We start from the raw sequence: 55624 nt of genomic DNA, 5'->3' as shown, positions 1-55624 counted from the left end.
GTTTACGCGATCAGCGGCATGCTGTTGATTCTCCTCCTTGTCACCTATTTTCATAAAGGAACCGGGGAAAGAAATCAGTCGCAAAAAAACGTCGTCTGAGAACCAATAATATAAGCTGTCAAAATGCATACTAGAGAAGGCAATATTTTTGCATTCTGTGTTGAAATTCCTTATACTTATAATTGAAATTAAATAATAATAATTATAAATAAAAAAATTAGCAAAGGAGCCACCTATTCATGAGACTACGTGATGAAATGCCGGAATTAAATGGCGCAACAGAATGGATTAACGGAGAAGTTAAAAAAGAAGAGCTGATCGGCAACAAACCAACCCTTATTCACTTTTGGTCTGTAAGCTGCGGACTATGTAAAGAAGCTATGCCAAACATCAACAAATTCCGTGACGATTATCAAGATGAATTAAATGTCGTTGCCGTGCATATGCCGCGTTCTGAAAAAGATCTGGACCTTGACCAAATCAAAGAAGTAGCAAAAGAACACGACATTTCCCAGCCCATCTTTGTTGATAATCAACATAACCTTACCGATGCTTTCGAAAACCAATATGTACCAGCCTATTACGTTTTTGATGCAGAAGGAAAACTTCGCCACTTCCAAGCCGGCGGTGAAGGCATGAAAATGCTAACCAAACGCGTCAACCGCGTCCTAGGAAAAGAAACTAAGTAATAAAGAAAAGCTGAAGAGCCCGTTTAAAAGCGACAGTTGAAGCTGGATCATAAAAAAAGCCGCCCTTTCCATCAGGCGGCTTTTTTGTTGAAAATGAGGTGATTCGAACCGCAACCAATCCACATACCGCCTCTTATCCCTCCTCAAACAGCCCCAAAACTGCAAAAAGGCAGCTATGGAAGCTACCTTTTTCTTTTTAATATGTTATTTTCAATAATTCTATAGATGAGAGCGCAAAATTTAAACACACCAAGCCCAACCATGGTGCCAAATCCATTTAATAAGATGTCATCGATATCGAAAATGCGGTGAGCATAACAATATTGCAGCACTTCGATGATAGAGCTTGTCCCGAATCCAATGAAAAACATAAGTCCCCATTTTGAGAAAAAGCGGTGGATCAGGGGCGGCAAGAATCCCAGAGGAAAGAATAGTACGACGTTTCCAATAATGTTTTTAAAGATCAGCCAGTAATCGCCGCTTTTCCACATCAGCCTTATACTGTCAAACAGCACAAGGTTCAGTGATTTTCCGTACACATAATGGTTGTATGTAAAGAGAGTGACGTATATCAGAACCGTAAAATAAATCAAAAACATAAGCCAGCCGATATTTCTCCACTTTAACCGGGCCTTTTTCTTAGTAACGTTTTTATTCTTGGTCATTTTCCTTCTCCATTCAATCGCTTGATCCCGGCCAATCGCAGAACATCCAACTTATGCTCAAAAAAAAGCCCCGTTCATTATACCATATGAGGTCGATAGGAAATCATGCATTTGGGGGGTAAATTTGTCCAAAAAAAAACCGCCCAATGCGGTCTTTTTTTACAAAACATTATCTTGTTTTAGTCAGCAGGCCTCTTTCATAAGCCTGATCAATTTTAAATTTATGCAATGTTGCATTGATTACGCCGCCAAGGACAACAACCAGTCCTGTCAAATAAAACCACAGCATGAGGACAATCACAGCTCCAAGGCTTCCGTATGTAGCAGAATAATTTCCAAAGCTGTCTACATAAAATGCGAAGCACAAAGAAACAATCAGCCAGGCAACTGTAGAAAAGACTGCACCATACCATACTTCACGATACTTCAGTCTTTTGCAGGGCCCCATGTAATAAAGGACAGAAAAAACGACAGCTATGACCAGAAAACTAATCAGCCAGCGCATCAATCCCCATATGCTGAGGAAAACCTGATCCAGGCCGAGATAGGAGAAAATAAATTCACCAATCATTTTTCCAAACACGGGTAGGACAAGAGAAACAACGATGGCCAGGATGAGCCCAATGGTAAGAAACACGGCAAGGGTTCTTGCCATAATAAATGACCGGCACTCTTCAACGCCATATGCTTCATTCAATGCCTTAATCACCGCATTTACGCCATTTGAAGCGGACCAGAGAGTGGCAATGATCCCGAAAGAAAGAAGCCCTCCCTTTTTGGATTCGATGACCGTCTGCAGGTTTTCCCTGATGATCTTCATCGATTCACCCGGAACCACATTATTTAACACTTTAACCGCATCTTCCGGAGATATAAAAATACCGCCGAGCGTAATCAGAAAGATCATAAATGGAAAGAGAGACAAAAGAAAATAGTAGGCAAGCTGTGCTGCCAAGTCCGGCACATCATTTTTCTTAAAGCTGTGCATAAACTCCACTGCAAATGATTTGGGAGATATGCCTTTAAGCTGGCTAAATAAATTCATATAGGTTCACCTCGCTGTTTGGCCCATTGAAAAAAAGGGCAACGATTAGTTGCCCTGATTCCTTCCGACGACATGTGGTTCATTGTCTAAATCCGCATAGGACGGACCTGAAGTGGAAGTGGATGAAGTAGGTGAAGTAGAATTTTTATCAGAAATTTCGGCTACTGTATCTTTGCTGTGCTCTTTTACATCCTGTCCGGCATCCTTTAATTTGCTGCCGATTTTAGCGACTTCATTTCCTGCTCCCTTTACTTGTTCTACCGCCTGCATCCCTGTGTTTTTTACACTGTCCACTGTACTCATAAGATGTTTTACATCTTCAACAACATCATTTACTGCTGTTGATGCTGATTGAAACGTTTCCTTCATGCCGCTGGTCAGAGATTGAGGATCATCTTTAACAGTCCTTGCAAGGTTCATGGTCGTATCTTTTACCCCGATGGAACGCTGCTTCATGGATTGCCGGGTCGAACGATCCAGCATAGCAACCGCAGCTCCGACCGCAGCTCCGATTAAAATGCCTTTTAATAATTTACTGTCATTTTTCTGATACGTTTCGTAACTTTGGTAAGCCATTTTGCATCTCTCCTTATAATAAGTATTTGCGTGAGTGTACGAATTACATTCCCGATGCTTGGAGTGAAAAAACATTTTTTTATTTTGTTTATTTTTATTTGCCAATGGGTATCTTAACGGTACAACACAATAAAACAAAAAACATTTTAAGGAGGAACACACACATGAGTTTTCTTTGGGCACTTATTATAGGTGGTATTATTGGATGGTTAGCAGGAGTAATCACAGGACGTGACGTTCCTGGCGGAATCATTGGTAACATTATCGCAGGTTTTGTCGGGGCTTGGCTCGGCGGACTAGTCCTTGGTGACTGGGGTCCTACCGTAGCAGGTTTCGCTATCATACCAGCGATCATCGGTGCGATTGTCGTTGTATTGATTGTCAGTGCTATCCTGCGTGGTATGCGAAGAAACGCATAACACTCCATACTAAAAAAAACCGTCACGCCAAAAGGCGCGACGGTTTTTTTTATGTTGCAATGTCTTTTTTAAATACATAGCTGACCCTGGCATATCCCATCCTTGCTTCATAAAACCGGTGGGCATCTGTTCGTGCTGTGCCAGATGACAAAGCTACACAATTACAGTTGTTTTGTGCCGCAAACGATTCAATGAACGAAAGCAGCTCTTCCCCGTATCCTTTTGAGCGGACCTGTTCATCGGTTACCAAATCATAGATCCACACATGTTTCCCGTAATAAAGGTTGGTCAACACGGCAAATCCTGCCACAGCAACAATGGACTCATCATCGTAGCAGGCAAGCAGCGTATAGCCGCTCGTTCTCATTTCTTCATATAAAGAAAGATACAACGCTTCAGTTAAATGGGGACGCAGTTGCTTCATTACTGGAAACGCATCTTTTACTTCAACCCGTGTTGAAAGCTCCCGAACTATGCCCATTCCCTTTCCTCCTTACAAGTTTTCCCGTTCCACAATCTCATCAAGCAAATGAGTGCATCCTTCTTTTACCATGGCATAAACTTCATCAAAGTTGCCCGTAAAATAAGGATCCGGAACATCCTGGACCTCACTTCCAGGAACATAATCCATGAGTCTTGCTACATGCTCTACAGGTGTATTGCCCGCGAGCTGCTGAAGATTTCCGATGTTTTCAGCGTCCATTCCAATGACATAGCCATATGCCGAAAGATCGGTCTCTGTGATCTGCCTGGCTTTTAGCCCTTCAAATGAAATTTTTTTATCGGTTAACAGTTTTTGTGTTCCGGAGTGAGGAGGTTCACCTACATGCCAGTTTCCGGTTCCGGCAGAATCTACTGATATTTTATCTTCCAACTTCCGCTTGGCCACCATATCCCTGAAGATTGCTTCAGCCATTGGTGAACGGCAGATATTGCCTAGACATACAAACAGCACTTTAATCATCCATGACTCTCCCATCTATTTCAATGCTATCTTAAAGTATACCGTTATTTGGGCAAAAAAATAAGAAGAAGAGCTTAAGTGTACTATAATGAGTACTAAAAGGAGTGATGCCTTATGACGGATCAACAGGCCATTGAACAGCTGGCTTCCTGGTTAAACCACTCTTCCTGCACCGTCGTTTTGAGCGGGGCCGGAATGTCCACCGAAAGCGGAATCCCCGATTTCAGGTCGCATAATGGATTATGGAAAAACTTTGATCCAGCCTATGTTTCATCTGTCGAGGCTCTGGACAATCATTACGATCTTTTTAATGAATTTTACACCCTACGTCTGCAAGATGTTGAGACTTGCAGTCCTCATGAGGGGTATGAAGCATTAGCACGATTACAGCAAAATGGATTGATTCAGGCAGTCGCAACCCAGAATGTTGACGGCTTTCACCAGAGAGCTGGAGGAAAGAATATCTATGAACTTCATGGATCACTCCAAAAAATATACTGCCACACCTGCAGCAAAGTGCATTCAGCAGAAGATTTTAAAAATGGATCGACCTGTTCCTGCGGAGGAAAGCTTCGTCCATCCATCGTTCTTTTCGGGGAACTGCTGCCTGAGGAGGTTTGGCATCAAGCTATATCGGCCATTCGCCAGGCTGATTTGGTCCTGATAATTGGTACGAGCCTTCAGGTTTATCCCGTGAACCAGCTTCCTTCCATGGCAAAAGGAAAGACTGTATTAATCAATCGTGAGCCAACACCGATGGATCACCTTTTTGATCTCTCCATTTACAGCAGCGCAAAAGACACCTTGTTGGAAATAGAGCAGCTTTGCCTTAAAAGATAGCAAAAAATCCTCTTTCACAAATGAAAGAGGATTTTTTGCTTAATCCGGAATCACTTTTACAAAATAGTTCCGGGTACGGGGTCCATCAAATTCACAGAAATAAATGCCCTGCCATGTTCCGAGTACCAGATCCCCATCATTGATAATAACCGGCTGGGAGGAACCTACCGTACTTGCTTTTAGATGGGACGCGGTATTCCCCTCCCCGTGGCGATACTTCGGATGCTCCCACGGATATACTTCGTCAAGCCTCATCAACATGTCTGATTTAACATCCGGATCGGCATTTTCATTGATTGTTATCCCTGCAGTTGTGTGGGCACAATATACATAAAGAACTCCTTCTTGCACACCTTGTTCCTGGATATAGGCCCGGACCGTCTCCGTTATATCCAGCATCTCGTCCCGATTATGTGTCTGTATTGTGAATCTTTGCAGCATAACTGATCACCTCGCTATATTTTTCCGTTATCTTATAACCATTACCATTCTGGCAAATCATCAAACGCCGGAACAAAAAGAAAGGAATGCTATTATGGAACACCCTGTATTTAATGACTTGACAGAAGTGCGTGAGGAACTGCTCCAACATCCTCTCTACAAACAGCTGACCAATGCAGAACGAGTAAAAATCTTGATGAAGCATCATGTCTTTGCTGTATGGGATTTTATGAGTCTTTTAAAAAAGCTGCAAATTGAACTCACCCGTGTTTCATTGCCATGGATACCGGCACCTCATCCTGAATATGCCCGATTCATTAATGAAATTGTACTGGGAGAAGAAACGGATGAAGATGGGGAAGGCGGATTTATCAGCCACTTTGAGCTTTATTTGAAAGGAATGAAAGAGGTAAAAGCAGATACAAATCCCATTGTGACGTATCTTACAAGGATAAAAGAAGGAGAAGACCCACTTCTGGCGCTTGAATCGGATGAAATTCCAAGGAGCGCTGCTGGATTTACACATCACAGCCTGAAGCTTGCCCAGCATGGAGAAGTGCATGAGGTGGCCGCTGCTTTCTTTTTCGGAAGAGAAGACTTAATTCCCGACATGTTTCAGGTGCTTGTTGATGAAGTTTCCTCACATGGTGTGAGCGCAAAAACATTAAAGTACTACTTGAACCGCCACATTGAATTGGACGGGGATGAGCACGGTCCACTTGCGGAAAAACTGCTGCTTTCGCTTTGCGGTGAGGACCCGGAAAAACTGCAGCAGGCAAAACAAGCCGCTATGGAATCTTTGAAAATGCGCATCAAGCTTTGGGATGGCGTGTTAGAGGAAATACAAAGCATTCAGGCGTAGAAAAACGCAGCCGGATAATTCCGGCTGCACTTCTTTATTTGCGGTTCACACGTGTGCGGTCCCCGCTGATTTTTTTCCATTTATTTTTTTCCGCCAGCGCTAAACGCTGATCCTCTTTCCTGGCGAGAAACGCCAGCTCTTTTTGCAGCTTAACGTAGCTGTTATAGCGTTCTTGATCCAATGTACCGTCTGAAATGGCCTCCTGCACAGCACATCCTGGCTCTGTTGTGTGCTGGCAATCTCTGAACCGGCAGTTTGCTGCTAATGCTGCTACATCCGAAAAACTCTGGCTTACCCCTTCATCCGCTTCCCACAGCTGAAGCTCCCTCATCCCAGGAGTATCAACAACTACTCCGCCACCTTGAAGCAATACCAGTTCCCGATGTGTCGTAGTATGGCGACCTTTGTCATCATCTTCCCGGATAGTCTTCACTTCCTGTTTCTTTTCACCGAAAAGTGCATTCGTTAGAGTGGATTTTCCCGCTCCTGAGGAACCAAGCAATGCCACCGTTTGACCCCATTCGAGATACGCAGACAGTTGATCCAGCCCTTCGCCATTTTCAGCACTGATCGCGTGGACCGGTACCCCCATCGCAATGCTTTCCACTTCCATTAACTTTTGTGAAACATTCTCACAAAGATCAGATTTGCTCAGAACAATCACCGGGTTTGCCCCGCTCTCCCAGGCCATGAGCAAATAACGCTCCATCCTGCGGAGGTTAAAATCGGTGTTCAGGGCATTGACAAGAAAAACAGTGTCAATGTTAGCTGCCACAATCTGCTCTTCAGTTGTGACCCCCGCAGCCTTTCTTGAAAACTTACTTTTTCTTGGCAAAATGGCATGAATGGATGCTTTCTGTTCCTCTGGCCTTGCAGAGATAACAACCCAGTCCCCAACCGCGGGATAATCCTGACGTTCCGTTGCCGAATGTCGGAGCTTACCTGTGATTTCAGCAAGTAGTTCACCATGCTCGGTAAACAAGCGGTACATTCTCTTATACTCAAGAGCCACTCTCCCCACGGTAAACTGTTCTTGATCATAATCGGTAAAATGATTTTCAAAAAAAGATTCCCAGCCTAATTGTTTTAAATTCAATGTGATTTCCTCCAATGAGATAAGTTGTTTTTTGCATAAAAAAAAGACCGTTTCACCGGTCTGTAACAAGCCGCTTAAACAAGCAGCCTTCCGTACAAAATAAAAACCCGTGAGCATAATATACAGCCCACGGGTATCTGCACTTAACCATTGAAGGTTGCACAAACGTGCATCAAAAAAAGTAAAGGTCCAGGTTACCGGAGGGCTGTGATATGAAATTAACAACAGAAATGGCAGATACAATAGCGATATTCATAAAACATACCTCCTTAAAGACTCTTTAATATCTTAACTATAGTATAAGTATGCAGGATTTGTAAACATGTTATTCCAAAAATTCAAAAAAAACCTGAATGGCAAAAGCCACTCAGGTTTTCTTCAATCACTATCTTTTGCGAATCCAGATTGTACCGGCAGAGTTGTCGCTTGCTTCACCAAGTACATGGAACTGTAATCCAAGGTTCGGAAGGATGCGTCCTGCATCAGCAATGACACCATCTTCTGCGTCCCCGTTGTAGTCTGTCCAGTCGATGTACTCTCTGGAGTCATCAAACGATCTCACACCCGGAAGTCCTTTGTAGTCAAAGATCCCTCGGGATGGAGAGTTAATGTACCAGGATGGAGCCTTGTCAAATGAGAAGGCAGCATCTGCTACTTGGTAGCGAGTAGAATCTTCAATGCTTGGCTTGCCATTTAGCGTACCAACGATTGCCTTAGGGTGGGAATCTACCACTCCAAGGAATCCATAGCCTGGATGTGGACCAGTCCAGTTATCGGAGTAGCTGTCATCTGCATACCATACCATCATACCTGTGTTGTATTTTACACCGCGGGCAAATTCAAGCGCTTTATCCGCACCAGCGTAATTTCTCCACTCCAGGTAGTAGTTGTTTTTCTTAAAGTCGATACCATCAGTTGTTTTTGCTCCGCCAGCAAACGTCAATTTAGGAGTGCCTTCAGCATCATCAGTAAAGACTACATTGCCATCAACCGTTAATGAAAGGTTGTCCATGGCAAATCCGTTCAATGCCAATCCGCCGTCTGTAACATAGTTAAAGACGAGTTTTACTTTTTGGCCGGCAAATTTAGCAAGGTCGATTTCCTTGTCCACCCATTCACCATTGGAAGAGTCTGCACCATTAGATGTGTTTTCGTCGCCAATTACGTCAACAACTTCTTCGGTTCCATTGCTCGTTACAGCTTTTACAGTCATGAAGTCGTAATCATATTCAATTTCAAAGTTTGCCTTATACGTGAATTTTGCAGATTTTGCATTTGTAAGGTCAAACTCAGGCGTTGTCATCGTTGTATTGAGATCATCGCCTTTTTCACTGTAATAATATTTCTGACCAAATTCCGGCTTAAGTCCCTGTACCTTTTTGTCAGGAAGATTGACTTTAACAACACCAGGATTTTTGGACTTGGTTACAGACTGGTCGATGGTTGTCAAAAGGCCAAGCTTGTCAATGTCCTTGTAATCTACTTCCTGAATGTTTGCCCAGTTTCCACCAATCGTTTTTTGGAAGAAGTCTTTGTTTTGCGGTGAGAAGCTTGTAGGTGTTGTTCCTGCAATTTCCCCATTCCAGCTTCCGCCGCTCATGATGGACCATGAAGCAACCGGCTCACCATCGTCGGTATACTGAGTATCATACTCATCCGGAAGACCTAAGTCATGGCCGAATTCATGGGCAAATACACCAACCGCACCGTCTTCCGGCTCAACTGTGTAGTCGAAAGCAGCCATTTGTCCGCCCCAATAAGGAACATCCGTTGAAGTTCCCGGAATCTTATATGGCTGTTGGCCAATTGTCCAGCGGTGAGACCAGATGGCATCGTCTCCAAGTGCTCCGCCACCGGCTTCCTGTCCAACACCAGCATGGATGACCATCAAGTGGTCGACCAATCCATCCGGCTCGTTGATGTTGCCGTCACCATCAAGATCATAGATATCAAGATTATCATAGTCTTTTAGATTAATACCTGCTTTAACGGCAGCATTTAAGGAATCTTTAATGAAATCACGAGGTCCTAGCGGGGCCTGGTTGTCATTTCCGCCGTCTGGCGAATCATCGCCGTAGTCTTTGGCTTTACCAGGAACCGTAAGCCACGGAGAAACCGTTCCTTCTACCGTGTAGCTCCCACCGGACTGCTCTTCATAGAACTGCTTGAATGTTTCTACCTTTGAACCATCAAATAGTTTAAAAGGCTTGTCCCCGAAAAGCATTTTCTCGTAATGCTGCTGGTTGAAGTCATCAGACCACATATAGCCAGGTTCCTGCTCAATGCTATTGTGTTTGAAATCAGAGTACTCTGCCAAGAGCACCAGTACTTTGTCTTTTCTTACAGGGCCGTTATATTTCTTTCCTTTTGCCGGTTTCACATTGACAAAACCGTCAGACGATCCGCCTTTTTTCAACTGCGCATGGCTGTTGTTCAACTTCTTGGACAACTGCTCTTTTTGCTTGTTGAGGAAAGCTTTTGTTTTTTGGTCGAAACTCTTCTTGCTGGATGAAGAAGAAGCTGCGATGTTTTCGGTTCCGCCCGTTTTTTCATTTTTACGTTCTATGTACTTCTGTACTGCCTTGGCCGTATCCACCTTTGATGCATTCTTGGAGATCAGCCCACGATCTTTTAACGCCTTTGCCAGCCGGTCCTGATCGACAACATTCATGTCGATGGGTGCAAACTCAGACGTTTTCCCCTTAGACGGCTGTACATCGCTGGCAAACGCTGATGGTGACAACAGACCTAAAGAGAGTCCGCCAATCAAGAGCGATGAGCCTAATTTTTTAGACCAATTTCCCAATGTAACCCCTCCTGTTTTTGAACAGCATGAATTTTCTGTATACTTACTTTTTAAAGGTATCATATTACTAAGCTAAAGAGGATTGTACTAATTTACTAAAATAGCAATTTTTTCACAGGGGAATATAGGTATTAAGAACCATTTAGCTCTTCCGCTTTAAAGCAGAAGAGCTAAATTACTTATTTATAAATGACAATTGCCCCTACTGAATCATCAGATGCCTCACCATTTACCCGTACTTTTAGACCATAGTTGTCTGTGTTGCGTCCGGCATCCGGCATAAATGGATTTTTGAAGGACTTGCTGTCGTCAAAGAGAGATACCGCTGGTTGATATGGTGCTGTCAGCGTTTGTACTCCCGGATAATCGATATTTAGACCAGACGTTTTATCCAATCCAAATGCAGCATCTGCAATATGGAACCGAGTGCTGGCTTCTACTCCAGTGTTCCACTTCAGGTCATTAATGTGTGAATCTACTACCCCAAGGAAACCATCGCCAGGGTGAACGCCTGTCCAGTTATCGGTAAACGTCGGATCCACATACCATACAACCAGTCCCCCGTCATAACTCATAAGGGAGCTGCCACGTTTAATATGGGCAAGCCCTTCATCTACTCCTTGGTGATTTCTCCATTCAAGCAAATAGTAATGGTCACTGTATTTGTTGCCATCTGACTTTTCAAAGCCTTTTAGAGTGAATGCAGATGGGTCTTTCTCAGCTCCATCGTCTATTAAAGTCGTACCATCAGCGACCACTTTGATGTTGTCTGCATAGAAGCCTGGCTGGCTGGTTCCCCAATCCGTAGCAGAACGGAGACGAAGCTGGATTTTCTGTCCTTTGTAAGCGGAAAGATCAAAGGACTGCGCCTGCCAGCCATTGGAGTTGCCTGTAAATCCTGGCATAGAGTTTAAAATTGTAGGATATCCTTCTGGAACGACGTCAGAACGGGTATTCTCGTTTCCGAGAGACTTCCATGTCTTACCGTCATCAGTGGAAACTTGAACAAAGGCAAAGTCCCACTGCTCCTCAATATCGTACCACGCGTCAAAAGTCAGCGTCGCTGTTTGCTTGCCTGTTAGGTCTACATTCGTCACCATGGAGTTGTCCATCTCATCAGCCTGGCCGCCCCAGTACTCATAAGTGCCTGCTTTTGGTGTATTAATGTTTGTTTTCTTCTTAGGAAGATTCACTTGAACAGCCTGGTGATTGTCGCCGTTTGGCGTATTGGCCTGATCAAGCAGGAACTGTGTTCCTTTGGAGGATACATCCTTCCAGTCGACAACGGTAGGGGTTGTCCAGTTTCCTCCCAAAGTAGATTGGAAGTAGGACTTTGCCCAAGGAGAGAATCCTGTAGGTTCTGCTCCTGGAACCTTTCCTGCCCATGATCCACTTGCCATGATGGACCAGTATCCAACCGCTTCACCTGTACCAGAATAAATCGTGTCGTATTCATCAGGGAGGCCAAGATCATGTCCATATTCGTGAGCAAATACGCCTGTTGCCCCGTCTTCAGGCATCATTGTGTAATCATAGAATCCAGGTTTCCCCTGTCCAAGTCCATCCGGATCAACCAATTTAGCAGAACGGTGTGACCAGATCGCGTTGTCTGCAAGAGATCCGCCCCCTGCTTCCTGCCCCATCCCGGCATGAATGATTTGCAGGTGATCAACCAGGCCATCCGGCTCCCAATAGTTGCCGTCGCCGTCCAAATCATGCGGATCCTCCAAATCATAATCTTCAAGCGGAATTCCTGCAGCTTTGGCCGCATTATACGTATCCACCACTAACTGCTTCGAACCTCCTGGTGTCACATTATCGTGGCCGCCAGTCGCTTTATCGGCACCATAGTAGGCAGCCGTTCCCGGAACCTTCAGCCATCCATAGGCTTTTCCTTCAACGGTATATGATCCACCAGATTGCTGCTCATAAAATTCCTTTTGGGATACAAAGTCTTCTCCATTCGGGCCTTTTACACCATTCTCGCCGAAAATCATATCTTCGAAGTGCTCTCGATTATAGTCCTCGTAGTAGTTGTCTGTCTCGTTCGGCTTTATCTTGTTGTGAGCAGTATCAGAAAACTCCACCATTAGGGTTAAAAGTTTTCCCTTTTTCACTACTTCACCAGGTCCATGATCGTTAACGGGATCGGGTTGTTTTTTGTAGTGACCCTTCTTTTTTCCGTTTCCGTTCAACAGGCCGTTGTTAAATCCTTTGAACTCCCGTTGTTTTTCGGCAGCAGCCGCTTTTGCTTTTGGAGCAAGCGGATCCTTTTCTTTTACAGCATCCGGTTTTCCTTTTAGCTCAAGATAGGATTGCAGTGCCTTTTGCTTTTCCTTTTGGGAAGCATTTTTGGAAATGACTCCTTTTTTAATCAGCAAATCTATTAATTTATCATCATTTACAATCGCAAGGTCAAGCGCCGAGTGGCTATTGCTATGATGATTTGACACGGTTTCCTGCATCGCCGTCTTTGCTTTCGCATCCAGAGACCCAGTAAACAGGGATGTTGATACTAACCCCAATGACAATCCTGTAACCGCCAGTGATGACCCCAATCTCTTACTCCACTTTCCCAAATGTACCCCTCCCGTAGAAGATAATGAATATTTTGTAATTTCTTGCTATCTAAAAGTATCATATACTCAGCAATTTAGAATGCGACCTTCGTACTATAATTAGAATATTTTTACTAATCAAAAAATACATTTGTTCATTCAGGAAGGACTACCGAATCATATCAAAGGTCCGCAAGAATCAATTATCATATTTACATAAAAATCCAAAATATTTCGTTGATATTTTGTCGAATATCCAGAAGGGATGAATTTATTGAGAAAGAATATTCTTTGATAAGGAGGAATAAAAGATGGCCAATCAATCTTTCATTGAAAAGTATAAAGAGGATCATCAGCATCCCATTAACAAATTGACCCACTCGATCGGCATACCGATGATTGTTGTTTCGCTGCCTCTCTTTTTCTGGCGTTGGAAACTTGCGCTGGCGTTGTTTATCGTTGGGTGGATCCTTCAATTTATCGGACACCTTTTTGAAGGAAAAAAGCCTTCGTTTCTTAAAAATCCGGTCTACCTTCTTGTCGGTCCTGTCTGGTATGCCAGGAACATTCTTACAGGGAAAGCATTCAAAAAAGAAAAAAAAGAAAAACCGCACATGTAACAGCCACCTTCAGACTTTAGAGGTTCCATTACAAAAGTGCGGTTTTCATTCTTCTGTTTTATTTATTTTTTTCAATCTCTTCCACGAGCACAGAAAGCTCTTCCCAGCGGTTCATCGCCGCTTCAAGGCGGGCTGCAACTTCCTGCTGTTCACGGAACAAGCCGTCGATCTTGCCGAAATCACTTCCCGCGGCCGCAATCTGGGACTCTATTTCTTCATGCTTTTCTTCTAATTCTGCAATGGTGTCCTCAATCGTCTCCCATTCCTTTTGTTCCTTATAGGACAGGCGGCGGGCTTTTTCTTTTTTCGGTTTTGGATCGTCAGAAGAAGCTGCTGGTTTCGACACAGCCAACAGTTCTTCTTCTTTTCTTTTTTGCTCCAGGTAGTCCGAGTAATCTCCATCAAAGCGTTCCACCCGGCCATTTCCTTCGAGAGCAAAAAGATGTTCCATCGTGCGGTCAAGGAAATACCGGTCATGGGAAACTGTAATGACCGCACCAGGAAAATGCTCCAGATAATCTTCCAGAACGGAAAGTGTTTCAATATCCAGATCGTTTGTCGGCTCATCCAGAAAGAGCACATTTGGTTCATCCATTAATACCCTCAGAAGATACAGACGCCTTCTTTCCCCTCCTGAAAGCCTTGAAATATATGTCCATTGCGCACTTGGAGAAAACAGGAACCGCTCGAGCATTTGCGATGCTGTAATAGGGTCGCCGTCTTTTGTATAAATGACCTCAGCCGCTTCGCGTATATACTCGATGACCCGCAGGCTCTCATCCATTTCTTCATGGTTTTGGGTGTAGAAGCCCAGTTTAACGGTCGGGCCTGTTTCCACCTGTCCGGTATCGGGAGTCATTTTGCCGGCAAGAATATTTAAAAGTGTAGTTTTACCGCTTCCGTTTTTACCGATGATACCCAGTCTGTCATCCGGCATAACCAAGTAGCTGAAATCGTTGAACAATGCCTTTCCGTTAAACGACTTGGATATCCCCTCAATCTCGATCACTTTCTTTCCGAGTCTCGCGGAACCAATCGCTACCTCCATCTGGCCTTTTTCGGCAGGACCGGACTGTTCCTTTAATGCCTCTGCACGCTGAACTCTTGCCTTCTGTTTGGTTGTCCGTGCTTTGGCTCCCCTTCTAAGCCAGGCCAGCTCACGGCGAAGGAGATTTTGGCGTTTTTGTTCGGACGATGCTTCACGTTCTTCGCGCTCTGCCTTCTTATCCAGAAACATTTCATAGTTTCCTTCATACGTATACAAATTTCCGCCCTCGAGTTCAATCATCCGGTTCGTAACACGGTTTAAAAAGTAACGGTCGTGCGTCACCATCAGGAGGGCGCCTCTGTATTTGGCAAGAAAATCCTCAAGCCATTCCACTGTTTCATTATCAATATGGTTGGTCGGTTCATCCAATATGAGAAGGTCAGCCGGCTGGATGAGCGCACGGGCAATGGCCACCCGTTTTTGCTGTCCGCCTGAAAGCATGCTCACTTGCTGTTCGAGCATTGTGATGCCGAGCCGGTTAAGCACTGTTTTTGCCGTTGTATTCGTGTCCCATGCATCCATGGCATCCATCTTCTGCTGAAGGGAAAACAGCTTGTTCTGAAGCTTTTCATTCTGTGGATCTGCTTCAAGACTGCTGATCGCTCTTTCATATTCGCGCAATAGCTGCATAAGGGGAGAATTCCCGTAAAATACAGCTTCAAGAACCGTTACACCATTTTCGAAATAAGGAGTCTGGGAAAGATATTCGATGTGAAAATCATTAGCGTGGATGATTTCTCCCGCGTCCGCGGATTCCAATCCCGCAATAATTTTAAGCAGAGTTGACTTGCCGGTTCCATTGACACCGATGATGCCAATCCGCTGCTTTTCACTAATTGTAAAGGAGATATCCTGAAACAGTGTTTTATCTCCGTAACTTTTTGAAAGTTGTTCAACCGATAATAAACTCATTTGCTCCTACCTCAGATCTATAGTTATCTTCTTTTATTGTAACAAAGATTGCTGTACAACCCGTACGATCGTGATTTAAAAAGTGGGGTCTGTTATGATAATAAAGGTTAAATGGTCCCTCTTCAATAAATGGTTTAGACAGAGGCGGAGAAGGCTATGTAACTATGGAAGCTAAAAAGGGGGAATGTTGATATGGATCCTATGCAGCCCAGCGGTCCGTTGGATGCCATTGGTGCGTTAATGGGCATCTTTGGTTTACTGTCCTTTATCGTAACAATTTTTATCGTCGTTTTAACTATCATCTTTTTATTTAAGGCCATGGGCTTTATGAAACGGAAATTGGAAGCCGACCGCTTGAGAAACGAGCAGTTGGAACGGCTGATCCAGCTTCGATCCAATCATGAAGTCAACCTTTACCGTACTGAGGAAGAACGTACATAACCAGAAAAAAGGATCGCGCCTGTGGCGCCATCCTTTTTTTGTTTACTTATCTTTCAATCAATCTCCATCAAAAAGGTTAAAAAGCCCTTTTGCCATGCTTCCTTCATCCTTGGATTGAGGAATGGCTGCAAAGACCCTGCTTGCCAGCCTGCTGAACGGCAAGGATTGGATCCAGACTTTTCCTGGGCCGCGAAGTGTCGCAAAGAACAATCCTTCACCGCCAAACAATGCCGTTTTTACTCCCTTCACCATTTCGATGCTATAGTCGACATCTCTTGTCATGGCAACGAGACACCCGGTATCCACACGAAGCACTTCTCCCGGCTGCAGTGTTTTTTCATGAATTGTACCACCTGCGTGCACAAAGGCCATTCCATCTCCTTCAAGCTTTTGCATGATGAATCCTTCACCGCCGAAAAAACCGGTTCCAAGCTTTCGCTGCAACTCTATACCGACAGATACCCCTTTTGCAGCTGCCAAAAAGGCATCCTTCTGACAGACGACTTTTCCGTCATACTCACTCAAATCCATTGGAATGATCTTTCCGGGATAAGGAGAAGCAAAGGACACGTGTTTCTTTCCTGATCCATCGTTTGTAAAGGTCGTCATAAACAAGCTTTCCCCTGTGAGCATGCGCTTTCCGGCATTGAATAACTTGCCCATCAAACCGGATCCTTGGGAAGAACCATCCCCGAAGATCGTTTCCATGCTGATGCCATCCTCCATCATCATCAAGGCCCCTGCTTCTGCTACGACTGTTTCACTCGGATCCAGTTCCACCTCAACAAACTGCATGTCATCCCCATAAATTTTATAATCAATTTCATGGTTATTCATTTTTTCTTCCTCCTAAAGTATGTAAAAATTCACTACTCCTTCTACGCATCTATACTGCCAAAGGTTTCATTAATAAGAATACGGCTTTTTCCACGGATATTCCTTTTTATAAAAAAACTTCCGAAATTTTTTCGGAAGTTCATCACATTGAAATCTATTTAAATGTTTATTGTACTTCTTTTTTTGTCAGCCCAGAACGCAAGGTGTGCCGAATAAACCACAAATTGATGAGTTCTACCTTTTTGTTGTACTCCCTTATATTTAAACCGCCCTGCAAGTGTTTCTTCCTGATGATAAAAAAGTACTTTTCCACAACCTGGCTGTAGTCTGCCATGTGATGCTCCTCCTCAAAATTACAGTTAATATTGTCTAATACCCGCTTTACTTTATTCTTAAGCTTATATTTACGCATAGATTTGGGACAGACTACGTAAAAAGGAGGGTTATGAGATGTCAGAAAAAGAAACCGACTATGAGGGAAAGAAAAAGCTATACCTTGACATTGACCGGATGATCAATGAAGGGATGGCCGGGGGAACAGTGGCCCATGAGTATGATTTGAATCAAATCAGCTATTCCACCGAAATAGGCGACGAGGAAGAACCTCCAATCCGGCAGGAAGAAGACAAGAAATAGCAAAGGCAGGGAGCTCGTGGCTCCCTGCTTTTTTATGATCAGTTCATATTTTGTTTGATTTGCTGTATGGATTGCAGCAGCTCTTGATACCGCTGCTCAAGCATTTCTTTCTCAGCACCTTTTCCCGGCATGGACAACCTTCCGATCAGATCCGCACGTTCAAGTTCCAGCGTTAACAGTTCTTCCTGTGCCACAAATGGTTCCTGCTGGATTTCCTTTGCATGCTGCTGTTCAAAGGCAGCATAGTTGCCTTGGAAAAACAGACATTTACCCTCCTTGAATACCAGCAAATGATCGGCAACCTGGTTCATCAGCTGCCGGTCGTGAGTCGCAAACAAAATGGTTCCCGGATAAGCGGACAGGACATGCTCCAGTGCCTCTCTCGTAAAAATATCCAGATAGTTTGTTGGCTCATCCAGCAAAAGCAGGTTAAAGTCTCCGAGAAATATCTTGGCAAGGGCTGTTTTTACTCGTTCGCCTCCGCTCAGCACCTTCACTTTTTTGTGAACATCTTCTTGTTTAAACAGCATCCGGGCAAGTACCGTCCGAACGAACATCTTGCTGTATGGACACTGTTCCGAAACATTTTCCAGTATGGTGCGTTCTCCGTCCACGTTCTCTAAGTTTTGATGGAAATATCCGATTTTCAGTGCCTGGGAGGCGGTTACGGAAGAGTGCCCCCTGAGAATCATGTTCATCAGGGTAGTCTTTCCGCACCCGTTCGGCCCCGTCAACGCCACTTTCATTCCAGGTTTCACAGCAAAAGAAACCTCATGGAACAGCTGCCTCTGCCCAACCGTTTTCTCCATATCATTTACTTGTACCGCAAACCTCGCATGGACCGGGCTTAATTTAGCGATATCAAACTGAACGTATTCCATTTCCTTCGGTTTCTCTTTTTTCTCCAGCTGCTCCATCCGCTTTTTCATGGCCTTTACATTTTTCATCATGGCGGCCTGCTTGCTTTTCACCTTGCCTTTTCCGAGTTTGGCTTCACTATAGCTCATACGAGACGGCTTTTTTTTCATGCTTTTTACTTTTTGCGTTTTTGCTTTTGCCGCTTCCTTTAACCGCCGCCTTTCTTTTGTATAGGTTTCATACTCGAATTGCTGCCGTGTCAGTTTATGCTCCTTCTGCTTTTGATAAGACGAATAATTACCCGTGTAAAACGAAGGAACCGTATCCGCAATTTCAATTATTTTTGTACATACCTGATCAAGAAACGCACGGTCATGAGAGATGACTACCACCGCTCCTTTAAAAGAAGACAGTTCTTGTTCAAGCTGAAGTATTCCATCAAGATCAAGGTGACTCGTAGGTTCATCCATAAACAGCAAATCGGGTTCCTTCTCAAGCGCAGCAGCCAGGCACAGACGGGTCTTTTCTCCTCCGCTCATGGATGAATACATCTTGTGGTTTAATCCCCACTTCTTCTTCAGCTTTTCTGATGTCTCCGCTTCGCGGGCGGTTTGAAATACGGATGAAATTTTTCCGTAAACGTGGACCTCTCCTTTATCCACCGGTTCTTCTCCGGCAAGCATATGCATCAGTGTGGTTTTCCCTGCGCCGTTTTGTCCGACCACGCCGATCCGGTCGCCGCTATGAATCAACAGCGGTTCCTTCAGCTGAACAATCAGCTTATCCTTAAACGATTTTTCAAGATCTGTTGTTTCCAATAAAAGCATAAAAAAACCTCCCTGAGAATCAGAGAGGAATTAGCTGCACAAAAAACACCCGATCGTTGCAGATCATCCAAAAAGAAACAGGGTATAAAAATGGGCAAACTAATCCTATCTGAAGTTTATTTTCAAAAAAGAAGATAAAGTTCATGTTAAATAGGAGTTAGTTGCGCATTGGACGATATACCTTTTCCTTTCCAGTTTTTGCTTCTCTTTTAGTTTAGAGCCGCTCCGGTATCTTGTCAATCTCAATCGTCAAACCTGCGGATGTCTACTTTTTTCGGTTTTTGCCGATCGGCCGGCAGCCGGTAGAGCCTGAGGTATAAGAATCCTTTTTTATACGTGGCCTGAATGGCATCACTACGGACTCTGTAAGGCAGCTCAATTTCCCTGCTGAAACTTCCGGAGCCAAACTCCTGCTTGGCAATTCTGTACTTGCCGCCGACAAGGTTGGTTTTTCCTTTTATATGAACACTTCTGTCGTCGACATACACATCTACATCTTCGGCTTTTTCCAATCCCGGAATGGCTGCAATGCACAAAAGCTCATTATCGGATTCGTAAATATTAACAGCCGGAAATCCTTTTTCCTCTGCAGGCTCGGCATGCTGGTTCCTTTGTTCCTCATCCTGCTGTCCATAAGGCGTAAAGAAGTTTTGCCCAAGATACTGATCAGCAAACTTCTTCCATTCCATCATCTGTTTCCATGAGTCCACGGAGTGATTCCCTCCTTTCTTGTAAGATTAAAGACTTAAATCAGGATGGAGCCGGAAGTTCCACTGTCGGAAGGGCGGCGAGCGGGGGTGCGGCTCCTGTATACCCGCCGGTGTTGTACAGGTTGGAAACCGGCCGGATCATACCGGCACTTCCAATCTGCATGACAGAGGAATTCTGTATCCCCTGCACCTTCAATTGGTAAATCGTGATCGTTTGGTTGACAAATAGATTCACAGCTATTCCTCCCTTCCTTTTGGTTCCCGGTGATTTCGTGATACAGGTGCCAAAGGAACGATGGACAAATTTTTGGGATCAGGATTAGTCCGGTAATCACGGACATGCTTTACTCTTGATTCTAAATCGATATTCTGGATACCGCCGATATGAAGCATTGCGGCTGTGGAAATACCCAAAATATCAATCGAGTTCACTTTAATGAACGCTGGATCGTGATAGGATTCCATGTCCACTTCGTTTGGGGGAATTGTGGGTGGCCGTGCCATGGTAAATATCTGATACTTTGGAAAATCGAGCAGATTGGCGAGAGTAGGATTAAATTCAGGTTCGTACTTCTGGATGGCCAGAGCCCGTGAAAACGCCGTATGTTCATCAGTATCCCCCACATTGACAATCGAAGAAAACAAAACCGAGCGAATATGGATGTGGTTCACTTCCGATGTACGCGGAATCATTTTTTAAACGACCGATAAAGGAACAAGGGCGGTTCCAACCGTCAGAGTTTCAGGAGGTGTATCAAAGGCAGCCGCAAGCGCGATGTGGCCCGCATCCCCCACCAATACAAGTGAAGAGATGCTTACCCCCACAATCTTCAGATCCCCGATTGAGAGATCATGATTGATCACCTGGAATTTCATCGTTTTCGCCTCCGATGTTATTATTTTTTAAACTCAGGATAAAATGTTCCATTCCTTTGTAGACATCACCTTTTACCTTGTTTTCAACAAGAAGCAGCCCTTCCTGATTTTGAGGGGGGTACTTTTGCATATAATGTTCAAGCCTTCCCGGCAGCTGTGTCCGGATATCATTGATGATTAACTCATGATAGGTCTCTTCCAACTTATGATCATACTCTTCTTCAATCTTGGCAATGTCTTCCGCTGCTTCAATGTTCAGGTACTCTTCGAGGTTCCCCATAATGTCAGTATATTCCCGGCTCGAGCTCAACGATCCCGGTGGGCTTACGCCATTATTGGGGACAGCGATGGATTCTCCTCCCACGGTAAAGTCATCCACGATATTTTTACCATCCGCATCAGAACTGAGCCCGATATTCAGCGTTCCGTCGAGCCTTTCAATTTTTAACTGATCGAATGAATATTGAATTTGTGTGGTCGGCTGGTCTTTTACCTTTTTCATATCCTTCGTCAAGTCTTCAATCTGCTTCTCCAATTCACACACTTTATCCTGGAGGCATTGAAGCTGCCCCTGCATTTGCTGTATATAGTAGTACTGATTGTAGGTGTCCGACATAACATCATCTCCTTACTATGTTTTATGCCGGACCTATTCCAAATTTGCTTTTTAAATCTTCACTTCTAGTAATTTCCGATGTTGGTATTGTCGAACTGATCCATATCGTACGTGTTTGTCAGATTATAACCAGTATTGGTTCTGATGTTGTCGCCCGTATTAAAGGATCCGGCCCCCGCAAACGTTTTCGCGTTGCTGATTGGTTGGATGGCCTGAACATCTCCAATATGGACAATCGAACTGCTCGAAACTGAGGCAATGTTGATACTTCCTACGATACCAGGCATCCAACCCCCCCCTGCCGTAACCGTCTCTTCATAGCATATGTAGCTTTCACTTAGGTGTTCACCCTCTTTATGCTCACCAAATTCCTGCCAGCATCATAGATTAATAAGAGCAGCAGGAATCCAGACAGCACGTCATAAGGGAGGTCGTATTACTTGCCATCACTCATCGTAGGACCTGTCACCATTTCCGCCGTTCAATCCGATGGAGTTGTCAATTTCGGTGATACCCTGGTCATCAATCCGAAAAGCACAAGCAAAGGATACAGCGGCTCTGGCGGAGGAAATACAGGGAATTTCATGCAAACCGTCACGTTCGTCAGCGCCACCAATACACTTGATACCGATGCCGTAGATTCGAATGTAGCCGGCAACGCTTAAAATGACTAAAGGAGGAGTTTGAACATGTCAGAAAACGGCGGCCCCATTCTGCCCTTTTTAAATGAAAAATCGTTAGGTACATGGGTAAAATCCCTCGAACAATTTATTGATAAAAGCTTTGAGCATTATCATACAATGGTTGATAATCTCTCTTTCCCGCTTGAAGTTAAAGAAACAAAAGATGAGTACCTGGCGTATGCAAACCTCGAAGCCTATGACCAGAACCAAATTCAGATTGAAGTGCTTGACCGTGCCCTGAAAATTATTGCCTACGCCTCGGAAACGAACCGCTTCACAAATGACAGCACCAATATCAGCCAGTACAAGCAAGCGAACAAGCGTGTTGAACGCCTCGTTCCGCTTCCCTTTTCCGTTAAACAAGAGGACGTCCGTGCCACATTCGGAAACGGTGTATTAAAAATCAGGGTGCACAAACGAAAGCCTTCTGCCAACCTTATTGAGATTCAGCCTGAAACGGAAGAGTAAAGCCTGCATATAAACGCAGGCTTTTTATTTTAAATAAGAGCTTCATAGTTATATATCTTGTACACAAATACTGTTTCTACATATGCTAAAAGGAACAAAAATCTTATGAGATAGGAACGATCATATGCGACAGCTAAATCCTTATGGATACGGCCAGTATCCTCCATACGGCTATCCCCCCGGAATGGGGTATGGACAGCCTGGCGTTGGTTACGGCCAGCAAGGATTCCCCGGATATCCCGGCCAGGCTTACGGACAAGGTGGTTATCCCGGAGCAGGCTATACCGGGTCAGTTCCGGGCTTTGGCCAGGGAGTAATTGGAGGATATCCCCAAAATCCCGGTTATCCACAGCAAAAGCCGTACATCAAGCCGCCACAAAGCGGCGGAGGCTGCGGCTGCGGGGGCCGATAAATGAAAAACCATCCTGGAACCCTTTCCCGGATGGTTTTTTTTACATAGGTGAGGATGTTTGGATATTTTGCTTCAACCAGTTTTCCGTGAAATCAACCAGCTGCTTTTGTTTCATCAGCCGGCAGGTTGCAGAGCCTGCCCGGGCAATTTTTATCTCTTGTCCATAGTTTTCTTCAAATTGGCGGCCAATCTCTTCAAACAGCTCTTCCTGGTATTCAATTTGTTTATACATTTTCCATACACGCTGTCCGGATTCCATGACAGGGCTTCCTTCTTCCACTTGTTTCTGCCCAGGTACACGGTACTCGGCCAAGTGCATGGACGTGTTGCTTTCATGTCCCACTCCAATAAGAAGGATAGATCCATTGAGATCGTAAACCCTGGCAAGTGGCGAAGATTCCCCCAGGCCGTTATCCAGGGAGTGATTCCCGGTAATCCATTCTTTATCCTTTCCCCATGCTGCAAAGGATACCGTAGGGTGACTGCTTCTTATGACTTCCGGACACGTCCGGAACACTTCAGCCACAGCCCCCATGAAATAAGTAGGCGAAATTGCCGGATCAAATGCAGGCATCTCGGCACGTATGGTACCCCACCATTCTTTTGGAACAGGAGGGTTTCCCCATCCCGCAGGGTCCGACAGCTCTGCAGAATGAGTAGGCATGATCAAATTCCCCTCTTCGGTCACCACATCCATTAATGCCTGAACCACGGCAACAGCACCTCCGCAGACCCACCCCATTTTACTCAACGATGTATGTACAATGACGGTCATTCCCTTTTGGACACCCAGTTTCTTAAAATCCTGAGCCAGCGATGACCGGGTAACGGGCTGTTCTGTATTTATCACGCTTAAACTCCCCCTTCATACGATAAGTATAACTGGCATATATCTCAAACGGAAAGGAGGGATTTGAATGAGCTTGCCTTTTGACGGAAACCAGCATTATCCCAAGCCATCGGTAGAACAATTTACTACCTGCGCACCTCAGCCCTACTGCGCCGGGCTCGGAGACATCGCTCCCGTATTCACTGCAGCTTCCTTTCAAGATGGCAAAATAAAAGACGTACGGCTCGAAGATTACCGGGGCCGCTGGGTGGTTCTCTTTTTTTATGGCAGTGATTTCACGTTTGTCTGACCCACAGAATTAGCGGCGGTCGCCGCTTTATATGAAGAATTCAAGAAACTGAATACCGAGGTGCTTGGCATCAGTACAGACAGTGTCTTTTCCCACAAAGTGTTTAAAGACGTATCTCCTCTGGCCGGAAAGGTGCAGTATCCGCTCGTAAGTGACCGGAATCATATGATCAGCAGGGCTTACCGGGTTCTTGACGGATACAGCGGTGCATCTGTGCGGGCTACCATTATTGTAGGGCCTGATGGCTTTATCGCGAGCAAACTCATCTACCCTTCTGAAGTGGGCCGAAATGCATATGAAATTCTGCGGCTCGTTCAAGCCCTCCAATTTGGCGAACAATCACAATCCGGAGTTCCCGCCAACTGGCTTCCCGGCATGCCTGGCCTTAACATGGATACCGAGAACATCGGGAGATTCTAACGTTAGCTTTACAAAAAAGAGCTGTCTTCTCACTCAAAAGCGAGGGACAGCTCTACCTATTACTTCAATCGGTGTACACGTGCTTCATATGGCATGAGTTCAATCGACTGTATGCTTTCTTCAGCATTTATTACATAATTGCTGATCATCAGTTCATGATTTGAATACACCATTTCCTCTGGCATCTCAAATAACGGCCGGCCGCCAGAAAAGTTTAGGATGACGAGCAGCTTTTCCTCAACGAGTGTACGGCTGTACGCATAAATATGAGGATGCTCTTCCAAGAGCAGATGATAGGTGCCATATACAATAATCTCGTTTTCTTTGCGCAGCTGGATCAGCTTCCTGTAGTAATGAAAAACCGATGACGGGTCCTCCATTGCCTGTTTTGCGTTTATTTCTTTATAGTTTGGGTTCACCTTGTGCCATGGTGTACCATCTGTAAATCCTGCATGTTCACTGTCATCCCATTGAATAGGAGCCAGTGCATTATCACGGCCTTTAACATAAATCGAGTTCATTACCTGTGCCGCATCTTCTCCGCCATCCGTCGCCTTTTCACGATACATATTGAGCGTTTCAATGTCCTTATACTCTTCAATCGTTTCAAAACGGACATTGGTCATTCCGATTCTTCGCCTTGATACACGTAAGGCGTCCCCTGCATCATATGGAGAAAAGTAGCCAGCATTTTCGAAGACTCCACATGATACTCTTTGTCGTTGCCGAATCGGGAAACCATGCCCGGCTGATCATGGTTATTCAGGTACAGGCTGTTCCATCCATTGCCTTCCAGACCTTTTTGCCATTTCGTAAAAGTATTCTTCAGATCCTTTAACTCAAGAGGCTTCAGGTCCCATTTTCCTCCTGGGCCCGAATCAAGGTCCACATGCTCGAACTGGAACACCATGTTAAGCTCCCTGCGTTACTCGTTGGTATAAAGAGCGGCTTCCTCTGTCGTTACCCCAGCATTTCACCCACGGTCATAACATCGTATTGAGAAAGCACTTTTTGATTCATTGTTTAAGTAAACGTTTACGTAAGCTTGTTAAAATAAAGAGCAAACCTTGGTTTACTCTGTTTCTTTGTTTTCAATCACTTTGACCGTTTCTCTTTCCACAATATGGTGAGGCATAAAAACGCTCTTCTGTTCCGCTGTTTCTCGATCCAAAAGCATTTTTACCGCACTTTTTCCCATTTCGTAGAGCGGCTGACCCACTGTCGTGAGCGGTGGAATCGCCATTTCCGCCACCTTTGTATTGTCGTATCCGATAATAGAGATTTGGTCAGGCACCCGGATTGACATTCTGTACAGATAGGACAGAGCACCTGCAGCCATTTCATCACTTGAACAAAAAATGGCGGTAAGGTCCTCATTTTGGTCCAGCAGTTCCTTTGCGGCGGTTATCCCGCTTTCAAATCCGAAATCACCAAAAGCAATCTTTCTCTTGTCCACCGGGATCTCTTTTTCCTTAAGAGCCCGTTTATACCCTTCAATTCTGGGTAATGTGGCAATCGGGTCCCCTTTTGTCCCGGCAATCATCCCAATGGAACGGTGCCCTCTCTCAAGAAGATAATTGACCCCATCGAACACTGCTTCCCTGTCATCCACTTTTATAAAAGGAATGTCATACTGTGATTTGGTTGACACAAGGACGACTGGAAGATTCATGGCAATGATGGCGTTATAGTATTCTTCCTTAAAAAATTCACTGACAAAAACGATGCCATCCACTTGTTTTTCGCGGAGAGCCTGCAAGTATTTCATTGTTCGCTTTCCATCTTTATCCGTATTGCAGACCATTACACTGTAATCGAGCTCATGTGCCATATCTTCAATCCCGCTGAGAACAACCGATGCAAAGGTATCTGAAACGGCTGGGAGCAGCACACCGAGTGTTTTTGTCTTTTTGTTGATCAAGCCCCGGGCTATCGCATTTGGCTGATACCCCATTTCCGCAATAACCTGCAGAACCTTCTCTTTTGTTTTCTCTGAATAGCCCGGCAGATTGTTCAGAATTCTTGAAACAGTAGCCACTGAGACATTGGCCTTTTGGGCCACATCTTTAATCGTGTAGGACATACCAAGCCCTTCTTTCTTTTACGTAAACGTTTTCGTAACTTTGTAAAATTAATATACCACCATATGTAAGCATTTTCAACACCAAAAAAACAACCCTTTTACAGGTTGTTCCGTTCCATGCCCCTCCACTCGTTGTATAAAAAGACAGCATAAGATTCTATGCCTTCTATGAGTTGAGGAGTTTTAAGTCCCTGCAGCCCATAAAGATAAGCAATAAAGTTTGAATCCGGTCCATAAAAACAGACAGCCTATTCCTTTGAGGTAAATCCCGGCACTGAGCAGACACATGCAGGACATTCTTTCTTACTTGCAAGCACCAGACCAGTAACGAGGAGACATAATCATCATAAGTAATCATTCATTCATCTGTTCTGGGTGGCTTTGAATGGGAGAATACGTCTTTTCATAGGAGGTTTTTGTCTTCCATTTTTCCTTGACCTGGATATCGGGAGGAAGGATATGCTCTGAGGTTGCCTCCTGTTCACCAAACATTAATTGATAATAATATTTGCACATCTCTGCATGGTACTGATATTGCTGATAATAATAATCCATTTCATTCTGAGGGTTTGTCATCTGCGGCCAAAGGCTCCTTTCCCTGCAGCTGTGGTTTCCAGTACATTGTATGTCCAGACCTAGTCGTTTTGCTTATGTTATTGCCTATAAGCCCTGATTTCCCTGCATTTCTGATACCATGCCCCACAAAGAAAAAGCCAGGATGTCCCTGCCAGTAATCCTCCCACAATATCACTCGGAAAGTGTGCTCCCAGATAGACCATGCTGAAACCCACTAACAGGATAATAGCTGAGGTTAATACCGTCAGCCCTTTCAACAATGACCGGGACATCTTTATGTTCGTCCAAATCAGCACGCTGATACCGCCAAAGAAGGCGATAACGAGCATCGTATGCCGGCTCGGATAGCCAAAGCTGTTTTCCATAAGAAGCATCCCGAATGATGGTCTCAGCTGATGAAAAAGATTCTTCAGCAAGCCGTTTATGATATAGGCTCCCCACACCGTTGACATCAGGAAGATACTCTCATATACCCTTCTAAAAAGAAGAAGATAGATCGCTGCTGCAGCCATCATGGGGAGTAAGGTATATTTGGATCCCAGTTGCTGGATGAACATAAAAATAGCGGTCCATTGAGGTGTTCGCAAGCTGTAAACTGCCAGCAGCAGATGATGGTCCGCCTCTTTTAGCAGGCTCCAGTAAATAAAGAGGGAAAAAACAAGAAAAGCCGTACCAGCCAACAGTCCAATGCAAAGGAACCAAAGGAAAGATGTATACCCTTTTTTCACCTGCCTCCCCCTTTTGTCATTTCCTCAAACAACTGCAAGGAGGGTTCCAGTAGAGAAGGGTAATATTGTTTGAACAGATCTTCTTTTTGCTGATCATGAACGAGAATTCCAAGCAGTTTAAAATAAGAAAACTCGGTTGGATGGTCGAAGTGGCGGTAGCACCAGCTCTCCATCCTTCTGGGAAAAGCGAGGAAAGAAAACAAACACCTCCACTCAGAATAAGACAAAGGCTCCCTTGAAGCCTCATGATAGCCCTTAATAAACCGGTGGATAACAGAAGGATTCCAGTTATGCGATGGTGCAAAATAATGAATAAATGAGGCAAGATCATATGTGCGTTCTGCAAATAACAGAGACTCCACGTCAATCAAGTGGATTTCCCCCTCCGCATTCAGCAGTATATTCCTCTGATGCAGACTGCCATGCGAGAGAACTCCTTTCACCCCTCCAACATCATTTTGGACATCGCGTATATACGAAGACGACAGCCGGCATCTCATTTCCAGAACATCCAGCATCCAGGGTTCCATGATCCACTCCGGCACGGGTTCATAACGGGATTTCCACCTTTGAACATCCTGATGTATCCTGTGCAATTTTTCAAGGCGCTGACCATATTCCATCCGAGGGCTGTTTTTCGGCGGCACTATCCCTTCTGATGCCTGATGAAAACGGGCCAGGGTTGATCCGATTTGTTCGATTAATGGCAGGTCCGCAAAAAGAATGTCCTCTCCTTTTACCCATTCTTCCATATAATAAAGCTCGTTATCATGTTCAAAATATACTTGTCCGTTTTTGCAAGGCAGAACACTTGGTATAAACGGAAAGCCGTTTAGCCTGATCCATTTGATGCATTGATAAACAAATGGCAAGTCAATGAGCTCATTTGCATTTTTAAACCCGAATATCCCCCGGTTTGTGGACACTTTCGGGATCGAAAGGATACGATCAATGGAGTGCACGTTTAGTCCATAATTTGTATTGATTAAAGAGGACAGGACAGCATCTGATAAAAAAACCTTTTGGCCCCGGACCTGTTTCATACGTTCCGCCTTCTTTCTCGCGCATAATCTGCTGTTGCCTAAAATCTATCATTTTATCTTATGAAATAAACGTGGACTCCATAACTAAAAAAGCATCCGGAGAAATTCCGGATGCTTTCTAGGATGCCTTTGTTACCGCTGATAATTTTGTTTTTTTCATGCTGAGTCCAATTCCGCTGTATGCGTAAATCAAGGTAAACAGCGGAGAAAGGTAGAGCAGGAAGGCATACGGAATATAATCGAGTGCTGAAACTCCAAGCGTAGCTGCAAAAAAGGCGCCACTAACACTCCATGGAACGAGCGGGTTAATCAGTGTTCCGGCATCTTCCATCGTTCTTGAAAGGTTCTTCAACGGTACCCCGTTCTTTTCAAAATGCTTCTTAAACGCCTGTCCGGGAAGCAGGATGGAAAGATACATTTCCCCTGTTAGCAAATTGACGCCCAAACCGGCTGCCGCCGTGAAGGCGATTAAATGCCCCGTATTCTGAAGCATTTTTTTCACTGAACCCAGCAGCACATCAATAACCCCAAGTTCCTGAAGCAGTCCGCCAAGGGAAAGGGCGATGATAATAAGCGATACCGACCACATCATTGGGATAAGACCGCCTTTATTGACGATCGCATCGACCGCTTGATTGCCCGTTTTCAGGTCCATTCCGTTCTCCAGTGTATTCATCACCTGTGCGATGGTCATGTCCGGATTCAGCATGAAAGCTGTAACGACCGCCGTAATGACACCAGTAAGAAGCGTAGGCAGGATCGGCAGTCTTCTAAAGGCCATCAGCATGACGATAAGAGGAGATATGAGCGTGACAGGAGTAATTTCGAAGTGCTCTCCGAGTGTTTTTTTCATATCGGCTAATTGGTTCAAAGAGGCACCTGAGCCCTGGTGTCCGGCAAAAAAGAAAATAACCGCTGTAATCACAACCGCAGGAACCGTTGTCCACATCATATGACGAATATGCTCAAACAGGTTCACACCTACTGTGCCGGAGGCCAGGTTGGTGGAATCCGATAATGGCGACATCTTGTCGCCGAAACAGGCACCGCATATGATCGCACCTGCTGCGAGTCCCGGGTTAACGTCCAGTACGTGGGCAATCCCCATCAAGGCAACCCCAACCGTGCTTGCTGTGGTGAAACTGCTTCCTGTAAAGGTCGAAACAAGAATGGTAATAAACAAAGCGCTGAGCGCAAACCATTCTGGTTGAATAAAATCCATTCCGTAAAAAAGGAGCGTGGGCACCGCTCCGCTTACCATCCAGCTGGCAATAACAAAACCGATCATGATCAACAACAAAAGTGGCTGTATGCCGCTGACCACTCCTGATATCAGACCACGTTCAATCCGTTTCCAGTCGCTCCCACCCAAAAGAGCAAAGATTCCTGTTAGTACTACACAGAAAAACAATGGAATGTGCGGCTCTACTTTTACGATAACCAAGCTTGTAAACATGGTGCCTACGATGAATATAAATAACAGGATAACACCTGGCAATTTCATTTTACTGTTCATGAATGACCTCTCCCTGATGCACATTAAACTTTTATCTTTACTTAAACGCTTAAACGCTTTTATGCGTTGAAGTATTGTCACAATATGTTATAATACCGAATTCGCTCATACTTGTCAATCTGAACCTTCCAACTGGAAAATGATACAAAAAAAGCAGCAGACTGATGGATCAGCCCTGCTGCCTTTCATTAAATCACTTCCCGCCGAAGCGTTCCGACTTTTTCTTTTTTCTTAATAACCAGATAGTAATAGAGGTAACAACCGATAAAAAATGGAACTCCAAGGTAAAGAGCAAGACGCTGATCTGGATCAAACGCCATACTCACAAGAACTCCTGTGTTGAGGGTGGTAGCCAGAATCGGCAAGATGGGATAAAGTGGTACCTTAAATTTCAAGTCCTCTACCTTACCGCCATCGCGGATATACCTTCTTCTGAACGCCAGCTGTGAGGCGGTAATAGCAATCCAGCCCACTTGCGCTCCAAGTCCTGCGAGCGAGAGCAACCATTCAAAAACGGTTTTTTCCGCTTTAAAGCCTGTTAACAGGGACAAAAGCGCAATGCCGATTGTAATGTACAAAGCGTTCATCGGAATGCCGCGCTTGTTGACTTTGGCGAGCTTTGGACTTGCCATGCCTTCCTTTGACAACGAATAGAGCATTCTTGTCGCGGCATAAAGCCCGGAATTGGCGACAGAAAGCAAAGCCGTCAGAATAACAAAATTCATTAAATCAGCTGCATATGGAATTCCAATGCTGTCAAATACAACAACAAACGGGCTTTCCACTTTGCCGGCCTTCTCCATCGGCATCAGAGCTGCCAGCACTCCAATGGCCAGCACAAAGAAAAAGAGTGTCCGCCATACCGTTTGCTTAATGGAGCGCGGAATGGTTTTTTCAGGATCTTCACTTTCACCAGAAGCAATCCCGATTAATTCGGTCCCCTGAAAGGAAAAGTTCACAGCGATCATGGTAACAAACAAGGCGGTAAACCCGTTCGGAAACCAGCCTGCAGATAAAAAGTTGGTGAATGCGGGTGCAGAACTGGCCCCTTTCATATCAATCCATCCGAACATAGCCGCTCCGCCAAGAACGATAAACAGGATAATAGCAATCACTTTGATGCTTGCAAACCAAAATTCAGCCTCTCCAAATGCTTTTGCCGACAGGGCATTTAACGCAAAAAGCACCACCGCAAAAATCAGGCTCCACATCCAGAGCTCCGAATGAGGAAACCAGCGCTGCATAAGAGCAGATGCAGATAAAAACTCCAGCGCCACGGTAACTGCCCATCCCAGCCAGTACAGCCAGCCCACCGCAAACCCTGTGCCCGGCCCGATAAATTTGGACGTGTACGTCTGAAAAGAGCCGGATACCGGCAGGGCGACCGACAGCTCCCCAAGACAAAGCATCGTTAAGTACATGATAAAACCGCCCACCAAATATGAAAGCACAGCACCTGCAGGACCCGCATCGTGAATGGTCATCCCGGAACCCAGAAAGAATCCTGTTCCGATTACTCCACCCAATGAAATCATGAATAAATGCCGGGCCTTCATGCTGCGCTTCAGCTCGTGATTGTTCTGATTACTGTTCATCTGTTCACCTCTTGTTGTTTTGTGTATGCGCTTTCATTATTTTATCATTTTCTGTCGAAAAACCAAAAACATTTTTTTAATTTTTTTGAACACTCATTAAATACTCCTGAATCGCCGTGCCGATCGCTGCAAGCTTATGCCGAGCCTCGGCTTCATTGCTGAGATTTTTCGTCAACACCGCTGCGATAACGGTTGTGTCTTTGTACTCAAATATACCGGCATCATGCTCTGTGCCCTGAAGCTCACCTGTCTTATTGGCAATCATAACTACTTCTTCGTCCATACTCCCTGGAAGTTTATGGCGAAACTGCTGATTCCGTAAAATATCCAGCATCATGACCCTGCTTTCGTTTTTCATCAGCTTCCCGTGGTGAATTTCTTTTAAAAGAAGAACAACATCTTTCGCAGACGTGTAATTGTTCTTCCCCTCTTGGATTGCTTTAAAGTCCATAAGCTTTCTTTTAAGCACGGTTCGATGGCATCGAAGTGCCGTAAGCAATGCGTTAATCCGCTCCCTTCCCGCTTGTTCAATCATCACGTTTGCTCCAGTATTATCCGATACTGTAATCATTAAGGTTAAGACGTCCAAAACGGTAAGTGACGCATCCGGCGATAAATGGTTAATTATTCCCGCCCCGCCTACTTTGTCTTTTGGCTTGATAGGTACCGGCAAAGACAGGTCAAGAAGACCCGCTTCCTTCTGCCGGAAGGCTTCGATCAAGATCGGCAGCTTGATCAGGCTTGCCGCCGGGAACACCTTCTCTTCATTTTCACCTATGTATCCTTCCTCAGTTTCAATATAATACGCAAATTCCCCAGTGAGAGGGTCAATAATGCCGTTTAACCTGTTTTTAAGCTCGTTTAACGTCATTTCCTGCTCCTTTCTCGTGTCTGCTTCCCTAAATAAAGTTCTTTATTTGGACAGCAGACTCCTTTTTGGGGATGGTTTTTGATAAAGATTTACCCAACCCGCACACAAAAAAACGCCCCACACTCAGGGCGCTTTCCCGTTTTGCTATTCATTTTTGCTGTCCGCCCTGTCCTTCACTCTGAATCATATCGTTTACATCGTTGTCTTCGTTAAAATTCAGCATGTAGGCACAGGCATCCGAACAATCGCCAAACGTGATAACGGCTCCCACTGATTTGGTATTGGCTGTATGGCTGTTTTGAATGGTGGTCCCAATATCAAGGTTTCCGTTCATCGTCACACCGTTCACACTGATTCTGCCTATTTTAAAAGAATAACGCAAATCTGTTCCATCCCTTTTTGTCTTTACCTTCAGTGTATGGCTTGAACAAAAAGCTGCTTGGACAGACTGCCCCATTCTAGAAAAACAGGCGGACAAAGATTACGGCTGGGCTACGATTGGAGCGGATGGGTTCGCGATTTGATCCTGGTCGCTGATGTCCGGATCGATATTACTGTTTACCATGAAACCAGTCGAAGGTGAAAAGTCACCCAAAGAAACCGTGGAACCGACGGATTTTGTGTTGGCTGTATGGCTGTTATGCACCGTGGGACCAATGTCAATGTTACCGTTCATGGTCACACCGTTCGTTTTAATGTTAAAAATGTTAAAGAGGTAGGGCATAAAGTGGCCTCCCTTCAAAAGTAATGATGGCTTATCAGTTACGAATGATTCTGGCTTGTAAATGCTGCATCTGTGTTTCCAAATTCGTTCTGATCATGAACATCCGGATCGAATACCATATTCTTCATCATCGCTTCAGCCGGGGAATGGTCACCTACAGAACTATTGTCCCCTGTCGATTTTGTATTGGCTGTATGGCTGTTATGGAATGTAGATCCCAAATTCAATGAACTGTTGCTCGCCAGGCTGTTTATTTTTAAATAATAGATATTTACCATGCACCCCATTGCTATCTCCACCTTTAAAAGTGTTAGTGTAGTGTATGATAAATGTCCTTTAAAGGTGAAAACCCCAGAATCTCACGGATTACGAAACCGGTTCCTTCCAAAGCGTCTCTCCAAGCGGCAAAACCTTCAGCCTGGCCTCATCAAGGCTCAGTTTCTCCCACTCTTTTTCTAGGCGCTCCAGAGCTTCCGGGCCGGTATCGTCCGCCAAACGGTAGGCGCCGTAATGCATGGGGATAAAAAGAGAAGCGCCTGTTTCCAGAAATGCTTTAACCGCATCTTCCGGATTGATATGCGAGACCTTCATAAACCATTCCGGTTCATAAGCGCCAATCGGCATAAGCACCGTATCCGGTTTTAAACGTTCTCCAATTTCCAAAAACCCGCGAAAATAACCGGTGTCTCCAGCAAAATAAAGGCTTTCGCCCGTTTTCAGGTCTTGGATTACCCAGCCTCCCCAATGGGATGTGTTCATGTCAAAAGCGCTCCTCCGCGTCCAGTGCTGAGCAGGAACAAACGTTATCTTCACGCCCCTGTCCACGAACTCCTCCCACCAGTTGGCCTCTGTTACTGTTTGATACCCTTTTTTGCGAAACAGACCTTTAAGTCCGGCAGGCACATAAAAGGATATTTTTCCTTTTAGCTGTTTGATACTGTTGAAATCAAGATGATCATAATGCCCGTGGGAGATAAGAACAAGATCGATTTCCGGCAGCTGCCCGGCAGACAACCCAGGAGATGTGAGCCGTTTTTGCAATCCCATTTTTGTTGCCCATACCGGATCTGTCAGGATATTCAGTCCGCCCATCTGCAAGAGAAATGTTGAATGGCCGATCCAGGTAATCGAGTGTTTGCTGCGGTTTTCTTTTAATCTCTCAGGCTCTTTTTCCGTGCTCTGCTGAATCTGTCGGGTCAAATCCTTTTTATTGCTTCGTCTTTCCCGCTGCCAGCGGAGTAAATCTTTAAATGTATGTGTATTTTCAATGCCGTCAAGGTTGGCGAACTTCTTCATCGTACGGATTCCTCCTGTTTGATACGATCCTGGCAAGATTGTAAAAAGCTATTGAAATGTTCTAATAATTATTGTAAGGTATAAAGAACTAATTTTATAGCAATTTGGTTTCTTATCCAGAGAGGTTAAGGGAATGGCCCGTTGACACCTCAGCAACCTTCAGCTATTGCGTGCTGAAAAGGTGCTAAGTCCAACAAGTTCGATTGCAGAACTTGAAAGATAAGAAGAATGACATCGAATGTTCAAAGTCTTCTTCTTTAAGAAGGCTTTTTTTATTTTTTGGGCCACTGGAAGATACCGAACCAACAGGAGGACTCATAATGGGATTATTGAAAGACCTAGAAAGCAAGATACTGATCGCTGACGGAGCCATGGGAACGCTGCTATATTCCTATGGAACGGACTGCTGTTTCGAGCAGCTGAATCTGTCCCACCCTGAACAGATCCAGTCGATTCACCAGGCTTATATCCAGGCCGGGGCAAACGTCATACAGACCAATACGTACAGCGCCAACTATATTAAGCTGCAGCGGTATGGACTGGAGGAGCAGGTAAAAGAATTAAACAGCGCAGCCGTTTCTCTAGCAAAAAAAGCAGCCGGCGGCCATGCGTACGTGCTCGGAACCATTGGAGGTATACGGGGAACCGGCCCCAGTTCTTTGTCTCTTGAAGAAATTAAAAGAAGCTTCAGGGAGCAGCTGTACTGCCTTCTCCTCGAGGGTGTAGACGGGCTTCTTCTGGAAACCTTTTATGATTTGGAGGAGCTGGAGGCCGTATTAAAAATCGCCCGAAGCCAGACCGATCTGCCGATCATTTCACAGATTTCTTTGCAGGAGGTGGGCATCTTAAATGACAGAACTCCGGTCAATACAGCGATTAAGCGGCTGGAGGAGCTGGGATCGGATATCGTCGGGCTCAATTGCCGGCTCGGCCCTTTCCACATGATCAAAACCCTGGAGGAAGTAGAGATTCCAAAGCATGCTTTTCTTTCCGCCTATCCCAATGCGAGCCTTCCTTCCTATGTGGATGGCAAGTTCCAATATGAAGGCGATGCGGAGTATTTTAAAAATAGTGCTTCCCTATTCAGAAATCAGGGTGTCCGTCTGCTTGGCGGCTGCTGTGGAACCACTCCTGCTCACATCGAGGCCTTCGCAACAGAACTGGACGGTCTCTCACCTGTTACAAAAAAGGATGTACGCCGGCGGCCTGAGCCCATTGCTGTTGCACCATCCGGGCAAAAGCCTCAAATCTCTCTGCCGAAAATTCTGCAGGAGCGGCGCTCGGTCATTGTGGAGCTCGATCCTCCCCGAAAACTGGACACGACGCGATTTTTCGAAGGGGCCAAAGCTCTCAAGGAAGCGGGCGCAGATGCGATTACGCTGGCAGACAACTCTTTGGCCTCGCCAAGAATTTGCAACACCTCGCTGTCATCTCTTGCAAAAGCGCAGACCGGTACCCAGGCCATCGTCCACCTGGCATGCCGTGACCGTAACATCATCGGTTTGCAGTCCCATTTGATGGGCCTTCACACGCTAGGTCTTCACGACATTCTGGCCATAACTGGTGATCCTGCAAAAGTGGGTGATTTTCCGGGCGCTTCCAGCGTCTATGATGTAACTTCAATCGAGTTGATCAAAATGATCAAGCAGTTTAACGAAGGGATCTCCCTCTCCGGTAAAGACCTCGGAGAGAAAACCCATTTTACGGTAGGAGCGGCCTTTAATCCGAATGTGAAAGCTCTCGATCGCGCTGTACAGCGCGCAGAGAAGAAAATAGAAGCCGGCGCGGATTACTTTATTAGCCAGCCCGTTTATTCCGAGGAAAAACTGGTGCAGTTCCATGAAGCCGTAAAAGACCTTCCTGTTCCGGTCTATGTGGGCATTATGCCCCTGACTTCAAGCCGCAATGCCGACTTCCTTCACTATGAAGTGCCTGGCATTAAGCTGAGCGATGAAGTAAGAAGCCGGATGGCGGAATTCAAGGATGATCCTTTGGCCGCAGCGCGTGAAGGACTGGCCATTTCAAAGTCATTGATTGATGCAGCCACAGAACTCTTCAATGGCATCTACCTGATCACGCCGTTTATGCGCTATGAATTAACCGTTGAATTGACGAAATATGCATATAATATTGCCCCCAAAAACGTAAGGAGGATACAAAATGTCTAACATCACCCTTGAACAACAGCTAAAGAAGAAAATACTGATTATGGACGGGGCGATGGGTACCATTCTCCAGCAAGCCAACCTGACAGCAGACGACTTTGGCGGCGAAGAGCTTGAAGGCTGTAATGAAAATCTGAATTTCACCCGTCCGGATGTGATTCTTGATGTGCACCTTCAATATTTGAAAGCGGGAGCCGACATCATTGAAACCAATACGTTCGGAGCCACAGACATTGTCCTCGATGAATATGGTCTCGGATATAAAGCCTACGAAACAAATAAAGTAGCAGCAAACATTGCACGCCAGGCCGTTGAACAAATCTCGACCCCCGAATGGCCGCGCTTTGTGGCGGGTTCCATGGGTCCGACAACAAAAACGTTAAGTGTAACTGGCGGAGCCACCTTTGAGGGGCTCACAGCCTCATATGAGGAGCAGGCACGCGGTCTGATCGACGGAGGGGCAGACTTGCTTCTTTTGGAAACGAGTCAGGATATGCTCAACGTAAAAGCCGCTTTCATCGGCATTAAACAAGCATTTAGATCGACGGGAAAAGAGCTGCCATTCATGGTGTCCGGAACCATTGAGCCCATGGGTACCACGCTTGCCGGCCAGTCCATTGAAGCATTTTACATTTCGCTTGAGCATATGAAGCCGATAGCGGTCGGTTTAAACTGCGCCACCGGACCTGAATTTATGACCGACCATGTTCGTTCCCTTTCTTCACTCGCGCTCTCTGCTGTCAGCTGTTATCCAAACGCCGGACTGCCAGACGAAGACGGAAATTACCATGAAACACCTGAAACGCTGGCAAAGAAAATGAGCGCGTTTGCCGAAGAGGGATGGCTGAACATTGCCGGCGGCTGCTGCGGAACCACTCCGGATCATATCCGCGCAATTGCAGAGGCGATGGAATCCCTGCCTCCCCGCCAGCTTCCCGAAAGCCACTCACACGTGGTTTCCGGTATCGAACCGCTGATTTACGATGATCCATCCATGCGGCCGCTCATGGTAGGTGAACGGACGAACGTCATCGGGTCCAGAAAATTCAAGCGTTTAATCGCGGAAGGAAAGTTTGAAGAAGCTTCTGAAATTGCACGTGCCCAAGTTAAAAAAGGCGCCCACGTCATCGATATCTGCCTGGCTGACCCCGACCGGGATGAACTGGAGGACATGGAGAATTTCATTAAGGAAGCGGTCAAGAAAGTAAAGGTTCCGCTTGTGATCGATTCAACCGACGACCAGGTCATTGAAAAGGCTCTAAAATACTCCCAGGGAAAAGCGATCATCAACTCTATCAACCTCGAAGACGGCGAAGAACGGTTTGAAAAAGTGGCACCGATTATTTCCCGTTACGGTGCGGCCGTGGTTGTCGGAACGATTGATGAAAAAGGAATGGGGGTAACGACAGAGCGCAAGCTGGAAATCGCCAGGCGTTCCTACGATCTTCTGGTCCATAAGTACGGCATTGCTCCAACCGACATCATTTTTGACCCTCTTGTCTTTCCTGTCGGAACCGGTGATGAGCAGTATATCGGCTCTGCAAATGCGACAGTGGAAGGGCTCCGGAAGCTGAAAGAGCAGCTTCCGGAATGCCAGACCATTCTCGGCATATCAAACGTATCCTTCGGTCTGCCTCCTGTCGGCCGTGAAATTTTAAATGCGGTTTATCTGTATTACTGCACACAGGCTGGATTGGATTACGCGATTGTGAATACCGAAAAACTCGAACGCTTCGCCTCCATACCGCAAGAGGAAGTGGAGCTTGCAAAAGCACTGCTTTTCGAGACCAATGACGACAATCTTGCAAAATTTACGGAATTCTACCGTGGCAAGAAAAAAGAGGCAAAAACTCCTGTTGTGGAGCTTCCCCTTGCGGAACGTCTCGCATTTTATGTGGTAGAAGGAACCAAAGAAGGGCTTATTCCGGACCTTGACCTTGCGCTAAAAGAGTACGACGCACCGCTGGATATTATTAACGGTCCTTTAATGGCGGGAATGGAAGAAGTTGGCCGGTTGTTTAACGATAATCAGTTGATTGTGGCAGAGGTCCTGCAGAGTGCCGAAGTCATGAAAGCTGCTGTCGCCCATCTTGAACCCCACATGGAATCGGGCGGAGCGGTGAGCACCAAAGGAAAAGTGGTGCTTGCCACGGTGAAAGGCGACGTGCATGACATCGGAAAAAACCTGGTGGACATTATTCTCGGAAACAATGGTTATGAGGTAGTAGACCTTGGTATTAAGGTGACACCACAAGAACTGATCCAGAGCATTCAAAAAGAAAAACCGGACATCATTGGCCTTTCGGGCCTGCTTGTTAAATCTGCTCAACAAATGGTGCTTACGGCTTCGGACTTAAAGAATTCCGGCATATCTGTTCCTATTCTTGTAGGCGGTGCCGCTTTAACGCGCAAATTCACGGAAAACCGGATCGCCAACGAGTATGAGGGTACTGTTCTTTATGCGAAGGATGCGATGGATGGATTAAGTCTTGCGAACAAGCTTCAAAAAGGGGAAACCTTTGAAAAACCTGAGGTCAAGGCACCTGCTGAGGAACCTGAGGATTTCCCTGCCGCAGGATCAGCGGCTTCGACTGCCACTGCGGTAAAAGTCCGACCCTCTGTGGATCAGTCGCTTAAGGTTTTTGTACCCAAAGATACGGAGAGGCATGTATTCAAATCCTACCCACTTTCCTCTGTGATTCCGTACATTAATTTACAGATGCTGCTTGGTCATCACTTAGGGGTAAAAGGAAAGGTATCGCGGCTGCTCGCCGAAAAAGATGAGCGTGCTCTTGAAGTAAAAGAAATGGTGGATCAGCTTTTGAAGGAAAGCCAGGAAAACCACTTGATTGCGCCGGCCGCACTGTATCGGTTTTTCCCTGCACAGTCCGAGGACGAGAAATTATATATTTACGATCCGAATGATACATCACGGATCATCGAGACCTTTGAATTCCCGCGCCAAAGCCGAAGCCCGCATCTCTGTTTGGCAGATTATGCAAAACCGGCAGAGAGCGGCGAGATGGATTATGTCGGATTCTTCGCTGTTACAGCGGGAAGCGGCATTCGTGAACGTGCGCAGCAGCTCAAAGCAGAGGGCCGTTTCCTCGAAAGCTTCGCCCTTCAGTCCCTGGCCCTTGAAACAGCGGAAGGTCTGGCCGAGCTGGTGCACAGGCAAATGCGAGATAAATGGGGATTCCCGGATCCTGTCAGCATGTCCATGCAAGACCGTTTCTCCGCCAGATATCAGGGACAACGGTTTTCATTCGGCTATCCTGCCTGCCCCGACCTTGAGGACCAGGCAAAGCTCTTTAAACTCCTTGAGCCTGAGGAAATCGGCATCCAGCTGACCGAGGGCTTTATGATGGAACCGGAAGCATCGGTTACCGCACTTGTGTTTTCCCACCCACAGGCCCGGTACTTCAACGTATTGGTATAAAAAAAACCAGGAAGAAGATTTCTCTTCTTTCCTGGTTATTTAATGTCCGTGATGCGCATGATCTGGGTTGTCCCCGCCTGAGCCTGATCCGGACTGAGCTTTTCAACACTACCCGCTTTCTCACCGTTTGTAATGATAATGGGTGTAACGGTGCTTTTTGCTTTTTCTTTGACGAGGTCCACGTTAAATGAAATCAACGGTTGGCCTGTGCGTACACGGTCTCCTTCTTTCACAAGAGAAGTAAAGCCCTCCCCTTTCATCATTACCGTTTCAAGACCAATATGAATGAGGATTTCAAGACCCGATTTGGTTTTGATTCCGACCGCATGCTTGGTCGGGAATACCTGGAGCACCTCGCCATCGACCGGCGACATCAACTCACCATCTTCCGGGACTACCGCAATGCCGTCACCCATCATTTTTTCTGAAAAAACGGGGTCAGGCACTTCTTCAAGAGGAATAATTCTGCCATTTAAGGGTGAAACCACAATTTCTTCAGTGGGTGTGTCTTGATCTTTTTTTCCAAATAACTTTCGCAGCATAAGAACACTTCCTCGTTTTATTTTTATTTTTATTTATTAAGTAAACCATACCTGTGAGGCTGGAAGCAAAGAAATAATGTCTGCTACTACTTTACACGTTTTCCCGGCAAACTAAACAATGATCGGTCAAAAAGGATCAAAGAAAGCCACCGGCTTTGTCTCGGATCAGATCATTGCTATAATAACATTTATCGATAATCATAAAAAAAGGCATAAAAGGAGATTGGACAATGAGTATGTATAAAGCATTAACCATTGCCGGTTCCGATACTAGCGGCGGAGCAGGCATTCAGGCAGATTTAAAAACCTTTCAGGAGCTGGGTGTATATGGAATGACAGCCATTAACGTAGTGGTGGCCCAGGATCCGAAGCGTGACTGGTTCCACGAAGTCTTTTTGCTTCCTCTTGATTTGTTCAAGGCCCAGCTTGAAACTGTTCTTGGAGGGATTGGTGTGGACGCAGTGAAAACGGGAATGCTCGCTTCTGTTGACGTCATTAAAGCAACAGCCGAAGTGATTGACAAGTACGAATTGAAAAATGTAGTGGTTGACCCTGTTATGGTCTGCAAAGGAGCTGAACCGCTTCAACCCGAGCTCGCCGATACGCTTCAAAACGTTCTTGTGCCGCGTGCTACGGTCGTGACACCAAACTTGTTTGAGGCAGCCCACCTGGCAGGCATGGCCCCGATCACAACGGTTGACGAAATGAAGGAAGCGGCGCAAAAGATTCAGTCTGCAGGTGCCAAGTATGTGATCGTCAAAGGCGGCGGCAAACTTGTACATGAAAAAGCGGTGGATGTGGTATTTGACGGAGAAACCTTTGAAGTTCTTGAATCCGACCGAATTGACACCACTTACACACATGGCGCTGGCTGTACGTACTCTTCCGCTGTAGCGGCAGAGCTGGCCAAAGGAAAATCGGTGAAAGAAGCCATCTCTGTGGCCAAGGACTTTATTACGGAAGCAATCCGGCATTCATTCCCTCTGAACGAGTATGTTGGCCCAACAGACCATAGCGCTTACCGTAACTCCAAAAATGTATAATATCTACAAGAGCTTTTCCACGAATAAAAAATGCCGTGCATTGGGACGCTAACCACTATACTTTTATGAAAAGGTGGGGTAACCATGGGCAGAGGCAACAGCCATAAACAGCCGGCACGTGACAAAAATAAAGCAAAGCTTCCTCAAACACCAAAATATGAAATCGTTCATGACAACCAGGAAGCCGAGCTGGCAGAGGAACTGACTTCTCAATATGAGCTAACATCGCCTCCGGGCTTCGAGCCGACAGAGGTAATTCGTAGGGATGAACAGAATAAATAAAAAGGTGAAAAGAGGAATTAAGCTTAGCGAATTCCTCTTTTTTATGGTCAAAAAGCCCTGTAGCCGTCAGGCAGTTTATTTAACGCTTTGGCAATCGTTCAAGTATAATGATTGCAATGAAGCTTATTGAGGAGGGAAAACCTTGCAGCCGATCACACTAGATACGGTTCAAAACGAGATCAACAAGTTTTTGAACCAGGATGTCTACTTACATTTGGAAACAACAAACGGAGCATACGCTTCTCACTTTAATCAGTCGTTCTTTTCAGTGGGCGCTTATATACGAAATGCAAAAGTGAATTTTGAGCGGGGAATCATCACGGGAGACAAAGCTCCTTACCGTGCTGGACTAAAAATTGAACTGGGATGGGTTTACGCTGAAGGCCTGACGCATTGGGAAGTAAACGAGGACGGACAGCTATTGCTTGCCGGACATGATGCAGAAGGAAAATTGGCTGTTGCACTTCAGCTTAGCCCCCATCCGTTTGAATAGGAGGTTACTATATGTCACAAGAACATGTTTTAGTCGTATTTCCACACCCTGATGATGAAGCATTCGGAGTTTCCGGCACCATCGCCATGAATACTGAAAAAGGAGTACCTGTCACTTATGTGTGCCTCACATTAGGCGAAATGGGCCGTAACATGGGAAATCCCCCCTTTGCCACTCGTGAATCCCTGCCGAAAATCAGAAAAAAGGAACTGCAGGCAGCTGCCGACACACTGAACATCAATGACCTTAGAATGTGGGGCTTACGCGATAAAACCGTAGAATTTGAGGATCCCAAAACATTAACAGCGCGGATCGGCAATGTGATCGATGAGCTGAAGCCTACGTTGATCATTACCTTCTATCCCGGCTACAGCGTGCATCCGGATCATGAAGCAACAGGGCGGGCCGTTATCCGGGCAGTGGAACAGCTTCCGGAAGACGAGCGTCCTGCCGTTCATTGCGTGGCATTCTCCAATGATTGCTACGAGATGCTTGGTGAGCCTGATGTGGTCAATGATGTGAGCTCAGTATCACACCAAAAGCTTGAAGCGATTAAAGCACACCGTTCGCAGACCGAATGGATCATCGCGGCGATGGCTGAAGAAAATCCGGAAAAAGTACCGGAAGTGCTGAAGCGGATCAACAAAGAGCAATTCTGGACATATAAATTTTAACTCGCAATAAGCTGGCTTCTGTGGAGGCCAGCTTTTTTATACGGCCAATCGGGCTGAAAATAAAAACAAAAGCCCCCGTATACGCGGGAGCTGTTAAAATTTTTTATAAATTTTATCACGGTACATTCCGAATGCAGAGGAACTGGACATCCTTCGCTTTTCCATCAACGAATTAAACCGCAGTGACTTCTCGGTCCATTTCTTTTTGAGCGTTTCTTTTTCCTCAGGGTTCTGGCAAAGGTCAATCAGATCCTGAATCGACATCATTTCTTTTTTCAACTGAACTTCTTCAGGAACATACCCTGCATTTTTCAGGATTTTGTAGCCCATTCTTAATTCTTGGGGAACGGTGGAGAGTTCTTCGAGTTTAAGCGGTTTTCCTTTTCCCGGCAAATGGTCCAAGTCTCCCTTTTGAATTGCATCCTTAATGCGCTGCTCAGCCATCATAAAGGCAAAATCCACACGCCAACTCCCCTTTCCAAAGAGTATTTATCACACTTTATTATACTACATCGTACTATTTTTTGCTCAGCCGCATAAAGATGAAGTAAAAACCGAGGGGGTTAATAGATGGATATAAAAGTGGGACAAGTTACCGAAGAGATGGTATCACGCTTTCATGAGCTGAATCAGCTCTCGAAAGCCATTGACGCAGAGCTGTCCGAGTTAAAAACAAAATTCAATACTCATTTTGATTCTGTTCTTGGACAAAGCGAAAAGGGCGAAATTCGGTACGGAAATTATAAGCTGCAACGGCAAATTCGTAAGTCCGAAAGCTTTCATAACGAAAAAACCGTTCAAAAACTGGAAGAACTGAACCTTCAGGATTGTATCGTAACAACGAAACAGCCTGATAAGCAAAAAATTGAAGCCGCTCTGACTCTCGGCCTGATCCCCTATGGAGAATTAGATGAGTGTGTACAGCGCAAAATTACACCAGTCATTGTCGTAAAAGAAACGCCCATCGTCAAATAAGAGCCCGGGTTACGGGCTCTTATTTCCAAGGTACGGGCCCCAAAACGGACATGCCAATACATTTACTTATTGGTTTGGTTCTTCCTGGATTGGATGATACTGGTGCCGTCTGAATCGCAGTAAACACATCTTCCATCACAGGTTTCGTTTCCGCATCAATCTTCAGAAAGGTCGGGATATGCTTTTGGGAATAACAACGATATGCACCATAAAACGGTCGGATAAGATAATAAGCCAGTGTGTGTTCCGTTTCCCAAATCTGTTCCACTTCCGTATTACCACTTCATCCTTCATCGCAATCAGCGTAATCTGCTGCAATCGCCAATTCACACATCTCCCCTTTCTTTCAAACTTCCATACTGTGTATCTGAAGTTTGTCTTTAACTTTTTTAAAAGAGATGAATAGATTCATAGATTAGGGCAATACTGGTTGTAAATAAGCTTAAGGGGATGAGCGGAATGAACGTATATGAATACACTGTGATGAATGTTGTGATGGCTTTTGAAGAGAAAGACTTGAATATCATAGATGAACATTTGATGAAAGTTGCCTATAAATTGGCAGATGATTTTACGAAAGAGCAAATTTCGGTTTCCTTGATCACCGCCATCGTGATGGATATTATGCCTGGCATTATACATATTGAAGCCGGCCCCCATGACTGGCAATTCGACCTCGACGGCAACTATATCGGAAATGGGATGTTCAACGATGTTTCCGTAGAGCTGGTGGGAATGGTTTAAAATATCGTCCATTGGCACATAATCTTTATGAAACGATATTTCAACCAAAGAAAGGATACTCCATTATGTCTCGCGGAAAAGAATTTGAACATAAGAAAAAAGGGCACCCAGGTAATTTTCCTGAAGGAAGCATTACCCCTGACCAAGGGAAGGAAAAAGCGGAAGTGGATCCGTATATCGTAACAAACGAAGCCTTCAAAAATCGAAAAGAAGAAGAATAACGATCAACCGCCGGACAACTGCCGGCGGTTTTTTATGTTGCAAAAAAGGTTCGCAGTTTTTCCTGCATCGCTCGCTTTCTTTCTCTCAACTGCCGGTGCCGGTGGCCATTGGCACCTGAAGGATGGGGAAAACCAAGCAAGCACTGTGACTCTTCAATCTTTCCTTCGCCGATGAAAACCCGAAGAACGTCTTCCACGGCTTTTCCGAGTGGAATAATCAATGGGCGTTCAAGCGCAAGGATATCTGTTTCTAAGGTATCTCTTGCATAGTTCATTAAAAACGAGCTTTTCCGGATGGGCGGCTGGTGCCCAGTATAGTTCTTGCCGTTTACAAACAGAGGATATTTAATGATCGAAACGGTGTGAAGCAACTGCCGTTCTTCTCCAAAAAGAGCATCAGCACCCGGAAGGTCAAGTAACGAGGGCAGCCCCAGTTCATCCAGCATCTGAACCAGATGGGTTCTCATGCTTCCTGAAAACTGGGCAGCCTTTTTTGCCGCTGTTAAAATTTCTGTCGTGTCCTTCTGTTCTTCAAGAAGCCTCCTTGCTGTCCGGAAGGCGAGTTCCATCTGCACCCACCCGGGAGTAATTCCAATAATCATGATTTTTCCGTTTTCATTCACCGCTTCATTATGCGGAGAGTAATACATTTCAAGGTGACCGTTTTTTTCCATCAGAAACGCGGAAGTCAGCAAGTCTTCCCTGCGGTACCGTTCTTTTACCGGCAAGGATCGCAGTGCCGTTTGGTAATGATCAAATAACTTCATTTGCCTCTCCTTTTATAACATCAATTCTTTACCAGTATACCCGTTCTTTCTCTGGTTTTATTTTTACCATTCGTGGAAAAGGAAGGATAGGGATTCTGGATTCAGTTCACAAAATTTTCAAGGAGGATTGTGATGAACGTTCTATTTGATCTGGTTATTGCTTTACTTATCATTATTGGTATCATGCTTTTGGTTCCCCTTGTCTTCTTCATCTATTTATACATAAAAGACGACCGCCAAAAGCAGCATTCCATCCTTAGGAACTTCCCGGTTCTCGGGAAAGTCAGATACTTCACAGAAAAGATAGGGCCGGAGCTCAGGCAGTATCTGTATAACAACGACAATGAAGGAAAGCCTTTTTCACGCAAGCAATTTCAGGATGTAGTGAAGTCGGGAAAATATAAAGACAGGCTGGTCGGCTTTGGCTCTCTAAGGGATTTTGGTGATGAGGGGTTTTACATCCGTAATACCCTATTTCCTAAATTGAGAACCGAACTAAAAGTGGACAATGAGCCCAAAATCAAAACCAGAATTTATGTCGAGGAAGGTGATAACTTATTCTCCCGAAAGGAGCACAGTGAAGAACGTCTGATAAACCCGGTTTTTCTTACGGATGACAATGCCGTGATTCTTGGGGAACATACATGCCGGCAGCCGTTTAAACTGAAAGGACTGATCGGCCAATCCGGCATGAGCTATGGCGCTCTCGGTGAACATGCGATTACCGCTTTATCCAAAGGACTGGCCATGGCCGGGGGAACATGGATGAATACAGGTGAAGGCGGGCTGTCCAACTATCATCTTGCAGGCAAAACGGACATTATCTTTCAAATCGGTCCGGGTCTATTTGGAGTAAGAAACCTAAATGGAGAATTTTCATGGGAAGCATTTAAGAAAAAAAGTGAAATGGAACAGATTAAAGCGTTTGAGCTCAAGCTTGCACAGGGGGCAAAAACGCGCGGCGGCCATGTAGAGGGTGAAAAAGTCACCGAAGAAATCGCAAAAATACGGCTGGTGGAACCAGGTAAAACGATTAACAGCCCCAACCGCTTTAAAGAGTTCGACTCTCCGGCATCTCTTATTCACTTTGTAGAAGAATTAAGAAATGTATCCGGGAAACCCATTGGCATTAAAATTGTTGTGGGCGACCTGGACGCATTGGAAGAATTAGTGGCCTATATGAAAGAAAGCGGAAAAGGCCCTGATTTTATTACCGTCGATGGCGGTGAAGGCGGAACCGGGGCCACCTTTCAGGAACTGGCCGATACGGTCGGACTGCCAATCCAGTCTGCCCTTCCCATTGTCGATGAAATGCTCAAAGAATACGGCATACGGGACAAGGTCAAGCTGATTGCTTCCGGCAGGTTGATTACCCCTGACAAAATCGCCATTGCGCTTGCCATGGGAGCGGACCTGGTCAACATTGCCCGCGGATTCATGATCAGCGTCGGCTGCATCATGGCCCAGGTTTGCCATACGAATAACTGCCCTGTCGGGGTGGCAACCACCAACAAAAAGCTGCAGGACGGGCTCATCATTGATGAAAAACAATACAGGGTCTGCAACTATCTGGTTTCGCTGAGGGAGGGTTTATTTAACCTTGCAGCAGCAGCAGGGATTGACTCGCCGACCAAGTTTGAACGAAAGCATATCGTTCATAAAGATAAGCTCGGCCGTGTATTCCCGCTGGATGAGATTTTACACGCCGCAAAAAGGACGCAGCATCAAGAACATTAACAGTAAAAAAGGCAGCTTATCGCTGTCTTTTCTTTTGCACTTGTATTTCGGCCTATTTACAATCCATTTTTTTTTGTATAGTATTTAGATAAACATCTAAATACTTTTTCTTCCAGAAAGGAGAACCGATGTGAACGAGGTGTTTAAGGCATTAGCCGATCCTACCCGACGCCAAATCCTGGATCTACTAAAAAACAGGGATATGACGGCAGGGGAAATCGCTGATCACTTCCACATGACAAAACCAACGATCTCCCATCATCTGAATACCCTCAAGAAAACAGAGCTTATACAGGATGAAAAGCGAGGACAGTATATTATCTATTCAATTAATACCACCGTGTTCCAAGACGTGATGAATTGGTTCTTTGGTGTTATGCAAAGCAATCCTATCCATAAAGGAGAGAATGAAAAATGAAAAAACATGTCTTTCCCATTTTAATCATTCTTGCTTCAGCAGCTATTTGGCTCGGATTCTATTCGCAGCTTCCTTCCCAATTGCCCATCCATTGGGGTCCGAACGGCGACATCGATGGATACGCCGCCAAGTTTTCAGCCATGGCTATGAGCCTCGGACTCTTGATTTTTGTTTATCTGACGCTTTACTTTTTACCGAGAATTGATCCAAAGCGAGAAAACTACAAAAAATTTTCCCGCAGCTATTTTGCCATTAATTATTGCCTGATGGCCCTGTTTTTTGTCATTAATCTCATGATTATTGGTTCAGGACTTGGGTACTCCCCTTCCATGAAACTTATTATGCCCATCATACTCGGCCTTCTGTTTATTATTCTTGGAAACTATATGCAACAGGTCAAGCAGAACTGGTTCTTTGGCATCAAAACCCCCTGGACCCTTTCGGATGAAGAAGTTTGGAAGAAGACCCACAGGTTCAGTGCCAAGCTCTTTTTCGCAGCGGGAATCATTATTATCCTTTCGCTGCTTGCTCCATCCGAATGGAGAAGCTATTTGATCTTTCCTGTAATCGTGATTTCGACCCTTTTGTCTATTGCTTCATCCTACTACTTTTTCAAAAAAAACCAGAACTACACAAATAGCCTGTAACATTGCTCACATTCAATCCTCCTAAATACGAGTATAGTGATAGAGAGAATAGAGCAGGGAGGTCAAAATGATGGGTTTAAAAGGAAAAGCAGCCATTGTAACCGGGGGATCCAGCGGGATTGGTGAAGCCACTGTACGGGAAATGGTTAATAGTGGTGCACACGTGCTGATCGCGACATCCATGATGAACGCGGTCAACAGTTGGCATCCTGATTTCCCTGCATCCCGTGGACAGACTGAAAAAAAACGGAAGAAGTAGCCAAAGCCGTTGCTTTCTTAGCTTCTGATGATGCCAGTTTTATCACTGGAAAACCAATTTGCTTGTGGATGGCGGCTATACGGCTCAGTAAGTATACCTTGGCCGGGTGAATCCATCCGGTCTTATTTCATGTGCCATATCTTCCCCAACTTTTTGAATCTCTCCCTTTTGGGTACATTGAATAGTGAATTCTTAAAAATGGGGGCGTGCTGTATGAGCATTCGAAAAAAGATATCAGAGCAATTTGAAAAACCGGAGGGATTGCTTGGCAAGCTAGCGGGAAAAATCATGTCCAATGAAAACAAAGAATTAAACGAAAAAACCATTTCCATGCTAAAGCCCAAAAACAATGACGGTCTTCTTGAAGTGGGCTTCGGCCCCGGCGTGGGCATTGAATATGTGTGCAGCACCTACCCTTCCTGCCATGTTGTTGGTTTTGACGTCTCAGAAGAAATGAAAAAACTGGCCGCCGCACGAAATGAAGAATATATCAATGAAGAACGTGTGGAACTGTTTCACGGTCCCATTACCTCGGCTGAGAAATCCATGCAGTTTGACGGTGTTTATTCCGTCAACTCGATCCTTATTTGGAAAGATCCCATTGCTGACCTTACAACCATCAAGCAGTTAATGAAGCCCGGAGCACGCATTGCTATTACCCTTCAGCCTCATGAAAAGGGCGCAGATGATGAAACAACAGAAGAAATAAGCAAAATCATTTCATTGTATTTAAAAGAAGCAGAATTTGAACAGATCACTGAAACCATTTTGGACTTAAAGCCAGTGAATGCGGTGATTGTAACTGCCGTCAACCCGCTCTAAAAATTTTTAAATTTTATTGTAAATCAAGTTTTAAATTTGGATGAGCGGGAAAACAAATTATGCAACACTATATCAACCATATGGAGGGAATTGTGATGAGTAAGAACTACCGTTCCGAAACATCCAATGAGCCAAGAGATGGACCGAAATAGTGAATGCATTACAGAAATTAAGTAACAAATAGCAAGACGAAAATTAGCCACACCGCGTTATGTTTTAAAAAGTCAGCTCTATGAAGGATGTATTACTGAGTCATATACTGGAGGGTTTGCAATGGGTAAGAACGTTTATAGTTCCGAGACATACAATGATCCAAGAGATGGACCTGGAAGTACATGTAAGTATGCAAGAGCGATTTAGGGAATGAAGTAAAAGGCAGTAAAAGCAGTGTACGGATGAAACACCTGTGCAACTTTTAATGAAAAAGGAATAAACACTATTCAGACCCAAATTGGAGTGATTTGTCATGGAGCGGAACGGATGGGTTCCGAGCCCTGCGAAGAACCGAGAGATGGACCTAATGGTGGAAGTGTGAATGAAAGTAAGTTTGTAGGACGAAAGAATAGCAAGAAACCACGTAAGTTGAAGAAGCATGAGATTGAAGGAGTCTTGGTCCCAAGGCTCCTTTTTTTATGCCAAAAACCCCTTTCCTGTTGAAAGGGGTTTTTCTCTTAAAATGATTTTTCTTCCTCAATTTCCAGCTTTGTATCATACACAAGCACCCTGCTCGGTGAATCTTCCTTCGCCATCCGTTCCGCTTCAGCAATCGCTTCTGCCCTGCTTGGGTATGATTCTGTAGGCGCCACATCCTGAATTTTTACAATCCAGCCATTGACCCCTTTGTCAGGTACTACACTGTAGTCATTCATATTGGCACTCCTCCTTTGGCTTGGTACAGTAAAAGTTTCCCATCCTTACTGGCAATCAAACATTATTTGAAAAATCCTTCCGAAACATTGAGTTTCCCCTGCTATACGTACTATAATCAAATGGTGAATCTTAACAAACAAGAAAAGGTGCATATAGATGAGTGTATTAGCAGTAAAAAATTTGAGCCACGGCTTTGGTGACCGTGCCATTTTTAATGACGTTTCCTTTCGTCTTTTAAAAGGAGAACATGTTGGCTTGATCGGAGCGAACGGTGAAGGTAAATCTACCTTCATGAACATTATTACCGGCAAACTTCAGCCAGATGAAGGCAAGGTGGAATGGGCCAGAAAGGTTCGGGTAGGATACCTTGACCAGCATACTGTCCTCGAGCAGGGAATGAGCATTCGCGATGTTCTTAAGAGCGCGTTCCAGTATCTGTTTGATGTTGAAGCGGAAATGAACGGCATGTACGAAAAAATGGGAGAAGCAACTCCCGAAGAGCTCGAAAAACTTCTTGAGGATGTCGGTGTCCTGCAAGACACACTGACCAACAACGACTTTTACGTTATTGATGCAAAGGTGGAAGAAATCGCACGAGGGCTTGGTTTGGATGACATTGGACTCGATCGTGATGTGCATGATCTTTCCGGCGGGCAGCGTACGAAAGTCCTTCTTGCCAAGCTGTTGCTTGAAAAACCTGAAATACTCCTGCTGGATGAGCCGACCAACTACCTTGATGAACAGCATATTGAGTGGCTGAAGCGATATCTTCAGGAATATGACAACGCGTTTATCCTGATCTCGCATGACATTCCATTTTTAAACAGTGTCATTAATTTAATCTACCATATGGAAAATCAGGAGCTTAACCGCTATGTCGGAGATTATGATAACTTCCAGAACATCCATGCAGCGAAGAAGCAGCAGCTTGAAGCGGCTTACAAGCGCCAGCAGCAGGAAATATCCGAACTGAAGGATTTTGTTGCCCGAAACAAAGCCCGTGTTTCCACCCGAAACATGGCCATGTCCCGCCAAAAGAAACTGGATAAGATGGAAGTCATCGAATTGGCCAAGGAAAAACCCAAACCGGAGTTCAACTTTAAAGAAGCACGAACTTCAGGAAAGCTGATCTTTGAAACCAAAAATCTTGTCATCGGCTATGACGAACCGCTTTCCCGTCCGCTGGATCTCCGCATGGAGCGCGGCCAGAAAATCGCTCTCGTTGGGGCAAACGGAATCGGTAAAACAACCTTGCTCAGAAGCATCCTCGGCGAAATCAAGCCGATCTCCGGAACGGTTGAACAAGGTGAGTACCTGCATATCGGGTATTTCGAACAGGAAATTAAAAGCACCAACAATAATACATGTATTGATGAGGTTTGGAACGAGTTTCCTTCGTTCAATATGCATGAAGTGCGTTCAGCACTGGCAAAGTGCGGCTTAACCACTAAACACATTGAAAGCAAGGTGCAGGTGCTAAGCGGCGGCGAAAAAGCAAAGGTGCGCCTCTGCAAACTAATCAATAACGAGACCAACCTTCTGGTTCTCGATGAGCCGACCAACCACCTGGATGTGGATGCGAAGGATGAACTTAAACGTGCTTTAAAGGCGTATAAAGGAAGCATTCTTCTCATTTCCCACGAACCGGAATTTTACCGGGACGTCGTAACCGAAGTCTGGAACTGCGAAGACTGGACAACCAAAGTATTTTAAGCATAGAGAAAAAAGCATGGCGCAATGTCGCCATACTTTTTTCACTTTTTATTTAATAGCCCTGCTTCCCCCTGTTACGGGAAGGATCATTTTACTTTTCAGCGGATCCACTGTAATGACTGCGCCCGCCGAAGGCCTTAAGGTGTAGTTGTAATCGCTGGACACTAATACCAATCCTAAGCGATGCCCTTTTTGGATCACATAATCATCCGGCTGCATTTCCCATGCAAACATATATTGTTTACCAGGCTTTAACGCTTTGGAACGGGAATCAGATTTAAGATTTTGCGGATCCATCCATCCACGTGTCACAATTTCTGTTTTCTCTGGTCCGTAGTCAACCAGCAAGGCCGTCAGATTGACCACCGGACGGTCAATGCTCGCTGTCACTTTCACTTTTGTAGTACCGCTGATTCGGACATCGTTTCGAAGCTCAGCGGTAAGATACGCCAACCGGTTTAACGAATTTATTTTCGGGTTCAGGACAAGATCCTCTGCCTTTTGTGTGGCATCATCCACGATCTTCTGGCTCAGCTTTTTATCCTGGTTAATCGGCAGCTTGGACAAGACTCCAGGGCGGAGATGCAGTGAAACCGGTTTTGTTTTTTCTGCCGGCCAGCTGTTTTCAGTTTGCCACTGCTTGTCTTCACGTTGAATATCGACAGCTGGTTCGTCCATAATGTCATTTTTCACATCGTACAGCCAGTAATCGAACCATTTATTTAGCGTGGGCAGCCATACATCCCGTCTGAAGCTGTATGGATTGGCATGTGCTCCCTGATGCAGCCAAAGCTTGCGTGGGACATTATTTTCCCCAAGTGCTTCCCACCACTGGGCGAACTGTTTGGTTTTTACATTCCAATCATTCAACCCATGCACAACAAAAACGCTCGCTTTTACCTTGTCCGCATTTTTCACATAGTCACGGTGAGACCAGTAATCATTATAGTCTCCTGTTTTACGGTCCTGTCCCTCTGTAAGTTCTTTAATAACATCCCGGCAAACTTCCGGATTGTCCCGGGTTAAAATCGCTTCTGCCATGTTATCTGTATCTTCCCCCGGATAGCCGCCAGGAGCAATAACCGCACCGTTTCCTCTGTAATAGTCATACCAGGAGCTGATGGCCGCGATCGGAACAATTGTTTTCAGTCCCTCTACCCCAGTTCCCGCTACTGCGTTGGGAAGCGTACCGTTGTATGAAACACCGGTCATCCCAACGTTGCCTGTTGTCCAGTTTGCCTTCACTTCTTTTCCATCTTCCGTATAGGCCTTATTTCTTCCGTTCAACCAGTCAATCACAGCCTTCGTTCCTTCAATTTCCCGCTCATCGCCAGTTGTCGGGCAGCCTTCTGATAATCCTGTTCCGATGCTCTCTGCCAGCACCACTCCATAACCTCTGGGAACAAAATAATCATCGTAATAGCCCGGCAGGTTGGCAGCGCTCGCTTCAGGGGCAGGTTTACCCTCCCGGTGGCCGCTTCCGCCCTTTTTCGGTACAGCGTACAATTCTGTGTTCACATCATAGACCGGTACGTCCTTCAAGCCGGCACGATAGGGGCTCATTTCATAGATCACCGGTACTTTAAGCCCTTCTTCCGTTTCCCTTGGCCGGATGATATCCGCATGGACTCGGTCCAGCTTTCCGTCCTTGTCGCTATCAATCTTTGTTTCTATGAAAACCTTCTCTGTGATTGCGTCATCCAGTGAATAAACCGGCTGTGTCATTCCGTTTTTCACCACCGGATGCTGAACGTCCGCATCTGTACTATGTACTGTTTTTTGCACATTGGCCCCCATCATGAAAGGCAGAAGTAAAGCTGAACACAATGTAACCGTAAGCGGCTTTCTCACCAATAAATCTCCTCCTTTTTTAAAAAAATGACTGACTCTGCTGTTTCTTTATCATAACTGAAAAAAGAAGGTAATTAGCAGTTGTTAATCAAAAATGGATAAAACAGGAATTTGTTACTATTCTATTTTTTCGAAATGCAACCTTTGGCCCAAATCAAAAAGGCTCACAACTGTGAGCCCGCTCCTTATTGCCAGATGGCAGCCGCATATTCCGGATGATCGATGAAAGGATTTCGGTTATGCTGATAAACATTGTATATCACATCGTTGCGGTGGCGTTCCATACTGTCCACCGGATCTTGGTCGTTCCATTGCAGAAGAACAGACACTTTGCCCATATAAGGGGCTGATCCATTGTTCACATTGTTATTCATTTCAAGGTCAGGCTCACCGGAGTCGCCTTCATAGCGGACCGCCATATAAAAGATCATTCGCGCCACATCGCCTTTAACCGCATCTCTCGGTTCCCACGAGTCGCTGTCCGAATAATTCCCTTTCGCTTCAGAATTTTCTGTTCCGCCATTGTCAAAATCCAGATTGCCTCTGGAGCTGTTCACCGATACATCGGTCGGGCGAAGGTGATGGAGATCGGTGCCCGGTCCCATTGCGGTTCCAAAATCACCATGTGATTTCGCCCAGACATGTTCCCGGTTCCAGTCGTCCACCCCGCCTCCATTCGTCGTTTTGCTTTGCGATCGTCCGGTATATAAAAGGATCACATTGTTTTTGTTGTTCGGATCTTCATCCGTATGGCGGAGTGCATCCCAAACCGCATCATAGGAAATCTCTGTGTGATCATCGATAATATTATGAAGTGCGCTCTTTAACGTCGCCCCTGTTTTTCCTTGTGCACTGTCGTAATACGAGCCTGTATCCACTGGCGGCGGATCAGACGGTGTTCCTCCGCCTCCCGTCTCCATCGAGGTAACGTTTTTCACACCAGGATGGGTAAAGTATGATGTTAAATAACCGGTCACCTTTACCTTAGTGCCCTTCAAGCCGGGGTTGCTCTGCAGGCCAAACTGGCTGCGATACGAGGATGGCACTTGAACATAAATCATTTTGG

General features: G+C 45.3%; 64 protein-coding genes, 3 pseudogenes and 1 riboswitch (2 of these 68 running past the window's edge). Of the genes and pseudogenes, 28 read left to right on the top strand and 39 right to left on the bottom strand.

The window, feature by feature from the left end; all coding sequences use genetic code 11:
* Positions 1 to 99, top strand: the 3' end of a protein-coding gene (locus tag BLT53_RS19145) for an MFS transporter (RefSeq protein WP_342027881.1). It extends 1161 nt beyond the left edge of the window; the window shows 99 of its 1260 coding nt (coding positions 1162-1260); its start codon lies off the left edge, out of view; the stop codon is at positions 97 to 99.
* A 140-nt stretch (positions 100 to 239) separates the two neighbouring features.
* The gene (locus BLT53_RS19140; protein ID WP_090237462.1) at positions 240 to 689 is read left to right on the top strand and encodes a TlpA disulfide reductase family protein; all 450 of its coding nucleotides are present in this window, start codon (positions 240 to 242) and stop codon (positions 687 to 689) included.
* 182 nt (positions 690 to 871) lie between these two features.
* On the opposite strand, the gene BLT53_RS19135 is transcribed toward BLT53_RS19140, so the two are convergent.
* The 3 genes from BLT53_RS19135 to BLT53_RS19125 all read right to left on the bottom strand — a co-directional run bounded on the left by BLT53_RS19135 (position 872) and on the right by BLT53_RS19125 (position 2975).
* Positions 872 to 1354, bottom strand: a complete 483-nt coding sequence (locus tag BLT53_RS19135) for a VanZ family protein (RefSeq protein WP_090237460.1) — start codon at positions 1352 to 1354, stop codon at positions 872 to 874.
* Between the two features lie 169 nt (positions 1355 to 1523).
* Positions 1524 to 2399 carry a YihY/virulence factor BrkB family protein gene (locus BLT53_RS19130; protein ID WP_090237459.1) on the bottom strand — a complete coding sequence of 292 codons (876 nt, stop codon included), beginning with the start codon at positions 2397 to 2399 and terminating at the stop codon, positions 1524 to 1526.
* Positions 2400 to 2444: 45 nt separating this feature from the next.
* Positions 2445 to 2975, bottom strand: a complete 531-nt coding sequence (locus BLT53_RS19125; RefSeq protein ID WP_090237457.1) for a hypothetical protein — start codon at positions 2973 to 2975, stop codon at positions 2445 to 2447.
* Positions 2976 to 3139: 164 nt separating this feature from the next.
* Between BLT53_RS19125 and BLT53_RS19120 the strand changes: the two genes are divergently transcribed.
* Positions 3140 to 3394, top strand: coding sequence for a GlsB/YeaQ/YmgE family stress response membrane protein (locus BLT53_RS19120; protein WP_090237456.1), 255 nt, complete (start codon positions 3140 to 3142; stop codon positions 3392 to 3394).
* Positions 3395 to 3443: 49 nt separating this feature from the next.
* Here BLT53_RS19120 and BLT53_RS19115 read toward each other — a convergent pair whose 3' ends face one another.
* Entirely contained in the window at positions 3444 to 3875 is a 432-nt protein-coding gene (locus BLT53_RS19115) for a GNAT family N-acetyltransferase (protein WP_090237454.1), read from the bottom strand.
* Positions 3876 to 3887: 12 nt separating this feature from the next.
* The gene (locus tag BLT53_RS19110; protein ID WP_090237453.1) at positions 3888 to 4358 is read right to left on the bottom strand and encodes a low molecular weight protein-tyrosine-phosphatase; all 471 of its coding nucleotides are present in this window, start codon (positions 4356 to 4358) and stop codon (positions 3888 to 3890) included.
* 114 nt (positions 4359 to 4472) lie between these two features.
* Between BLT53_RS19110 and BLT53_RS19105 the strand changes: the two genes are divergently transcribed.
* Complete coding sequence (locus tag BLT53_RS19105) at positions 4473 to 5198, top strand: SIR2 family NAD-dependent protein deacylase (protein ID WP_090237451.1); 726 nt, start codon at positions 4473 to 4475, stop codon at positions 5196 to 5198.
* A 39-nt stretch (positions 5199 to 5237) separates the two neighbouring features.
* On the opposite strand, the gene BLT53_RS19100 is transcribed toward BLT53_RS19105, so the two are convergent.
* Positions 5238 to 5639, bottom strand: coding sequence for a secondary thiamine-phosphate synthase enzyme YjbQ (locus tag BLT53_RS19100; RefSeq protein ID WP_090237450.1), 402 nt, complete (start codon positions 5637 to 5639; stop codon positions 5238 to 5240).
* Between the two features lie 94 nt (positions 5640 to 5733).
* Between BLT53_RS19100 and BLT53_RS19095 the strand changes: the two genes are divergently transcribed.
* Positions 5734 to 6501: a DUF3050 domain-containing protein gene (locus tag BLT53_RS19095; protein ID WP_090237448.1), complete on the top strand. Its 768-nt coding sequence runs from the start codon at positions 5734 to 5736 to the stop codon at positions 6499 to 6501.
* Positions 6502 to 6535: 34 nt separating this feature from the next.
* Here the strand turns inward: BLT53_RS19095 and rsgA are convergent, their stop codons facing one another.
* The 3 genes from rsgA to BLT53_RS19080 all read right to left on the bottom strand — a co-directional run bounded on the left by rsgA (position 6536) and on the right by BLT53_RS19080 (position 12982).
* Positions 6536 to 7597 carry a ribosome small subunit-dependent GTPase A gene (gene rsgA / locus BLT53_RS19090; RefSeq protein ID WP_244520511.1) on the bottom strand — a complete coding sequence of 354 codons (1062 nt, stop codon included), beginning with the start codon at positions 7595 to 7597 and terminating at the stop codon, positions 6536 to 6538.
* A gap of 385 nt (positions 7598 to 7982) precedes the next feature.
* On the bottom strand, positions 7983 to 10403 hold the full coding sequence (locus BLT53_RS19085) for an immune inhibitor A domain-containing protein (protein ID WP_244520510.1): 2421 nt from the start codon (positions 10401 to 10403) through the stop codon (positions 7983 to 7985).
* Between the two features lie 179 nt (positions 10404 to 10582).
* A complete protein-coding gene (locus BLT53_RS19080; protein WP_244520509.1) occupies positions 10583 to 12982 on the bottom strand; it encodes an immune inhibitor A domain-containing protein in 2400 nt (799 codons plus the stop codon).
* Positions 12983 to 13272: 290 nt separating this feature from the next.
* On the opposite strand from BLT53_RS19080, the gene BLT53_RS19075 reads away from it, so the two are divergent.
* Entirely contained in the window at positions 13273 to 13581 is a 309-nt protein-coding gene (locus tag BLT53_RS19075; protein ID WP_090237445.1) for an Mpo1-like protein, read from the top strand.
* A gap of 58 nt (positions 13582 to 13639) precedes the next feature.
* Here BLT53_RS19075 and BLT53_RS19070 read toward each other — a convergent pair whose 3' ends face one another.
* Positions 13640 to 15541: an ABC-F family ATP-binding cassette domain-containing protein gene (locus BLT53_RS19070; RefSeq protein ID WP_090237443.1), complete on the bottom strand. Its 1902-nt coding sequence runs from the start codon at positions 15539 to 15541 to the stop codon at positions 13640 to 13642.
* Between the two features lie 192 nt (positions 15542 to 15733).
* On the opposite strand from BLT53_RS19070, the gene BLT53_RS19065 reads away from it, so the two are divergent.
* Positions 15734 to 15982 carry a hypothetical protein gene (locus BLT53_RS19065; RefSeq protein WP_090237441.1) on the top strand — a complete coding sequence of 83 codons (249 nt, stop codon included), beginning with the start codon at positions 15734 to 15736 and terminating at the stop codon, positions 15980 to 15982.
* Between the two features lie 57 nt (positions 15983 to 16039).
* Here BLT53_RS19065 and BLT53_RS19060 read toward each other — a convergent pair whose 3' ends face one another.
* Both BLT53_RS19060 and BLT53_RS25195 read right to left on the bottom strand, forming a co-directional pair.
* Positions 16040 to 16819, bottom strand: a complete 780-nt coding sequence (locus BLT53_RS19060) for a TIGR00266 family protein (protein ID WP_090237439.1) — start codon at positions 16817 to 16819, stop codon at positions 16040 to 16042.
* 166 nt (positions 16820 to 16985) lie between these two features.
* Positions 16986 to 17153 (bottom strand): hypothetical protein, encoded by a 168-nt coding sequence (locus BLT53_RS25195; RefSeq protein ID WP_170834435.1) that lies wholly within the window; start codon positions 17151 to 17153, stop codon positions 16986 to 16988.
* Between the two features lie 116 nt (positions 17154 to 17269).
* Between BLT53_RS25195 and BLT53_RS19055 the strand changes: the two genes are divergently transcribed.
* Complete coding sequence (locus BLT53_RS19055; RefSeq protein ID WP_090237438.1) at positions 17270 to 17455, top strand: hypothetical protein; 186 nt, start codon at positions 17270 to 17272, stop codon at positions 17453 to 17455.
* A gap of 38 nt (positions 17456 to 17493) precedes the next feature.
* On the opposite strand, the gene abc-f is transcribed toward BLT53_RS19055, so the two are convergent.
* The 7 genes from abc-f to BLT53_RS19020 form a co-directional block, all read right to left on the bottom strand.
* A complete protein-coding gene (abc-f, locus tag BLT53_RS19050) occupies positions 17494 to 19140 on the bottom strand; it encodes a ribosomal protection-like ABC-F family protein (protein WP_090237435.1) in 1647 nt (548 codons plus the stop codon).
* A gap of 242 nt (positions 19141 to 19382) precedes the next feature.
* On the bottom strand, positions 19383 to 19850 hold the full coding sequence (locus BLT53_RS19045) for an Hsp20/alpha crystallin family protein (protein WP_090237434.1): 468 nt from the start codon (positions 19848 to 19850) through the stop codon (positions 19383 to 19385).
* Positions 19851 to 19890: 40 nt separating this feature from the next.
* On the bottom strand, positions 19891 to 20085 hold the full coding sequence (locus BLT53_RS19040; RefSeq protein ID WP_061974369.1) for a spore germination protein GerPB: 195 nt from the start codon (positions 20083 to 20085) through the stop codon (positions 19891 to 19893).
* Between the two features lie 2 nt (positions 20086 to 20087).
* Positions 20088 to 20543: a spore germination protein GerPE gene (locus tag BLT53_RS19035; RefSeq protein WP_090237432.1), complete on the bottom strand. Its 456-nt coding sequence runs from the start codon at positions 20541 to 20543 to the stop codon at positions 20088 to 20090.
* A 3-nt stretch (positions 20544 to 20546) separates the two neighbouring features.
* Entirely contained in the window at positions 20547 to 20726 is a 180-nt protein-coding gene (locus BLT53_RS19030) for a hypothetical protein (RefSeq protein ID WP_061974373.1), read from the bottom strand.
* Complete coding sequence (gene gerPC, locus BLT53_RS19025) at positions 20701 to 21342, bottom strand: spore germination protein GerPC (RefSeq protein WP_090237431.1); 642 nt, start codon at positions 21340 to 21342, stop codon at positions 20701 to 20703. Before gerPC ends, BLT53_RS19030 begins: the two co-directional genes overlap by 26 nt.
* A 65-nt stretch (positions 21343 to 21407) precedes the next feature.
* Complete coding sequence (locus BLT53_RS19020; RefSeq protein WP_090237429.1) at positions 21408 to 21629, bottom strand: spore germination protein; 222 nt, start codon at positions 21627 to 21629, stop codon at positions 21408 to 21410.
* Positions 21630 to 21782: 153 nt separating this feature from the next.
* Here BLT53_RS19020 and BLT53_RS19015 point away from each other — a divergent pair, with 153 nt between their 5' ends.
* The 3 genes from BLT53_RS19015 to BLT53_RS19005 all read left to right on the top strand — a co-directional run bounded on the left by BLT53_RS19015 (position 21783) and on the right by BLT53_RS19005 (position 22905).
* A complete protein-coding gene (locus BLT53_RS19015; RefSeq protein WP_090237427.1) occupies positions 21783 to 22007 on the top strand; it encodes a spore germination protein in 225 nt (74 codons plus the stop codon).
* A 24-nt stretch (positions 22008 to 22031) separates the two neighbouring features.
* Positions 22032 to 22493: an Hsp20/alpha crystallin family protein gene (locus tag BLT53_RS19010; protein WP_090237426.1), complete on the top strand. Its 462-nt coding sequence runs from the start codon at positions 22032 to 22034 to the stop codon at positions 22491 to 22493.
* 124 nt (positions 22494 to 22617) lie between these two features.
* Positions 22618 to 22905: a hypothetical protein gene (locus BLT53_RS19005; protein ID WP_090237424.1), complete on the top strand. Its 288-nt coding sequence runs from the start codon at positions 22618 to 22620 to the stop codon at positions 22903 to 22905.
* A gap of 40 nt (positions 22906 to 22945) precedes the next feature.
* On the opposite strand, the gene BLT53_RS19000 is transcribed toward BLT53_RS19005, so the two are convergent.
* The gene (locus BLT53_RS19000) at positions 22946 to 23755 is read right to left on the bottom strand and encodes an AAC(3) family N-acetyltransferase (protein WP_244520508.1); all 810 of its coding nucleotides are present in this window, start codon (positions 23753 to 23755) and stop codon (positions 22946 to 22948) included.
* A gap of 67 nt (positions 23756 to 23822) precedes the next feature.
* Between BLT53_RS19000 and BLT53_RS25500 the strand changes: the two genes are divergently transcribed.
* The gene (locus tag BLT53_RS25500; protein WP_244520507.1) at positions 23823 to 24464 is read left to right on the top strand and encodes a peroxiredoxin; all 642 of its coding nucleotides are present in this window, start codon (positions 23823 to 23825) and stop codon (positions 24462 to 24464) included.
* A gap of 59 nt (positions 24465 to 24523) precedes the next feature.
* Here the strand turns inward: BLT53_RS25500 and BLT53_RS18985 are convergent.
* The 12 genes and pseudogenes from BLT53_RS18985 to BLT53_RS18930 all read right to left on the bottom strand — a co-directional run.
* Positions 24524 to 25484 (bottom strand): annotated as a pseudogene (locus BLT53_RS18985) (alpha-amylase family glycosyl hydrolase); the annotation flags it as partial.
* Positions 25485 to 25536: 52 nt separating this feature from the next.
* Entirely contained in the window at positions 25537 to 26547 is a 1011-nt protein-coding gene (locus BLT53_RS18980; protein ID WP_090237420.1) for a LacI family DNA-binding transcriptional regulator, read from the bottom strand.
* A 354-nt stretch (positions 26548 to 26901) separates the two neighbouring features.
* On the bottom strand, positions 26902 to 27123 hold the full coding sequence (locus BLT53_RS18975; RefSeq protein ID WP_090237418.1) for a hypothetical protein: 222 nt from the start codon (positions 27121 to 27123) through the stop codon (positions 26902 to 26904).
* Between the two features lie 77 nt (positions 27124 to 27200).
* The gene (locus BLT53_RS18970) at positions 27201 to 27851 is read right to left on the bottom strand and encodes a phosphatase PAP2 family protein (RefSeq protein WP_090237416.1); all 651 of its coding nucleotides are present in this window, start codon (positions 27849 to 27851) and stop codon (positions 27201 to 27203) included.
* Entirely contained in the window at positions 27848 to 28894 is a 1047-nt protein-coding gene (locus BLT53_RS18965; protein ID WP_090237414.1) for a phosphotransferase, read from the bottom strand. Before BLT53_RS18965 ends, BLT53_RS18970 begins: the two co-directional genes overlap by 4 nt.
* 118 nt (positions 28895 to 29012) lie before the next feature.
* The gene (gene nhaC / locus BLT53_RS18960; RefSeq protein WP_090237412.1) at positions 29013 to 30410 is read right to left on the bottom strand and encodes a Na+/H+ antiporter NhaC; all 1398 of its coding nucleotides are present in this window, start codon (positions 30408 to 30410) and stop codon (positions 29013 to 29015) included.
* 188 nt (positions 30411 to 30598) lie between these two features.
* Positions 30599 to 32005, bottom strand: coding sequence for an amino acid permease (locus tag BLT53_RS18955; RefSeq protein WP_090237410.1), 1407 nt, complete (start codon positions 32003 to 32005; stop codon positions 30599 to 30601).
* A gap of 76 nt (positions 32006 to 32081) precedes the next feature.
* Positions 32082 to 32876, bottom strand: a complete 795-nt coding sequence (locus BLT53_RS18950) for a serine hydrolase (protein WP_090237409.1) — start codon at positions 32874 to 32876, stop codon at positions 32082 to 32084.
* Between the two features lie 148 nt (positions 32877 to 33024).
* Positions 33025 to 33258, bottom strand: a complete 234-nt coding sequence (locus BLT53_RS25495; RefSeq protein WP_090237408.1) for a spore germination protein — start codon at positions 33256 to 33258, stop codon at positions 33025 to 33027.
* A gap of 99 nt (positions 33259 to 33357) precedes the next feature.
* Positions 33358 to 33600, bottom strand: a complete 243-nt coding sequence (locus tag BLT53_RS18940; RefSeq protein ID WP_061974403.1) for a spore germination protein — start codon at positions 33598 to 33600, stop codon at positions 33358 to 33360.
* Between the two features lie 38 nt (positions 33601 to 33638).
* The gene (locus BLT53_RS18935; protein ID WP_090237406.1) at positions 33639 to 33887 is read right to left on the bottom strand and encodes a spore germination protein; all 249 of its coding nucleotides are present in this window, start codon (positions 33885 to 33887) and stop codon (positions 33639 to 33641) included.
* Between the two features lie 79 nt (positions 33888 to 33966).
* Positions 33967 to 34896 (bottom strand): MBL fold metallo-hydrolase, encoded by a 930-nt coding sequence (locus tag BLT53_RS18930; RefSeq protein ID WP_090237405.1) that lies wholly within the window; start codon positions 34894 to 34896, stop codon positions 33967 to 33969.
* A 109-nt stretch (positions 34897 to 35005) separates the two neighbouring features.
* Positions 35006 to 35122: riboswitch (SAM riboswitch) on the top strand.
* A gap of 94 nt (positions 35123 to 35216) precedes the next feature.
* On the opposite strand from BLT53_RS18930, the gene BLT53_RS18925 reads away from it, so the two are divergent.
* A complete protein-coding gene (locus tag BLT53_RS18925; protein ID WP_090237404.1) occupies positions 35217 to 37064 on the top strand; it encodes a bifunctional homocysteine S-methyltransferase/methylenetetrahydrofolate reductase in 1848 nt (615 codons plus the stop codon).
* Positions 37057 to 40500: a methionine synthase gene (gene metH / locus BLT53_RS18920; RefSeq protein WP_090237402.1), complete on the top strand. Its 3444-nt coding sequence runs from the start codon at positions 37057 to 37059 to the stop codon at positions 40498 to 40500. The genes BLT53_RS18925 and metH overlap by 8 nt, the downstream gene beginning before the upstream one ends.
* 35 nt (positions 40501 to 40535) lie before the next feature.
* Here the strand turns inward: metH and BLT53_RS18915 are convergent, their stop codons facing one another.
* A complete protein-coding gene (locus BLT53_RS18915; protein ID WP_090237399.1) occupies positions 40536 to 41042 on the bottom strand; it encodes a PTS sugar transporter subunit IIA in 507 nt (168 codons plus the stop codon).
* Between the two features lie 230 nt (positions 41043 to 41272).
* On the opposite strand from BLT53_RS18915, the gene pdxK reads away from it, so the two are divergent.
* The 4 genes from pdxK (at position 41273) to bshB2 (ending at position 43534) form a co-directional block, all read left to right on the top strand.
* On the top strand, positions 41273 to 42085 hold the full coding sequence (gene pdxK / locus BLT53_RS18910; RefSeq protein WP_090237398.1) for a pyridoxine/pyridoxal/pyridoxamine kinase: 813 nt from the start codon (positions 41273 to 41275) through the stop codon (positions 42083 to 42085).
* 84 nt (positions 42086 to 42169) lie between these two features.
* Positions 42170 to 42367 (top strand): YfhD family protein, encoded by a 198-nt coding sequence (locus BLT53_RS18905; protein ID WP_090237397.1) that lies wholly within the window; start codon positions 42170 to 42172, stop codon positions 42365 to 42367.
* A gap of 142 nt (positions 42368 to 42509) precedes the next feature.
* A complete protein-coding gene (locus BLT53_RS18900) occupies positions 42510 to 42860 on the top strand; it encodes a YojF family protein (protein WP_090237395.1) in 351 nt (116 codons plus the stop codon).
* Between the two features lie 11 nt (positions 42861 to 42871).
* Positions 42872 to 43534: a bacillithiol biosynthesis deacetylase BshB2 gene (gene bshB2 / locus BLT53_RS18895; protein ID WP_090237394.1), complete on the top strand. Its 663-nt coding sequence runs from the start codon at positions 42872 to 42874 to the stop codon at positions 43532 to 43534.
* Positions 43535 to 43627: 93 nt separating this feature from the next.
* On the opposite strand, the gene BLT53_RS18890 is transcribed toward bshB2, so the two are convergent.
* On the bottom strand, positions 43628 to 43996 hold the full coding sequence (locus BLT53_RS18890; RefSeq protein ID WP_090237392.1) for a DnaJ family domain-containing protein: 369 nt from the start codon (positions 43994 to 43996) through the stop codon (positions 43628 to 43630).
* Between the two features lie 108 nt (positions 43997 to 44104).
* Between BLT53_RS18890 and BLT53_RS18885 the strand changes: the two genes are divergently transcribed.
* Positions 44105 to 44509, top strand: a complete 405-nt coding sequence (locus tag BLT53_RS18885; protein ID WP_090237390.1) for a hypothetical protein — start codon at positions 44105 to 44107, stop codon at positions 44507 to 44509.
* A 162-nt stretch (positions 44510 to 44671) separates the two neighbouring features.
* On the opposite strand, the gene BLT53_RS25190 is transcribed toward BLT53_RS18885, so the two are convergent.
* Complete coding sequence (locus BLT53_RS25190) at positions 44672 to 44839, bottom strand: hypothetical protein (protein ID WP_170834433.1); 168 nt, start codon at positions 44837 to 44839, stop codon at positions 44672 to 44674.
* A 129-nt stretch (positions 44840 to 44968) separates the two neighbouring features.
* On the opposite strand from BLT53_RS25190, the gene BLT53_RS18875 reads away from it, so the two are divergent.
* Both BLT53_RS18875 and BLT53_RS25185 read left to right on the top strand, forming a co-directional pair.
* Positions 44969 to 45253, top strand: a complete 285-nt coding sequence (locus BLT53_RS18875) for a hypothetical protein (RefSeq protein WP_090237387.1) — start codon at positions 44969 to 44971, stop codon at positions 45251 to 45253.
* A gap of 65 nt (positions 45254 to 45318) precedes the next feature.
* Positions 45319 to 45474 (top strand): hypothetical protein, encoded by a 156-nt coding sequence (locus tag BLT53_RS25185; protein ID WP_170834432.1) that lies wholly within the window; start codon positions 45319 to 45321, stop codon positions 45472 to 45474.
* A gap of 32 nt (positions 45475 to 45506) precedes the next feature.
* Here BLT53_RS25185 and BLT53_RS18870 read toward each other — a convergent pair whose 3' ends face one another.
* On the bottom strand, positions 45507 to 46241 hold the full coding sequence (locus BLT53_RS18870) for a hypothetical protein (RefSeq protein WP_090237386.1): 735 nt from the start codon (positions 46239 to 46241) through the stop codon (positions 45507 to 45509).
* Positions 46242 to 46373: 132 nt separating this feature from the next.
* Between BLT53_RS18870 and BLT53_RS18865 the strand changes: the two genes are divergently transcribed.
* The 6 genes and pseudogenes from BLT53_RS18865 to BLT53_RS18845 all read left to right on the top strand — a co-directional run bounded on the left by BLT53_RS18865 (position 46374) and on the right by BLT53_RS18845 (position 50124).
* Complete coding sequence (locus BLT53_RS18865) at positions 46374 to 47978, top strand: FMN-binding glutamate synthase family protein (RefSeq protein WP_090237384.1); 1605 nt, start codon at positions 46374 to 46376, stop codon at positions 47976 to 47978.
* Positions 47979 to 48108: 130 nt separating this feature from the next.
* Positions 48109 to 48396, top strand: a complete 288-nt coding sequence (locus tag BLT53_RS18860; RefSeq protein ID WP_090237383.1) for an autorepressor SdpR family transcription factor — start codon at positions 48109 to 48111, stop codon at positions 48394 to 48396.
* Positions 48393 to 49043: an SdpI family protein gene (locus tag BLT53_RS18855; protein WP_090237381.1), complete on the top strand. Its 651-nt coding sequence runs from the start codon at positions 48393 to 48395 to the stop codon at positions 49041 to 49043. The genes BLT53_RS18860 and BLT53_RS18855 overlap by 4 nt, the downstream gene beginning before the upstream one ends.
* 67 nt (positions 49044 to 49110) lie before the next feature.
* Positions 49111 to 49227, top strand: a pseudogene (locus BLT53_RS25830) (SDR family NAD(P)-dependent oxidoreductase); the annotation flags it as partial.
* Positions 49228 to 49252: 25 nt separating this feature from the next.
* Positions 49253 to 49393, top strand: a pseudogene (locus tag BLT53_RS25825) (SDR family oxidoreductase); the annotation flags it as partial.
* 122 nt (positions 49394 to 49515) lie between these two features.
* Positions 49516 to 50124 (top strand): class I SAM-dependent methyltransferase, encoded by a 609-nt coding sequence (locus BLT53_RS18845; protein WP_170834431.1) that lies wholly within the window; start codon positions 49516 to 49518, stop codon positions 50122 to 50124.
* A 671-nt stretch (positions 50125 to 50795) separates the two neighbouring features.
* Here BLT53_RS18845 and BLT53_RS18840 read toward each other — a convergent pair.
* Positions 50796 to 50993, bottom strand: a complete 198-nt coding sequence (locus tag BLT53_RS18840) for a DUF2188 domain-containing protein (protein WP_090237377.1) — start codon at positions 50991 to 50993, stop codon at positions 50796 to 50798.
* Positions 50994 to 51150: 157 nt separating this feature from the next.
* Between BLT53_RS18840 and BLT53_RS18835 the strand changes: the two genes are divergently transcribed.
* Positions 51151 to 52707 (top strand): ABC-F family ATP-binding cassette domain-containing protein, encoded by a 1557-nt coding sequence (locus tag BLT53_RS18835; protein ID WP_090237375.1) that lies wholly within the window; start codon positions 51151 to 51153, stop codon positions 52705 to 52707.
* 48 nt (positions 52708 to 52755) lie between these two features.
* Here BLT53_RS18835 and BLT53_RS18830 read toward each other — a convergent pair whose 3' ends face one another.
* Positions 52756 to 54561 carry a Xaa-Pro dipeptidyl-peptidase gene (locus tag BLT53_RS18830; protein WP_090237373.1) on the bottom strand — a complete coding sequence of 602 codons (1806 nt, stop codon included), beginning with the start codon at positions 54559 to 54561 and terminating at the stop codon, positions 52756 to 52758.
* A 182-nt stretch (positions 54562 to 54743) separates the two neighbouring features.
* On the bottom strand, positions 54744 to 55624 hold the 3' portion of the coding sequence (locus tag BLT53_RS18825; protein WP_090237372.1) for an endonuclease. Its footprint extends 289 nt past the window's final position; only the last 881 of its 1170 coding nucleotides appear in the window; its start codon lies beyond the right edge, outside the window; the stop codon is at positions 54744 to 54746.

The sequence above is a fragment of the Fictibacillus solisalsi genome (assembly GCF_900103485.1).
Taxonomy (GTDB): Bacteria; Bacillota; Bacilli; order Bacillales; family Fictibacillaceae; genus Fictibacillus_C; species Fictibacillus_C solisalsi.
This window is presented reverse-complemented; position numbering and strand designations above follow the sequence as displayed.

Excerpts from the sequence above, each read along its gene's own strand:
- BLT53_RS19140 (WP_090237462.1), top strand. The coding sequence starts at position 240 with ATGAGACTACGTGATGAAATGCCGGAATTAAATGGCGCAACAGAATGG.
- BLT53_RS19135 (WP_090237460.1), bottom strand. The coding sequence starts at position 1,354 with ATGACCAAGAATAAAAACGTTACTAAGAAAAAGGCCCGGTTAAAGTGG.
- BLT53_RS19130 (WP_090237459.1), bottom strand. The coding sequence starts at position 2,399 with ATGAATTTATTTAGCCAGCTTAAAGGCATATCTCCCAAATCATTTGCA.
- BLT53_RS19125 (WP_090237457.1), bottom strand. The coding sequence starts at position 2,975 with ATGGCTTACCAAAGTTACGAAACGTATCAGAAAAATGACAGTAAATTA.
- BLT53_RS19120 (WP_090237456.1), top strand. The coding sequence starts at position 3,140 with ATGAGTTTTCTTTGGGCACTTATTATAGGTGGTATTATTGGATGGTTA.
- BLT53_RS19115 (WP_090237454.1), bottom strand. The coding sequence starts at position 3,875 with ATGGGCATAGTTCGGGAGCTTTCAACACGGGTTGAAGTAAAAGATGCG.
- BLT53_RS19110 (WP_090237453.1), bottom strand. The coding sequence starts at position 4,358 with ATGATTAAAGTGCTGTTTGTATGTCTAGGCAATATCTGCCGTTCACCA.
- BLT53_RS19105 (WP_090237451.1), top strand. The coding sequence starts at position 4,473 with ATGACGGATCAACAGGCCATTGAACAGCTGGCTTCCTGGTTAAACCAC.
- BLT53_RS19100 (WP_090237450.1), bottom strand. The coding sequence starts at position 5,639 with ATGCTGCAAAGATTCACAATACAGACACATAATCGGGACGAGATGCTG.
- BLT53_RS19095 (WP_090237448.1), top strand. The coding sequence starts at position 5,734 with ATGGAACACCCTGTATTTAATGACTTGACAGAAGTGCGTGAGGAACTG.
- BLT53_RS19075 (WP_090237445.1), top strand. The coding sequence starts at position 13,273 with ATGGCCAATCAATCTTTCATTGAAAAGTATAAAGAGGATCATCAGCAT.
- BLT53_RS19070 (WP_090237443.1), bottom strand. The coding sequence starts at position 15,541 with ATGAGTTTATTATCGGTTGAACAACTTTCAAAAAGTTACGGAGATAAA.
- BLT53_RS19065 (WP_090237441.1), top strand. The coding sequence starts at position 15,734 with ATGGATCCTATGCAGCCCAGCGGTCCGTTGGATGCCATTGGTGCGTTA.
- BLT53_RS19060 (WP_090237439.1), bottom strand. The coding sequence starts at position 16,819 with ATGAATAACCATGAAATTGATTATAAAATTTATGGGGATGACATGCAG.
- BLT53_RS25195 (WP_170834435.1), bottom strand. The coding sequence starts at position 17,153 with ATGGCAGACTACAGCCAGGTTGTGGAAAAGTACTTTTTTATCATCAGG.
- BLT53_RS19055 (WP_090237438.1), top strand. The coding sequence starts at position 17,270 with ATGTCAGAAAAAGAAACCGACTATGAGGGAAAGAAAAAGCTATACCTT.
- abc-f (WP_090237435.1), bottom strand. The coding sequence starts at position 19,140 with ATGCTTTTATTGGAAACAACAGATCTTGAAAAATCGTTTAAGGATAAG.
- BLT53_RS19035 (WP_090237432.1), bottom strand. The coding sequence starts at position 20,543 with ATGATTCCGCGTACATCGGAAGTGAACCACATCCATATTCGCTCGGTT.
- BLT53_RS19030 (WP_061974373.1), bottom strand. The coding sequence starts at position 20,726 with ATGAAATTCCAGGTGATCAATCATGATCTCTCAATCGGGGATCTGAAG.
- gerPC (WP_090237431.1), bottom strand. The coding sequence starts at position 21,342 with ATGTCGGACACCTACAATCAGTACTACTATATACAGCAAATGCAGGGG.
- BLT53_RS19020 (WP_090237429.1), bottom strand. The coding sequence starts at position 21,629 with ATGCCTGGTATCGTAGGAAGTATCAACATTGCCTCAGTTTCGAGCAGT.
- BLT53_RS19010 (WP_090237426.1), top strand. The coding sequence starts at position 22,032 with ATGTCAGAAAACGGCGGCCCCATTCTGCCCTTTTTAAATGAAAAATCG.
- BLT53_RS19005 (WP_090237424.1), top strand. The coding sequence starts at position 22,618 with ATGCGACAGCTAAATCCTTATGGATACGGCCAGTATCCTCCATACGGC.
- BLT53_RS18980 (WP_090237420.1), bottom strand. The coding sequence starts at position 26,547 with ATGTCCTACACGATTAAAGATGTGGCCCAAAAGGCCAATGTCTCAGTG.
- BLT53_RS18975 (WP_090237418.1), bottom strand. The coding sequence starts at position 27,123 with ATGACAAACCCTCAGAATGAAATGGATTATTATTATCAGCAATATCAG.
- BLT53_RS18965 (WP_090237414.1), bottom strand. The coding sequence starts at position 28,894 with ATGAAACAGGTCCGGGGCCAAAAGGTTTTTTTATCAGATGCTGTCCTG.
- nhaC (WP_090237412.1), bottom strand. The coding sequence starts at position 30,410 with ATGAACAGTAAAATGAAATTGCCAGGTGTTATCCTGTTATTTATATTC.
- BLT53_RS18955 (WP_090237410.1), bottom strand. The coding sequence starts at position 32,005 with ATGAACAGTAATCAGAACAATCACGAGCTGAAGCGCAGCATGAAGGCC.
- BLT53_RS18950 (WP_090237409.1), bottom strand. The coding sequence starts at position 32,876 with ATGACGTTAAACGAGCTTAAAAACAGGTTAAACGGCATTATTGACCCT.
- BLT53_RS18940 (WP_061974403.1), bottom strand. The coding sequence starts at position 33,600 with ATGCCCTACCTCTTTAACATTTTTAACATTAAAACGAACGGTGTGACC.
- BLT53_RS18935 (WP_090237406.1), bottom strand. The coding sequence starts at position 33,887 with ATGGGGTGCATGGTAAATATCTATTATTTAAAAATAAACAGCCTGGCG.
- BLT53_RS18930 (WP_090237405.1), bottom strand. The coding sequence starts at position 34,896 with ATGAAGAAGTTCGCCAACCTTGACGGCATTGAAAATACACATACATTT.
- BLT53_RS18925 (WP_090237404.1), top strand. The coding sequence starts at position 35,217 with ATGGGATTATTGAAAGACCTAGAAAGCAAGATACTGATCGCTGACGGA.
- metH (WP_090237402.1), top strand. The coding sequence starts at position 37,057 with ATGTCTAACATCACCCTTGAACAACAGCTAAAGAAGAAAATACTGATT.
- BLT53_RS18915 (WP_090237399.1), bottom strand. The coding sequence starts at position 41,042 with ATGCTGCGAAAGTTATTTGGAAAAAAAGATCAAGACACACCCACTGAA.
- pdxK (WP_090237398.1), top strand. The coding sequence starts at position 41,273 with ATGAGTATGTATAAAGCATTAACCATTGCCGGTTCCGATACTAGCGGC.
- BLT53_RS18905 (WP_090237397.1), top strand. The coding sequence starts at position 42,170 with ATGGGCAGAGGCAACAGCCATAAACAGCCGGCACGTGACAAAAATAAA.
- bshB2 (WP_090237394.1), top strand. The coding sequence starts at position 42,872 with ATGTCACAAGAACATGTTTTAGTCGTATTTCCACACCCTGATGATGAA.
- BLT53_RS18885 (WP_090237390.1), top strand. The coding sequence starts at position 44,105 with ATGGATATAAAAGTGGGACAAGTTACCGAAGAGATGGTATCACGCTTT.
- BLT53_RS18875 (WP_090237387.1), top strand. The coding sequence starts at position 44,969 with ATGAACGTATATGAATACACTGTGATGAATGTTGTGATGGCTTTTGAA.
- BLT53_RS25185 (WP_170834432.1), top strand. The coding sequence starts at position 45,319 with ATGTCTCGCGGAAAAGAATTTGAACATAAGAAAAAAGGGCACCCAGGT.
- BLT53_RS18870 (WP_090237386.1), bottom strand. The coding sequence starts at position 46,241 with ATGAAGTTATTTGATCATTACCAAACGGCACTGCGATCCTTGCCGGTA.
- BLT53_RS18865 (WP_090237384.1), top strand. The coding sequence starts at position 46,374 with ATGAACGTTCTATTTGATCTGGTTATTGCTTTACTTATCATTATTGGT.
- BLT53_RS18855 (WP_090237381.1), top strand. The coding sequence starts at position 48,393 with ATGAAAAAACATGTCTTTCCCATTTTAATCATTCTTGCTTCAGCAGCT.
- BLT53_RS18845 (WP_170834431.1), top strand. The coding sequence starts at position 49,516 with ATGAGCATTCGAAAAAAGATATCAGAGCAATTTGAAAAACCGGAGGGA.
- BLT53_RS18840 (WP_090237377.1), bottom strand. The coding sequence starts at position 50,993 with ATGAATGACTACAGTGTAGTACCTGACAAAGGGGTCAATGGCTGGATT.
- BLT53_RS18835 (WP_090237375.1), top strand. The coding sequence starts at position 51,151 with ATGAGTGTATTAGCAGTAAAAAATTTGAGCCACGGCTTTGGTGACCGT.